Raw genomic sequence first — 57,671 nt, forward strand, 5'->3', positions numbered from 1 at the left:
ACCAATATAGCTGACATCAAGAATTATTCGCGCGGTGTAAATAGAACAGAGCTGGCAGCGCGCATCAAAAGAGGATTTTACAGATGGGAAAAATTATCGGCATCGACCTGGGTACCACTAACAGCTGTGTAGCGGTACTGGATGGTGACAAAGCGCGTGTAATCGAAAACGCCGAAGGCGATCGCACTACACCTTCTATTGTTGCCTTCACTGACGACAACGAAATTCTGGTAGGTCAGTCTGCCAAGCGTCAGGCGGTGACCAATCCCCAAAATACTCTGTTTGCGGTTAAGCGTTTGATCGGCCGTAAATTCAAAGACGACGTTGTCCAGAAAGATATCAAGATGGTTCCTTACACCATCACTGAAGCTGACAACGGCGACGCTTGGGTAGAAGTGAAAGGCGATAAAAAAGCTCCGCCGCAGATCTCTGCCGAAGTCCTGAAGAAAATGAAAAAGACTGCGGAAGACTTCCTCGGTGAGAAAGTTGAAGCGGCAGTAATTACCGTACCGGCTTACTTCAACGACTCCCAGCGTCAGGCCACCAAAGACGCCGGCCGCATTGCTGGCCTGGACGTTAAGCGTATTATCAACGAGCCGACTGCCGCTGCGCTGGCATACGGCCTGGACAAGCAGGGCGGTGACCGCACTGTAGCGGTATACGACCTGGGTGGTGGTACCTTCGATATCTCCATCATCGAAATTGCCGACGTAGACGGCGAGAAGCAGTTCGAAGTACTGTCCACCAACGGTGACACTTTCCTCGGTGGTGAAGACTTCGACCTGCGACTGATCGAATACCTCGCAGACGAGTTCAAGAAAGACCAGGGCATCGACCTGAAAGGTGACCCCCTGGCAATGCAGCGCCTGAAAGAAGCTGCGGAAAAAGCCAAGATCGAGCTGTCCTCCAGCCAGCAGACCGAAGTCAACCTGCCGTACATCACTGCAGACGCCACTGGTCCCAAGCACTTGGTGGTTAAACTGACCCGCGCCAAGCTGGAAAGCCTGGTAGAAGAGCTGGTTACCCGCTCCCTGGAGCCGGTAAAAATCGCTCTGCAAGACGCCGACCTGTCCGCTTCCGGTGTAGACGAAGTGATCCTGGTAGGCGGTCAGACCCGTATGCCAATGGTTCAGCAGAAAGTAACCGAGTTCTTCGGCAAAGAGCCGCGCAAAGACGTTAACCCCGACGAAGCCGTTGCCATGGGTGCTGCTATCCAGGGCGCCGTACTGTCCGGTGACGTTAAAGACGTACTGCTGCTGGACGTAACTCCGCTGACCCTGGGTATCGAAACCATGGGTGGCGTTGCGACTCCGCTGATCGACAAAAACACCACTATCCCCACCAAGAAGTCCCAGGTTTTCTCCACTGCGGATGACAACCAGACTGCGGTAACCATTCACGTGGTTCAGGGTGAGCGCAAGCAGGCTGCACAGAACAAATCCCTGGGTCGTTTCGACCTGGCCGATATCCCACCGGCACCGCGCGGCATGCCGCAGATCGAAGTAACCTTCGACATCGATGCCAACGGTATCCTGCACGTACACGCGAAGGACAAGGCCACTGGTAAAGAGCAGTCCATCGTGATCCAGGCTTCCTCCGGCCTGTCCGAGGACGAGATCGATAAGATGGTTCAGGACGCTGAGGCCAATGCCGAAGCGGACAAGCAGTTCGAAGAGCTGGTGCAGACTCGCAACACGCTCGACGGCCTGATTTCTGCGACCAAGAAAACTCTGGAAGAAGCTGGCGACAAAGCTACCGCTGAAGAAAAGGCAGCTATTGAAGCGGCTGTTACCGAAGCGGAAGAAGCCGTTAAAGGCAATGACAAAGCTGCAATGGAAGCTGCGACTACCAAGCTGACTGAAGCTTCCGGTCCGGTTGCCCAGAAGATGTATGCCGAGCAGGCTCAAGCCGCTGGTGCTGAAGGTGCCGCTGGTGCCCAGGGCGAGCAGCAGTCCTCCGCTGGCGACGACGCGGTAGACGCAGAGTTCGAAGAAGTTAAGGACGACAAAAAAGAAGGTAAGTAAGCGTTCGCTTGCAATTCCGGTGGCAGCTTTTAAAGTGGCCGCCGGAGAACTTCAGGGGCGCGGCGCCTTACTTTCAGAGGCCCGCGCCCTGTGTTGTTTCAGGTATCTGCCAATATTTGCCGAGTTTTCGCAGTTTTGGTGGTGCTCCGTTCGCGGAGCTTAGTTAGAAACCGAGAAGTAGAAAGAGAGTTTGGCCGTTCTTGATGCCGGACCAGAGAACATAGTTTTATGTCGAAACGCGATTATTACGAAGTCCTCGGCGTCGAGCGCGGCGCTTCGGATGCAGAGCTGAAAAAAGCCTACCGCCGGGTGGCAATGAAGTTTCACCCGGACCGTAACCCCGATGACAAGGAATCTGAGAACAAATTCAAGGAGGCCAATGAGGCCTACGAGGTTTTGTCGGATTCCGAGAAGCGCGCAGCTTATGACCAGTTTGGCCACGCCGGTGTGGAAGGCCAGATGGGCGGTGGCGGCGCTGGTGGATTCGGTGGCTTCTCCGATATTTTTGGCGATGTGTTCGGCGATATCTTCGGTGGTGGCGGTGGCCGTCGCGGCGGCCCTGCTCGCGGTTCCGATCTGCGCTATGACCTGGAATTGGACCTGGAAGACGCAGTGCGCGGCACCACGGTCAAGATTCGCGTTCCGACTCTGGCAGCCTGTGGTACCTGTAGCGGTTCCGGGGCCAAGCCCGGTTCCTCTCCGCAAACCTGTGGCACCTGTGGTGGTGCTGGCCAGGTGCGTATGCAGCAGGGTTTCTTCTCTGTTCAGCAAACCTGCCCCAACTGTCGCGGTCGCGGTACCACTATCTCCGATCCCTGTGGCAGCTGTCACGGTCGCGGTCGTGTAGAGGAAACCAAAACCCTGTCCGTTAAGGTACCGCCGGGTGTGGATACCGGCGATCGCATTCGCCTGTCTGGTGAAGGTGAAGCCGGGCCCGATGGCGGCCCCGCTGGTGACCTCTATGTACAGGTAGTGGTAAAAGAGCACGATCTGTTCCAGCGCGATGGCAAGAACCTCTACTGCGAAGTGCCGATTAGTTTCGTTTCCGCTGCCCTCGGTGGTGAGCTGGAAGTGCCGACTCTCGACGGTAAAGTGAAGCTGAAGATTCCTGCGGAAAGCCAGACCGGCAAGCTGTTCCGCCTGCGCGGCAAGGGTGTTTCCCCGGTTCGCGGTGGTGCAACCGGCGACCTGCTGTGTCGCGTTGTGGTAGAAACTCCAGTGAACTTGTCCGGCAAACAAAAAGACTTGCTGCAAGAGTTCTCTAATACCCTTAGCGAAAAGAAAAATTCACCGCGTCAGACCGGTTGGTTTGAAGGGGTGAAAAACTTCTTTGGTGATATGAAGCTTTAATCGCTGTTAGCACCGGCAAAACCTTAAATTGTTTTGTGGGTTGCCTATTCAAAAAGGCTCGAGAGCATTAGCTTTCGAGCCTTTTTTATTTCCAGGCGAGTTTTATCCCCCCAATTGAATGCCTTCTATTGGGAAGTTTTTGTTCTCAAACGGGCCGCGAATTCACTCAGGAATTCCTGTTGGATTTTTTGCGCTTTACGCAGTTGCTCCTTATTTAAAGTACCTTCCAATTCTTTGTGTGTTTCCAGGCTGATAGCTGCGAATTGAGCGCCAATTTCGCCGCGTTGCTTGGGGGTTAGAGCGACCTTTTCGCCACTGAGTAATCCGTATTTTTCCAGTACCGCTTTTTTCTCTGCGAAGCTTTTTTGCATAATGGGTAATACGGTTTTTTCCTGTCCCGGGGTGAGCTGCAAACGCAGCGTCACCCAATCGGTAATATCATCATACTTCTCCCAAAAGTCTGGATTGGCATTTTGCTGCTGGGCAGATGCCGGCGTGCTGCCAAAAGCCAGGCTCAGAGAGATCACTACCGCCATGATGTGTGGTAGATGGTTGGACAGGATCATCAGTCGCATATTGGCGCTCCATTTACCCCTCACAGTAAAGCGTAGCAGTGGCCGCTGATATCGCGTTTTGCGCAAGTATCCTCTTGGCAATTTAAAAATATGTGGATATTTCTTTTTGTTTTACTTTTGCGGAGTGACTAGCGATTTTTAGACACGCTAATACTGGCTTACTGGTATCTATGCGCTCTACCGGGTGCGTTGTAGAATCCAGAACCTTATAGATTTGGACTGGAGTGCTGTGATGGCGGTAAGAGTGGCGGTGACGGGATTTGGTGGTCGAATGGGGCGAGCGTTGGCGGAGGCTTTGTCCCTGTCTGATAAAGCCGAACTGTCAGCGGCTATAGTGCGGCCTGGCTCCAGCTTGGTCGGCGCCGATGCCGGTGAAGTTGCCGGTCTGGGCCGCAGCGGCCTCGCTATTGTGGACAGCCTCGATAAGGCGGACTTTGACGTACTTATTGATTTCACTGCCCCTAAAGCAACTGTGGAAAATACTGCCTATTGTGCGAAGAAAAACCTCCCCATTGTAATCGGCACCACGGGCTTTGATAGCGAGCAAAAAAATAAAGTATTGGCTTGTGCGGATCAGGTGCCGCTATGCCTCGCCAGTAATTTTTCCACCGGGGTAAACCTGTGCTTTAAATTGTTGGAAACTGCTGCGCGGGTAATGGCGGAAGAGGCCGATATCGAGATTGTCGAAGCCCATCATCGCCACAAAGTGGATGCACCTTCCGGCACGGCACTGAGTATGGGAGAAGTGATTGCGGAAACTCTGGGGCGCGACCTGGATAAAGTGGCAGTTTACGGCCGCGAAGGTCAAACCGGTGCCCGCGATAGGGACACTATCGGTTTTGCCACAGTGCGCGGTGGTGATGTGGTAGGTGAACATTCGGTGATGTTCCTGGCGGAAGGTGAGCGGGTTGAAATTAGTCACCGAGCCAGCAGCAGGCTCTCTTTTGCTCGCGGTGCTGTGCGCGCGGCACTGTGGATGATGGGAGAGGAAGGGAGTGCGCGGGCACCGGGGCACTACGATATGCGCGATGTGCTCGGCCTTAACTAATCTTACTTAGAGTAAATAAATTCAGCGCCTGCAGGGGCGCTGTGAAAGAAATTTTCGATTTTCATTTGCCCGCCATTTTTGCGGGTAAAACTAAAAGGCCGGCGACATTCGTTCGACCGGTCACCCTGTAACCTTCCTTTGAGGAACCTCGATTGGAAAGAAAGCTGATTGTCGGCAGCGAGGAGTGGTGCGGGCTTCCCGCACTCGGCGTCCCGGCGATTAAGGTGCGTGTGGACTCCGGGGCTAAAACTTCCTGTTTGCACGCTTACAACATCCATACCTTCAAGCGCGATGGCGAACCCTGGGTGAGTTTTGAGGCGCATCCACTGCAGCACCAGCGCCGCCCTTCAGTGCGCTGTGAGGCGCGGCTTTTGGATAAAAGGCTGGTGCGCAGCTCCTCCGGTGAAAGCGAAAAACGCCCGGTAATTCGTACCTCCATTTCCATTGGTGGCAGTGTCTGGGATATCGAACTGACCCTGACCAATCGGGACAGCATGGGCTATCGCATGTTGCTGGGGCGCGAAGCCATGATTGGGCGAATGCTGGTGGATCCGGCTGAGAGCTTCTGTATTGGCGATATCCCGAAAAGCCAGTTGGATGAATATTATCGGGATGAGCACCATATTGCCGGTACCGGTCTGCGCATCGGGCTGCTGGCATCGAACCCGGATCTCTATAGCAACCGGCGCATTATGGAAGCGGGGGCCGAGCGCGGACATCGCATGAGTTTTCTCGATATCCGCCAGTGCTACATGAAGCTCGACCCTGATGAGCCGGAAGTACACTACCGGGATGGCCGCATACTCAATAGCCTGGATGCGGTGATTCCCCGTATTCGCCCCAGCCAGACTTTTTACGGTTGTGCGCTGACGCGGCACTTTGAGAGCCTGGATATTTTTGCCCTGAATGGCTCTGCCGCTATCAGTCAGTCGCGGGATAAATTATTTTCCCTGCAGTTGCTGCAACAAAGTGGACTAAATATCCCAACCTCTGGGTTTGCCAATTCCCCAGTGGATACCAATGAGCTGATCGAAATGGTGGGCGGTGCGCCACTGGTGGTGAAGTTGCTGGAGGGAACCCAGGGGCGCGGTGTCGTTCTGGCGGAAACCCGCAAGGCTGGGGAATCGGTGATTAATGCGTTTAAGTCCCTCAAGGCCAATCTTCTGGTGCAGGAGTTTATTCGCGAGGCGGAGGGTAAGGATCTTCGCCTATTTGTTATCGACGGTCGTGTGGTGGCCTCGATCCAGCGTGAGGCGGCACCGGGGGAATTTCGTGCCAATATTCACCAGGGCGGTACGGCTTCAGTAGTGAAGGTCACCGCCGAGGAGAAGCGCCTGGCGGTCAAGGCTGCCAAGGTGTTGGGGCTCAAGGTGGCGGGTGTGGATATTATTCGCTCCCGCAAGGGGCCGTTGTTATTGGAGGTAAATTCCTCCCCGGGGCTTGAAGGCATCGAGAGCGCTACGCGCAAGGATGTGGCGGGGGCCATGATCATATCTATCGAAAAGGCGTTGAAGTGGCGCCCAATTTTGCCGGGGGAGGATCTTTAGGCGCTGTAACTCTGGTCCCGGCGGGGGCCTTTGCGTTGGGCTAACCTGAGTAGGTGGCCGGGCTTTTCGCTGGCGCGCAAATAGAGCCGCAGCGAGCTTTGGCCGCTGCGGGTAACAGCCCACCGCAGCTTCCTTTCGGGAGATGCAAACCGCAGGGTTTGAGCTTCTATGACGATATCCAGCCCAGGTTCATTTCGCATTTTCCCCGCCCTTTTACTTTTCCTGTTAGTACTTTTCACCGGTGTGGGTGCCCAGGCTGCGGTGCAGCTGTCCGATACGCCTTTGGGGCGGCGGGTAATGGTGGATTACATAGTGCACTTCGCCTACCACCTACAGTGGCCGGTCAATGCCTTTGCCAACAGCAGCGCCCCGTTCAAGGTGTGCCTGATGGGTGGGGACTCGCTCGGTGAGCCACTGGCGGCCCGGTTCAAGAATCAGCGTATTGATGGGCGGGATGTGGAGCTTGAGAAGATCGAGGTCAAGGAGATGCTGCGGGCGCGCAAGTGCCAGATTGTGGTGCTGAGTACCCTGGATCGCCCCACACTGCTAAAGGCGTTGGTGGCACTGGAGTTTTTCCCGGTACTGACGGTTAGCGATGCCGAGCGCTTTGCCGCCACTGGCGGTATGATCGAGTTTGCCGACAGCGGCCGGGAGGTGGCCCTGCGTATGAATAAGACCATGCTGGAGAAGGCGGAGCTGAAAATGGGCAGCAGTCTTTTCCGGTTGGGACGCAAGCCGGAGTGAGATTTTCAGGGAAAGTAGCCTGGCGTATTTTTGCACTAGCGTCCAGAGGTGAATTCGCGTAGAATCTGCGCCCGATTTGGGCCGGTGCCGCGAAGCTGAATCGCGCAGCGTGAGCCTACTAAAAAGCTGGCGGCAACCGTCGGCCACTTTGTGAGAATCACGCGTGAACAGATTTTTAAAGCGAGATGAAGCTGCGATGTTTCATCTCGCTTTTTTATGCGCGCACCAGTCAGGAGCCCGCGTGCTCCGAAGCCCGCAAACCCCGCCCGGAAGCAGTTCTGAAGATTGGAGTTCAATTTGACTAAAGCTGTCCCTACGTCGGAGGCTTTCATGCCCCACAACTTTATGCAGAGTACAACTCCCGCGCTGCTGGTGCTCGCAGATGGTAGTGTCTTTGAAGGACGCGCAATCGGTGCCCATGGCAGTTCTGTTGGCGAGGTCGTGTTCAACACATCCATGACCGGCTACCAGGAGATTCTCACCGATCCCTCCTACGCCCGCCAGATTGTGACTCTGACCTACCCGCACATCGGCAACACTGGCACCAACCAGGAAGACGAAGAGTGCGCTGATATCTGGGCCGCCGGCCTGGTAATCCGCGACCTGCCGCTGCTGGCCAGCAGCTTCCGCAACGAGCAGTCCCTGGAGGACTACCTGCGCGAGCGCAATATCGTTGGTATCGCCGATATCGACACTCGTCGCCTGACCCGCCTGCTGCGCGACAAGGGTGCACAGAGCGGTTGCATCGTTGCCGGTGACAATATCGACCGCGAAGAAGCCCTGGCCAAGGCCAAGGAATTTGCCGGTCTGAAAGGGATGGACCTGGCCAAGGTGGTGAGCACCAAGGAAGCCTACCCCTTTAGCGAAGGTACCTGGGAACTGGGCGAAGGCCATAAGGCCGCGCCGGAACAGCCCTTCAAAGTGGTAGCTTACGACTTCGGTGTGAAGCGCAATATCCTGCGCATGTTGGTGGATCGCGGCTGTGACATCACCGTAGTACCGGCGGAGACTCCGGCTTCCGAAGTACTGGCGATGAATCCCAACGGTGTATTCCTGTCCAATGGCCCCGGTGACCCCGAGCCCTGTGAATACGCGATCACCGCTATTCGCGAAATCCTGGACGCTGGCATCCCCACCTACGGCATCTGCCTGGGCCACCAGTTGTTGGGCCTGGCGGTGGGCGGTAAAACTGCCAAGATGAAGTTCGGTCACCACGGTGGTAACCACCCGGTACAAGACCTAAACAGCACCAAGGTGATGATCACCGCGCAGAACCACGGTTTCGAAGTGGACGCCGACAGCCTGCCGGACAATGTGGAAGTTACCCACAAGTCCCTGTTCGACGGTACCTTGCAGGGTATTCACCTGAAGGACAAGCCGGCCTTCAGCTTCCAGGGACACCCGGAAGCGAGCCCCGGCCCACACGATGTGGCGCCGTTGTTCGACCACTTTATCGATTTGATGAAAGAGCGCGCCTAAGGGCGTAGCCGCCCAGGGTAGGGCAATTAACCGCCGCTTTTGCGGCGGTTTTAACAAGAAACGAATGAAATTTAGCGCAGCCGGCCTTTGCCGGTAGTAGAACGGAAGAAAGATGCCAAAACGCACAGATATCCAAAGCATTCTGATTATCGGCGCAGGCCCCATCGTGATCGGCCAGGCGTGCGAATTTGACTACTCCGGCGCCCAGGCCTGTAAGGCGCTGCGCGAAGAGGGTTACCGGGTGATCCTGGTGAACTCCAACCCGGCCACCATCATGACCGACCCGGCCATGGCCGATGCCACCTACATCGAGCCGGTGGAGTGGCGCACCGTTGCCAAGATTATCGAGCAGGAGCGCCCCGACGCCATCCTGCCCACCATGGGCGGCCAGACAGCACTGAACTGCGCCCTGGACCTGGACAAGCACGGTGTCCTGAAGGAATTCAATGTCGAGCTGATCGGTGCGGACAAAGACGCTATCGAGAAAGCGGAGGACCGCGACCTGTTCGACAAGGCGATGAAGGCGATCGGCCTGGAAACTCCGCGCGCCAAGATCGTTCACTCCATGGAAGAGGCGAAGAAAGTACCAGAAGAGTTCGGCTTCCCGGTAATTATCCGTCCGTCCTTCACCATGGGTGGCTCCGGTGGCGGTGTGGCCTACAACTGGCCGGAGTTTGAAGAGATCTGTAAGCGCGGTCTCGACCTCTCCCCCACCAACGAATTGCTGATCGACGAATCCCTGCTCGGCTGGAAAGAGTACGAGATGGAAGTGGTTCGCGATAAGAACGACAACTGCATCATCGTATGTTCCATCGAGAACTTCGACCCGATGGGTGTACACACCGGTGACTCCATCACCGTTGCCCCGGCGCAGACGCTGACCGACAAGGAATACCAGCTGATGCGCAACGCCTCTATCGCGGTACTGCGCGAGATCGGCGTTGAGACTGGCGGCTCCAACGTACAGTTCGGCGTTTGTCCGAAGACTGGCCGCGTGGTTGTGATCGAAATGAACCCCCGCGTATCCCGCTCCTCCGCCCTGGCCTCCAAGGCCACCGGTTTCCCGATCGCCAAGGTCGCGGCCAAGCTGGCAGTGGGTTACACCCTGGACGAACTGCAAAACGATATCACCGGCGGTGCTACCCCGGCGTCCTTCGAGCCGTCCATCGATTACGTTGTCACCAAGATTCCGCGCTTCACCTTCGAGAAATTCGGTGAAGCCGATGCGCGCCTGACCACCCAGATGAAGTCTGTGGGTGAAGTGATGGCGATTGGTCGCACATTCCAGGAATCCCTGCAGAAAGCCTTGCGCGGCCTGGAAGTGGGCAGCTTCGGCCTGGAAAGCAAAATTGATCCGAGCAAAGACGGCGCTGAGACTCGTCTGCGCAGCGAACTCTCCATTCCGGGTGCCGAGCGCATCTGGTACGTGGGCGATGCCTTCCGTATGGGCATGAGCGTCGGCGAAGTTTACGACCTGTCCGGTATCGACCCCTGGTTCCTGGTACAGCTCGAAGAGCTGATCAAAATTGAAGAGCCGCTCAAGTCTCTGCCTACCTCGGCGTTGACCACTGAGCATATGCGCTTCCTCAAGCGCAAAGGCTTCTCCGATCGCCGCCTGGCGGACCTGCTGGGGGTGAGCCAGAAGACTGTGCGCGAATTCCGCCACAAGCTGGGTGTATTCCCGTCTTATAAGCGCGTAGATACCTGTGCTGCTGAGTTCAGCACCTCCACTGCTTACATGTACTCCACCTACGATGAGGAGTGCGAAGCGCAGCCGTCTGACAAGAAGAAAATCATGGTACTCGGCGGTGGCCCCAACCGTATCGGCCAGGGCATCGAGTTCGACTACTGCTGCGTACACGCCGCTCTGGCGATGCGCGAAGACGGTTATGAGACCATCATGGTCAACTGTAACCCGGAGACTGTCTCCACCGACTACGACACTTCCGACCGCCTCTACTTTGAGCCGGTAACCCTGGAAGACGTGCTGGAAATTGTTGCCAAAGAGAAGCCGGAAGGCGTGATCGTACAGTTCGGTGGCCAGACTCCGCTGAACCTGGCGCGCTACCTGGCCAACGAAGGTGTGCCTATTATCGGTACCACCCCAGAGCAGATTGACCGCGCGGAAGACCGCGAGCGCTTCCAGCAGATGATCATGCGTCTCGGCCTCAAGCAGCCGAAGAATGCCATCGTGCGCTCTGTCTCCGAAGCCATCCAGGCGGCGAAAGACGTGGGCTACCCGCTGGTTGTGCGCCCGTCATACGTACTGGGCGGCCGCGCCATGGAGATCGTCTACAAAGAAGACGAGCTACTCACCTACATGAAAGAAGCGGTACAGGTTTCTGACGAAGCACCGGTACTGCTGGATCACTTCCTCAACGCCGCCATTGAGGTGGATATCGATGCGGTATCCGATGGCAAGGACGTTGTGATCGGCGCCATCATGCAGCACATTGAACAGTGTGGTGTTCACTCCGGTGACTCCGCCTGCTCCCTGCCGCCTTACAGCCTTCCGGCGGATGTGCAGGACCGTATGCGCGAAGAAGTCAAAGCCATGGCCCGCGAGCTGGGCGTAGTTGGTCTGATGAATACCCAGCTGGCCTACCAGGACGGCGAGATCTACGTGATCGAGGTGAACCCGCGCGCTTCCCGTACTGTACCTTTCGTCTCCAAGTGCATCGGCACTTCACTGGCGAAAGTGGCTGCGCGCTGTCAGGCGGGTATCAGCCTGCAGGAGCAGGGCTTTACCGAAGAGATTGTACCGGACTACTACTCCGTGAAAGAGTCTGTATTCCCGTTCAACAAGTTCCCGAAAGTGGACCCGATTCTCGGTCCCGAGATGAAGTCCACCGGCGAAGTGATGGGAGTAGGTGCTACCTTCGCAGAGGCTTTCGACAAGGGCCTGGTTGCCGCTGGCGATCGCCTGCCGGAGTCCGGACGCGCATTTATCTCTGTGCGTGACTTCGACAAGGCCGACGCAGTGGGCGTAGCTCGCGATCTGGTGGAACTGGGCTTCGAAGTAATTGCCAGCCGCGGCACCGCCAAGGTCTTGCAAGAAAACGATATTCCCGTTACAACCGTCAACAAGATGAGTGAAGGTCGCCCGCATATCGTCGATATGATTAAAAACGACGAGATTGCGCTGGTGGTGAATACCACCGAAGGGCGTCAGGCGATTCGCGACTCTGCGGATATCCGCCGCAGTGCCGAGAATCACCGGGTGTGTTACACCACCACCCTGGCAGCGGCTCAGGCCATGGCGATGGCCATGCGTCAGGAGCAGCCGCTACAGGTTCGCCGCCTGCAAGACCTTCACCAGCGTGTCGTAAAGCTGTCTTAATAGCTTTAAAACCAACTTGTGAAATCCAACCGGGCCCCGTGATCTCACTGGGCCCGGTTTCGTCGTAACAATAATGGAGGTCCCACATTGAACCGGGTACCAATGACCGTTGAAGGCGCAGAAGCGCTGCGCTCAGAGCTGGACAATCTGAAAAAAGTTGAACGCCCTACCGTTGTACAGGCGATTGCTGAAGCGCGTGAACACGGTGATTTGAAGGAAAATGCCGAATACCACGCGGCGCGGGAAAAGCAGGGCTTTATCGAGGGCCGTATCCAGGAAATCGAAAGCAAGCTTTCCCACTCACTGGTCATTGATGTGAAGAGCATCGAGCCCAGTGACAAGGTAATTTTCGGTACTACGGTAACGATTATTCACCTGGATGACGATAAGGAAGTCACATACAAAATTGTGGGTGACGACGAGGCCGATGTTAAAAAGCACAAGATCTCGGTGAACTCTCCGATTGCCCGCGCGCTGATTGGCAAGGAAGTGGGTGATGTGGTGGTGGTCCAAACACCTTCCGGTGCGGTGGAGTACGAAATCGATGCGGTTGAGCACCTGTAAATTACAGGCGATTAAAAAAAGGGCGGCCATGGGCCGCCCTTTTTTTTCTTGTTATTGCCAAACGTAACTTTGGTTAGCATGGCCAGACTGCATTACCGTAGCAGTTTCATAGAGGCCGAACTGTCCCACCAGGCTATTGTTATTGTGCCCTGATTGGCGAGCCGAAGCGGTGTGTCCAGAACCGATCTGTCCCAGGTACACATCATTGTGGTGGCCTCTCTGACGGGCGCGTGCACTGTGGTCATATCCAGCCTGGGAAATATCCGCTTCCTGGTTGTGGCCACGCTGACGCATACGGGCGTAGTGATCACCACCTACCTGACGAATATCACCATCATTGGATTCACCGGACTGGCGCATGCCGGCATCGTGGCCAAAGCCGCTCTGGAAGGTATCTGCGTTGTGCAGTTCTCCTCTCTGGCGAATAACGGTCTCAGAACCAACGCTAACAACCTGGGTGGCGGTTGCCGTGTTGTGGCTGTCCATCTGGCTAATCATCACCATGTTGCCAGCACCTGCAAACTGATAGGTGAGGGCGTAGTGGTTGTCACCAGATTGCTGATGGGCGGAGTAACTGCCGAGCTGTCCAATCTGGTAGGTCTCAGATACGTTGGTGTTGCCGGACTGGAAGCTGAACGACTCGTTGCCGGCACCACCGCTTTGCAGCAACTCCGCTGAATGGTGATCGCCTTCCTGGTACTGATAGCCATAGCTGCCGAGTTCAATACTGTGAGTGATCTCTGCATCATTGCTATGGCCATGCTGTTCCTGCATGGCGTTGTTATCCCAGGTCAGCGGCCCGGTCTGATCGATAGTGGCATTGTTGTGGCCGCCATTCTGGTCCTGAGTGGCAGTGTTACCGCCCGCATAAGCGGTTCCACTGATGGCCAGGGTTAGGGCTACAGCGATAGGGGTCAAAGTCTTCATGAGTGTCTCCATTACTACAAACTTCAATGAGCATCACATGGTGGAAAACCAGCCTAAATGGCTGAAAGGGGGTGGCACGTCATCCTGCGCCGAGGGTTTTACAGCAGGTGCACCTAGCCGGGGGGGTAGGTATCACTGTAAAGAGGGGGAGCAGCGTTGCCGTACAGGCATTGCCGCCAGTCAAACAGGTAAGCGGGAGAGTAGGACTGATACATTTTGATGGCTTCCCTGATACTGCTTAGGAGTCCAAAATTTCGTTCCGTCCCCAATATTCTTGCTGGGAATTGGGGGTGGGGCTATAGGAGAAAAGTTGTAAATCCTTGAGAAGAAAGTGCTATTGCACAGTACCGAGCTTAACTTCTCTCTCTATAGCTTTTGCCTGTTGCTATGAATAGCGCGGGGATTTAAGTCGAATTTTTCGATTGGCAATTTTGCTGCGAGCCTATTTACTGGGAAATATGGCTGCTGTTGGAAATGCCGATCTGTAGGGTGTTGCTGGATGCTCCCGCTCTTATCTGGCTGGTTTGGACTTGGTTAAATAGGCCAATCTGGGTGCTACTGGCCATTTGATTCAGACCTAGTTGAGAAAATGAAACGTTATTTTCCAGCCCAATTTGGTTTGATTGGTTGGCATTGCCAACACCAGCTTGCAAAGAATTTGCTGAATTTAACAACCCTTCCTGTGAAGCTGATGATGAATTTCCCGTGCCCAGCTGCTCCATTTCGGAAAAGTTAAGTGCGCCTGTCTGGGTAATTGAAGATTCATGAGCGATGCCGGTTTGCTCACTGACACCTAAATTAAGCAAACCTGCCTGTGAGATTGAGGCATTACCGGTAAAACTGAATACTTGTGCCACGGCGGCGACATTGGCTCTATCTGTCTGCTCAATATTGACGCTGTTATTGGCCCCGGAAATCTGTACCGTGGTGGCAACCTGTCCCTGGCCATCCTGAGTATGCAGGGAGAAACCGTTTATTTGGTTAACTTGCCGGGTGAGCGATCTGCTATTAGAGCCAATCTGTACGCTCTGTCCTGCATTGTTGCTCCCTGTAGATTGGGAGACTCTGGAAAAATGATTGCGGCCGGTTTGAAATTGGGAAATTGTGCTGTTTATTTCTATGGATTGAATGCCGGTTGCGTCATTAAAAAAGCCAATTTGCTCTTGCAAGATTAAGTTGCCCTCATTAAGCGGAAATCTTTGGTTGGCAACGGCATTGTTGCCAATACCAACTTGTATCTGCTCTACGGTTTGGTCATTCCCAAAGGCGGAATGGACGGAAAGAAATGCGATAAATGTGACTACCGGCGAATAAATAACTTTTTTCACGAATACCTCCACGACTACATAACAAGGAGCATGAAAATTACGGTTTTAAAGTGCGGCGTTGGCAGGAAAACATAGAGAAATTACTATTGGAAATTAAATTCCGGACAGTAATTATTAAGGGCGCTAAAAGCGAATTGACCCAACTACCGCTATTTTCATTGTTGATGGCAATATAGTAAGTTTCTATAGGACTTTAGTCTCAATTTAATGGGAAATAAGTATCAGGAAATGAGTGCTTTTACTTCAGGGTTCCAGTCGGAATAAGTTGATCTTACTCCGACTGGTAATAACTCCGTTACTGTAAAACCACTGCTGTATTACCGGTACCGGTTTGGGTAATATTGGCGGATTGGGAGAAACCGTTTTGAATCACAGTTGCGTCATTCATACTGCCAGACTGATTAACGATCACCATATGGCCACCGCCTAATCCACCATTGCCGGCCTGCATAATATTGGCGGAATTTAAGTAGCCATCTTGAGTGACGTAGGCACTGTTATACCAGGACACTTGCACGATGGTGGCCATGTTGCCCTCGCCATCCTGATAGAGGTCCAATTCGTTGTACATATCGGACTGGGCGACATCTGCGCTGTTGGCGGCGCCGATCTGTTGGATACTGGCGTAGTGCCCGGTGCCTTCCTGGCTGATTATGGCCTCATGGCTTGAGCCTTGCTGGAATATCAACGCATCGGAATTAAAACTCGCGTATTGACCAATCAAGGCGCCATGCAACTCACCCATTTGCTCTATAACAGAGACATTATCGCTACCGAGATGTTGTTGGATTTCTGCTTCATTACCCGATCCCACCTGCCGTATTGTTGATTGCCCATGCTGTGTGGCCAATTGGTAACTATTGGCACGATTATTAGAGCCCGACTGGAATATTTCTACGCTATTTGCGATCCCATCCACTTGCAGGCTATAGGCGTCGTTAAGACTGCCTTCTTGTATTTGGATAATTGAGCTTTCAATTTCGTTTTGCTGTACGGCCTCTGCAATATGAGCAGAGCCGTCCTGACTGATCTCCAGGTGATTATCGATAGCGCTTGGGTCAGTTTGATCCGCTACAGCTGAGTTACTGGAGCCACTTTGGGCGATTAATGTAGTATTTTCTGCAGCATAACCCAAGCTGGTGGCAGATATCGCCAATACCAGTGGAATTACGGTAATCTTCTGCACGGTTAACTCCTGTGTATTACCGTCTAGTGGTAAATCCGGTCGTTAAAACTTTTGCCTGTGTTACCTGTGAAGTGAGTAACGTCAAAATGTGAGAAATCGTTTACATGGAAAACTGTAGACGAAGAATTTTGAAACCACTGCTACGTAAGAAAATATTGATGCAGTATTTTTATCAGGTAAGGAAAGAATGCCATTCTTTGGGTATCTTTGTGATTGACTCATAAATTAAAGTTGGCATTGAAAAATGCATTCTTTCCTCTATCTATATTGGAAATATAAAAACTTTCAACCGGAACGAATATGCCGCTACTGCATAATAAATCCTTGGTTTAACACGCCATTCTGAATGCCAATAGCCGTTTGATTGTCGACGCTTTGGGTAATAGTATGAAGGTTAGTTGTTCCTATTTGGGTGCTACTTGCAGTTTGCATTGCTCCAGCTTGATCCACGATGGACATATTGCCAGTACCATCTTGTAGCGTAGAAACCAACAAAATATCTCCCGTCTGGGTCTGGGTACTAATGTTACCATCTCCTATCTGGGTACTTGTTGCTACTAGGATGTCACCCGTTTGTATAGAAAAGTAAGTATTCAGATTGCCCGTTTGCGAGGTGGTCAACAGATTATCAAACCCTGTTTGTTCGGCATCTGCGCTATTTTGATCACCCGTTTGAGACACATTTAGGCTGTTAAACGTGGTGGTAGTTTGAGTCACTAACATCTGGTTATCAAAGCCAGACTGATAGAGGTTGACTGTATCGAAACTACTGTCTGTTTGAGAGAAAATGACGTCATTTGCAGAGCCGAACTGAGAAATGTCAACAAAGCTGGAAGAAGTACTGTCCTGTAAAGTAGAGGCGAAATTTCCAGTGCCCTCCTGATAGATATTTACCTCTGCATCATCTGAAAAATTAGTTTGAGTCGAGTCAGCTTCATTCCCCAGCGTTACCTGTTCATGCCTGATGATACTCAAGTTGGTTGAAGTGTCTTGCAGGCTATTGCTAACCTGTGCTTCATCTGCCTGAATAACCTCAATAAAGTTGTTAGTTGCCGTTGGATCTACTTGGTTTGCAGTCACCTGGTGATTGTTACCCGTTTGTTCCACGGTAGTTGTATTTCCATCCGCATAAGCAATTGACCCGACAAGGCATAAACTGATGCCCACGGAAATTGGTGTATGGATTCGCATCGATATCTCCGATTGAAGGTAAGGTGGATTTTTCTTATCCCCATGATTTCAGTTGCGGTGAAGCATCAAGCCTAGGAAGGACAAAAGACTCCATAGATAGGGTATGGCATTTATTGCGCAAGGAGTTTGGCACACCTTGTTTTATTGCTATCCCTAATAGGTATTATCACTGGAGTACCTGATAATACCCTGATGCTGGTATGAGTTTTATCGTAAGCCTCAAGTATTGCTATGGGAAGTTAGTGCCTAAAAAATAGGAAAAACTTCTTTGTTGTTGTTTTTTGCGTTACCTGGATGTGCCTGTAAAGGGATACGATAAACGGATTTAAGCGATAGGTTTGTAGAGTTATAGTGAGGTTTAGATTGGGCTACCTGTTAGAGTAGCCCGTTAATAAACAACTAAACAGATGTTATTGAAAAATAAAGCCCATATTATTACTGCCATTTTGAGTGGCATTGGCTGTTTGGCTGATGCCGTTCTGGCCTGTCTGGTGCGAGTTGTTTGTACCTATTTGCAAAGTGGTTGCCAAATTATTACTACCTCCTTGATTCATATTAATCATATTCATAGAGCCTATTTGAGTCGATAATCCAGTTGCGAATGTCCCAAATTGTCCATGAAAAGAGGTGTTGTTATCACCATCCTGCATAATGGTGATTGAGCCCTGCTGACTACTTTGTACAGCACTGATTGTATTGGAGGTACCAATCTGAGTGGCATCAATCAAGTGGGCCAGACCTGTCTGCGTATATCCAGCACCATTTGAATCTCCAGATTGTGAAGATATGGTGGTACTTGAGTCGCTATTTGCTTGGGTAACTGTAGCCAGGTTTTGAGTGCCAAATTGCTCAAAGTCGGCATTGTCAGAAACGCTATTTACCTGGCTGATAGTGGCAGACTGAAGGGTTCCGAATTGCTCAACACTACCGCTGCTGGTTGTTGTATTAGTTTGGCTTGTAGTTACGCTGTGACTAACGCCGTCCTGGTAAACAGTCGCTGTTGTATTAGAAGCTGCCGTTTGAGTTGAAAAAATGGAGTTGCTGTCTCCGAGTTGTTCCTGATCAATTCCATTAGAGGTGCTGTTTGTTATCTGCGCAGCATTAGCAGTATTTAGGTTCCCGGTCTGAATTTGAGTAACTAAATTTCCAATAGCAGTAGGATCGCCCTGATCCACAGTGGCACTATTGGTTAATCCGCTTTGTAAAACTGTAGCGGTATTATTAGATGCGACAGCATTGTAGCTTGGGATACACAGTAAGAGTCCGATGGCTAACGATTGGTGACGTATCATTTTATCTCCGTGGAATTTTAATTTTGAATATAAAAGATCTTGAATAGCTTGAATGAAATGAAGAAGCAGATTATCTGATAGATATAGTGATTTTTACTTCTTCAATACTATATATGCAGGACTATTGTAGAGTGTTCACTTATGGTGGCTATGAGAACTTAGTATGGATAAATTGAGATTAAAGTTTGTGAGATGATTTTTTTTCGTTAAAAAAGGCCGACTTTAACAGTCGGCCTTTATCTTGATTACTGAATAATCACTGCCACATTGCCATCGCCCACTTGGGCGGGAGCGGCTGCGTTGAAGTCACCTACTTGGGTCACAGTTATGGAGTTGAAGTTGCCAACTTGCGATGATGTAGCGCTATTAAAATCACCAGGTTGAGTCACTGTCAGGTTATTGAAGGTACCATCCTGAGCCGCCTGGGAGAAGTTGTCGAAGCCACTTTGGGTGACGACAGCCGTGTTAGTGAGTCCCACTTGTTCTGTATATGCCCAGTGATCACCACCACTTTGGTTGTGTACCAATGTCTGGGAAGTACCATTCTGGAGTCCTTCACTGTAGTTGCCGTCATCAGACTGGCTGAAGAAGATGGTGTTAAAAGAGCCATCCTGGAAAGAGAAAGTTGTACTGTTGCTGGCCAAGACTTGCTGATGGGCGACTATGTTGGTGTCTCCCGCTTGAATCATCGTCATGCTACTTGATGTGGTGCCACTTTGTGTCGCCGAAGCAGTACCATTTGTACCTGTTTGAGTAATCACCGCTGAGTTTAAAGATGTAGCAGTTTGTATTCCCGCAGCAACATTACCATCGCCGGACTGATTGATAACTAGTGTATCATTTGCACTAGAGGTCTGAGCGGTAGTTGCAAGTTGTGCTCCACCACTTTGGGTAATGGTTGCAACACTGGTGTCTACAAAACTCTGGACCGTTGTAGCAATCTGTCCATCATCTATTTGAGTGATAGTAGCGACAGGAACATTAGAATCATTTTGAAAAGACTCCGCAAAGTTCAAGTCTCCTACTTGAGTTTGAGTAATTACTCCTAAGTTATTACTACTGGTTTGCTCTGCGTAAACCTCATTGTTGTCACCAGTTTGAGTCTGGGTGATCAGGTTATTAGTTACCGTCGGATCACTCTGATCAGCGGTTGCCATGTTACCAGTACCATTCTGATTGAGAATGGCGGTATTGTTCGATGCGAAGGCTCCGGTGCTGGCGATCGCCAGAAGAACACTGGCGGCAATAGGTGTGTACTTGGTCATCTGTAACTCCATATAGATGTCAAATATCGCTGTACAGCTTTTACAAACAAAAAGAAAACAGCATCATTTGATATTGGAAGAGTCTCATCCTCAGGCATATTACAACCGTGCCAGAAGTATGTGAGGAAACAGGGATAAACCCGACTGCTTAATAACCTTCACATTCCTTGTAAAACCTAGCAATATCATTTAAACAGCAGCTTGATGCTGATTAGAGTTTTGTCGTCTTCTGGAGTTGCAGCCATAGGACGGAAGTGCCGAAACCTTAGGAATAAAGTTCTTTTTTGAACTAGCTATGGCAAATAGTGTCAGCTGATTTGGGGGGGGGCATTAAATGCATGAAATGGTTGTTTCATGGGAATTTAGGGGCTAGTAATAATAATTGAAGCTTGCACTTAGCCCACCAAGTTGAAAATAGGCTGGCGTTTAAAGCCAGCCTACTCCCTTAACTACTGAATAATAATTGCCATGTTGAAATCACCTACTTGAGTAGGTGTGGCCGTATTGAGATCGGTTGATTGGGTTACGGCAATAACGTTGTTATTACCGGTCTGCGAGGCGACAGTGGTATTGAAATCGCCAGGCTGGGTAACGGTCAAGCTATTGAATGTCCCAACCTGGTAGCCTTCAGAATAGTTATCAAAGCCTGTCTGGGAGATCACGCCAATATTGGTGGTACCCACTTGCTCAGTATAAGCCCAGTGATCATCTCCAACTTGAATGTGGGTCAAGCCCTGAGTAGTACCATTTTGGAAGCCCTCGCTGTAGTTCCCATCACCTGCTGTCTGTGATGTAGTGAATGTGTTGGAAGTGCCATCCTGGAAGGAAACAGAGGTACTGTTGGTGGCCATAGTTTGAATGTGTATTACAGAGTTTGTGGTACCTGCCTGAATAGCGTTAACAGTGCTCGAGGTACTGGAAGTTTGAGTAGAAGTTGCAGTATTGGTGGTTCCTGTTTGGGTTAAGATTGCGGTGTTAAATGAACCGTTAGTTTGGATAACATTACCTACATTACCGTCGCCGGACTGAGTCACTACAGCATTATCATTTGTGCTGGAAACTTGGGTTACTGCTGCTACTTGCGGACTACCACTTTGGGTGACAGTAGCAACGCTGGTATCTACAAAACTTTGTGTAGTTGTTGCAAAGTGACCGTCGTTGATTTGGGTGATAGTAACAATCGCAGTGCTGGAATCATTCTGGAAGGACTCTGCGTCATTCATATCCCCGACTTGAGTTTGGGTAATTACACCGGAATCATTAAAGCTGGTTTGCTCTGCATAAACTACGTTGTTGTCACCGGTTTGGTTTTGTGTGATCAGGTTGTTGGATACAGTGGCATCACTCTGATCAGCCGTGGCCATGTTGCCAGTGCCATTTTGGTTGAGAATGGCGGTATTGTTGGTTGCGAAGGCTCCGGTACTGGCGATCGCCAGAAGAACACTGGCGGCAATAGGTGTGTATTTAGTCATCAGTAACTCCATAGAGATGTCAAATATAGCTGTACAGCTTTTTACAAATAAAAAGAATTCAGCACCATTAGATATTGGGAGTGTTTTGTCTCAGGACACGATACGGCTGTGCCAGGCGTATGTGAGTTATCTGGAGTGAAACCGACTGCTTCTAACCTTCACATTCCTTGTGAAACATCTAGCAATATCATTTTTAACAGCAGCTTGATGCTGAATAGAGTTTTGTCGTCTTTGGGTGTTGTGGCTATAGGGAAGAAGTCTCGAAACTTTAGGAAGAAAGTTCTTTTTTTAAGGTGGGGTGATAAAGCTTGTCAGAAAATTCTTTTATACGGCGCGAGGTGCAAATAATCACATTTCTGATGAACTTACTAAGTTGCAGTAATAATTATTGTCACTTAATAAGCTTACATGAATTAAAATAAAGAAGTCTAATCAGATGAAGGGGAATCAGAGAAATATTATTTGTTATTAGTCATATTGGCTAATATATGTTGTTGTGGCTGTTCCGCTAACAGTGACTGAGGTGTGAAGGCCATTCCCACTTTGGTAAATGTTGACGTTATGAAAACTGCCAATCTCTTCCACATGGGCACTATTTTGTATTCCAAATTGGGATATACCCGCAGTATTGCCAACTCCATACTGGTTGATATCTATAAAATTCTCAAAACCTATTTGTATCAACATTGAATAGTTGTAATTCCCGACCTGACTCGATGTGACAATATTATCTTCACCAGATTGGGTGACCGATAAACTATTTCTATTGCCGTCCTGGTGAGCAGAAGTGTAGTTGTTACTACCTGATTGTCGGGTATGTATGTTGTTGTTTCCACCTTCCTGGTTGATTACGGTTAAATTTGTGACGGAGTAAAGGTTGGCTGCGCTTAATTCGCTCGCAACAGCCAATTCACTACTGGAATCCAAGTCTGAGCAATGGCCTAAACCCGGAAGGTTAACAACAGCCATTGCTAGGGTGGCAGAAAAAATAATTCTGAATTTATGGTACATCTTTCCAGGTATCCCAATTTTAAGCCGGGCTTAAAAATCTAATTTGTCAGTCATTGATTCTACATAATGACAGTGCTGTCATTGAGGTAGTACTGCAATATCGGATTTTCGATCTCATCCGGATTGGCAAGTGCCCAAGAGTTGTGCACTATGCCTTCACTGATCAAATGAATCACAGCAGATTCCATCGCTGAAAGCATAGCAAGCTGTGCGGGTTCGTTATAAGTAGTACCAGCTTCTAATTCCAACAGGCGCCGATATTTTACGTAGCGAAATACATCGGCACTGATTGCCTTGGAGTAGACAGTTTTAGAAGTCAATACAGAGTGGAGCACCCGTCCGGAACGAATGTCTATGGCCCGCAAGTTCACTGTTACCTGATCCACGCGATACTGCTCATCTGCGCCAATACCAAAGTAGCGAGCACCTGCGCCACCGGTTTGAATATTTTGGTCGTAGGCAACGATGCCGCCTTCTAATAAGACATTTGCAGCCACGAGTGTGGGAAGTGGCACACTGTTATTGACGGGAATATCCGGCTTGGTTAATCCTGCACGGATAATCTTCCGCTCAGTCAGCAGATTTTGCAGCCCTTCACGTTCCAACGGGATAAACCAGCCGGACTCATTGAGTACGTCCATGAGCATGGCCGCGCCACCTTGGGTGACTGCGGTAGAGAAACTGCTGTTTGGTGCGGGCTTATACTGGCCGGTCTGATCGCGGAAACCGTATACCGCCACCAATATTTTACCCTTCGGTTGCGGAAGGTTGATCAGGTCCCGATAGGTGTTTTTCCTCGGGGTGAGCATTGCATCTGTGATGCCCGGACCAAAAAGTGCATCGCCCACATCTTTGACGGCGGAACAACTACTTAGCGTCATTAATGTCGCTACGATGGGCAAAGCTATCACTTTTTTTATTGCATTACGCATTGCCAAAGAATCCTTTGAAATTTAAACGTTCGTTAGTTTGTCGGGTTTAGCCCGCTTACAACGATTTCGCTTTTATCTCCGGTGCTGCGGTCGGTGATAAGCACTGTTAGGACACCATCGTTATCAACGATTTGTACGATAAAGTCGTCTGTAATCAGTTCTCCACTATTACCATCACCAACATCGGTTAGAAGTTGGTTTAGCAGGCGGGTTTCCAGCGAGTCGCTGAACCTATCCAGAGCACTGGGTTGTTCATAGAGGCTGTCTGGTTTATCCGGATCTTCGTGAGTATCTTGTGACTGCGCATTTTGCAGAAGGTAAGTACCATTGAGTGGGTTGCCACCAAAATTGGGGTTTACCGGTTCATAGATTAATTCGGTGGCGGAGACGTGATGATATGAGAACGCCGCCAGAGAAAAAATAGCGGTACCCAGTAATGATTTGATCTTCATTAGAATTCATCCTTACCCAAATCAAAGGTGTCTGTGAGTGAGCTGCGAACACGCGCTTGCAGTACTTCCTGGTGAATATATTGCGCGGCCTCATCGGCCAAGCGATGAATATTATTGGTGCTTGGACTGATAAAACGCCTGAAAACAATTTTGTCGTTATAGGTAACCCAGATGAGATTTCCCCAGCGTGCTGAGGGTCTTTCGTAAATAGTTAAGTTGTAAGTGGCATCTGGATAATTAAGGTTTCTGTATTCGCTCATGTAGCGGGCAAAATCGTGCCCGGTACGGGTTATGGTTCGATCAATATTGAATCCACTGATTTCGTCTTCGAGTTTTCCAGAATCGGTATCTGCTGGAGGGACCTCTGTGTCATCCTGGCCAAAGGCCAGGGATGCACACAGTGTCAACATCAACAGGGTTAGTCTCATATCCTCTCTTCCTGGAGATTGAGCTTGGCCCAATTACTGGCCTGCAGCCGGTTTTTAACTCCAATTTTTCGGAAAATGTTATACATGTGATTTTTCACAGTGTGTTCGCTAAGGTGCAATTTTGTTGCGATCACACTGTTGGGTTCACCGGTAGTGAGTTGGCCGAGTATTTCCTGTTCCCTGCGGGTAAGAGGGAGGGAGTTTTGTGGGCTGATATGTTGTCGCCCCTCGGCACTGTGAATCGCGGTATCCAATTTGTGAATAAGGTTTTCCTGACTGGTATTGCTATCACAAAGTAGGTGAAAACCTTTCTGGCGTAACTTTTCCGATATATGAATGGGTAGGTTGGCTGGGAGATTAATCAGTAAAGCTTTTGCATGGCTAATCTTCTTTAGATCTGAAAGAAACTGCTTTGAGTCAGAGCTCACACCAATTTGCCAGCAATCTATCACGATAGCCTGATAATGCTGCAGGCAGTTTTTTTGTTTTCCAATGCTAGATTTTTCCCAGGGTATGGGAATAGCTTGCGAAAACAGTGAAAATAATAGATCGCCTTGAAGGCCGGAGTTGCTAAAAAAAAGAACCGGCATATACCTCGTACCTCTCCTTGATACAGATAGATCTCTCTTAAAATAAGAGTTTGACCTTCCATCGACTCCTGTCGTTTAGGTTCCCAAAATTACCCCACGTTATCTGCCATGACGACGTGGGAGTCAGCGTAAAATTGTTTCTGCCGTGTTAGGGAAAAACACTCACTCAATGAGAATTTAGTTTGGAGTGTAGACGTAGGAGGGGTAAGGCTTAGGAAAAAATGTGCCTTATTTATGGGGTTTGAATATTTTTAGTTTGGTTCGGTTGCGGTTTTGAAGTTTGGAAATGTATTGTTTTACTTAGTCAGAAATTTGAAAGGTATGCGTTCAATTTATTTTTTTGGCATTTTGTATCTCGCATATGGTGCTGTTTTTTTTCTTTGGCAAGTATTGTGCTTTATTGTTGATTTTCTCTACTCGATGTAGACGTTTATTTTTTTAATTTCTAACGGGATAAGCTTAAATTGATGTAAAAGAACAACTGTTTTCAGGTAACTTAATGATGTCACCTGTATAGTTCAGTATTGTTGGGTCGCCTTAACGGCCCTGCGTCTATATCAGCTATCCCTGTGTTTCCAAAATTAGGGCCTGATCCCAATGGCAAAGCTGTCGTCATACTCCTGTACAAATTGTGAACTTTTGGGCGAATGTGCTGCCCGCAGCTGTTAGGATAGAGGCCAATTGGGCTGATAATGAAGGGGGGAGAGATGAGTCAACTAATGCAAAGTTTACCACTTTGGCTTTGGGGTATCCTGGGATTGATTGTTTTGTTCCTGGCCCGTGAGCCTGTGCATCACGCCGTATATGCTATAGCGCGTCTGGGCCATCGGGCGTTGCGCTTTGTGGCGAGCAATATTGATTCCGCAGAACAAAGACTGGTAGAGCGCAATCGAGAAGTACTTTTTGCTGAAGGCAGGGACACGGCAGAGCGCCAGATTGAAAGAGAATTTGAACGTATTGAGCAAACCGTACAGCGGGATTTGGCACTGTATCCAACCTTACATAGAAAGCTCTGTGAACAACTCAGCAGCTTGGATGAAGACTATGTACGCAGTGCTGAAATAGCACCGGAACCGTCAAACTGGGCCAGGGCTATTCGAGCTGTCTCGGAAATACCCGGTAAAGAGGACCCAGTGGTAGCTGATGTTCTCGATACTATTAATCAGTCTATGCGCAAGGCCGAGTCCAAAGCTCTGGAGTCCTATCGTGAGTCCACGCGGGAGAGGCATCAATTACTAAAACGTATGCTGCCCAGTTGGCGTGCAATGCTTTCGACATTGGGACGTATTAACAAAAATGTAGAATCGGTTATTCGGCGGGCCAAAGCGCTGGATGGCCATATGGAGCGCTACGAAGAGATTTTGCAGGAAACGGATAAAAGCCTTCACTTGCTGTCTTCATCCTCTTTCAGCCGCTTTCTGACAGCTTCTCTGGTACTAGTGGTTGCTTTAGCTGGTGCTATGGTGAATTTCCAGTTACTGGCACAGCCGATGGCGGCAGTACTGGGCGCTGAAGCTTCACTTGGCAGTTATAGTCTCGCCAGTATTTCAGCCGCAGTGGTTATCTTTTTGCAGATCACTGTCGGATTGTTGATTATGGAATGCTTGCAGGTTACTCGAATGTTTCCTGCGGTAGGTTCCCTCGGTGAGAGTACGCGCAGGTTATTGCTGGGAGTGGCTTTGGCACTCTTATTGGTTTTGGCTGTAGTCGGTGGAAACCTGGCTTTCTCCCGTGAGTTGATTCTGCAACAGCAGTTATTAGGTTCTGAGCAGCTTTGGCCAATTCCTCTGGCACAGATGGGACTTGGGTTTGTGCTTCCCTTGATTCTGGCTTTTCTGGCAATTCCTTTGGAGCAGTTTATCCGTTCAGCGCGAACGGTAATTGGTATTGGTGTGGGCTTATCCCTGCGAGGAATGACCATAATACTGCGGTTTTTGGCGATGGCTTCACTGCACTTAGGTGTTTTGGCTAATCGTTTTTACGACATCGTTATTTTTGTTCCCCTCTGGTTACAGGCTTTATATGTGCGTCAGAAACAGGGAATTGGAAGTGAGGCTAAAGAACCGGCGGGGAAAGAAGAGTCCAAAAAGAATACCGTGCTTGCTGACACTGACTCTGTTGCCAAATTAGCGGAAGAGGCGTAATCGAAGCTAACACTATCCAGCTTGAAAACTGACAAAATAATAAGTGTGGTGAAGCATGTTTTGGTTGTCGTTCTTTTTAATTGCCCTAGTCGTTCTATTTCTTTATGCCCGGTCTGCACCGGGCAAACCTTGCCCCCTGTGGTTTCCTCAGGGGGAGGGGCCGATGGTGATCGCACATGGTAATGACTGCGGTAATGGCCTCTACCCAGGAAACACGGCGATTTACCTTGAAAAAATGGTGCAACTGGGCGTGGATGCTATTGAAGTGGATCTGTGGCTCTCTGCCGACGGCCATTTAGTGTTGATTCACGACAGGGAGCTGGAAATGTTCTCTGATGGTGCGGGGTTTGTAGAGGATAAAACCTTAGAGCAGCTGCGTCAGTTAAATATTGCCTATCTCTGGACTCGGGATGGAGAGCATTACCCCTATAGAAAAAAGCCCCTGCGAGTGTTGACTCTGGAAGAGGCGCTGGCAATGGTGGGGGATATGCCAATGATACTGGAGATTAAAAGCCGCCAGTATCGCGCTGCAAAAGTGTTGAAGGATGTGCTGGCAACGTGTGGAAAAGGCGAGCAGGTCGTTGTTTCCTCATTTCACCAAGGGGTGATTAATGAGTTTCGTCGACTCTGTCCGCAAGTAGCGACGGGCACGCCTACCGTAGAGGCGGTGGTATTTTATATTGCACAGTTACTCCGAGCAGAGAAACTGCTGCGACCAAGCTATAGCGCGATGCAGCTACCGATGGAGCAAAAAGGTATTCCCGTAGTTACTGAAAGTATGGTGCGAGCCGCTAATAAGAAGAAAGTCCATTTGGCGGTATGGACCGTAAATGGTATGGAGAATTACCGGCGCTATATTGATCTGGGCGTACACGGCATTGTGACGGACCGACCGGACCTGCTGTTGGAGATGTTGGCGCAGCAGCGAGAAACTTTATTGAAGCAGGCAGCCTGAGCTAAATAATCAGTTGCCGATGATATTGGAAAGAAATAATAACAACTGGGAGTTTTTATGAAGAACGTAGTAGGTTCCGTCGCCCTGGCGGTTTCTGTATTGGCTGCATCTTTTACCTCTGCGCAGGATCGGTTTGCCAATGTGGAAATTAGTAGTGAATCCGTGTCTGGCAATGTTTATATGCTCAAAGGGGCTGGGGGCAATATTGCGGTACTGGTGGGGGAGGACGGTACCTTTATGGTGGATGACCAATACGCGCCTTTGACCGCAAAAATTCAACAGGCAGTAGCTGAGTTAGCCAAGCAGCCTTTGCGTTTTGTCATTAATACCCACTGGCATGGAGATCATACCGGCGGTAATGAAAACCTGGGTAAAAGCGGCGCCCTGATTGTGGCTCACGAGAATGTGCGCAAACGGGTAAGTACCGAGCAGTTTATTGAGGCGTTTAAGCGCAAGGTTGAGCCATCTCCTCCAGAAGCATTACCGGTGATAACCTTTACCGATGCCACTACCTTTTACTGGAATGGCGATAGGGTAAAGGTCCAACATGTGGGGCCGGCGCACACGGATGGTGACTCCATCGTGCATTTTGCCGAAGCCGATGTGATTCATATGGGAGATATATATTTTAACGGCAACTATCCCTTTATCGATCTCTCTTCCGGAGGCTCGGTGGATGGCATGATCGAAGCTATGGACACCGCTCTGGCAATGGCGGGGGAAGATACAAAAATTATTCCCGGTCACGGTCCTCTCAGTAATCGGGCAGAACTGCAACAGCAGCGCAATATACTGGCAGGGCTTAGGGACAAAGTGAAAGCGATGGTGGATGAGGGTAAAACCCGGCAGGAAGTGATTTCTGCAAAACCGACTGCGGAATTTGATGCGCAGTATGGCCAGGGTTTTATGACACCGGATATTTGGACCGGGATCGTTTACGACTCCCTGACGCAGTCTTAGAGAATAAAAAAAGGCGGCGCAGTGAAAACCTGCGCCGCCTTTTTTGTTGGATTACCCGGTGATTTTAATCTGTAGTGGCATTCGGGGTCATGGGCCCGCCAAATTCAGGATTACTTTCCACTGCTTCTTCATTGTGTTCTTCCCGCACTCGGAACCAAGCGGCATAGAGTGCTGGCAGGAACAGTAGGGTGAGTCCGGTTGCGACAATCAATCCGCCCATAATGGCGACCGCCATAGGGCCAAAGAAGTCACTGCGGGACAGTGGAATCATCGCCAATACCGCAGTCAGCGCTGTCAAAACAATCGGCCTGAAGCGTCTTACCGTCGACTCGACAATTGCATCCCAGGGACTGAGGCCCTGACTGATATCCTGCTGTATCTGGTCCACCAAAATCACCGAGTTACGCATAATCATTCCCGCCAGGGCGATGGTGCCCAGCATGGCGACAAAACCAAAGGGTTTGCCAAACAGCAGCAGGAACAGGGTAACGCCGATCAGACCCAGGGGAGCTGTGAGGAATACCATGGTGGATAGGGACATACTGCGCAATTGCAGCATCAGCAGGGTAAAGACTACCAGCACAAATAGCGGCATACCGGCATTGACCGATTTTTGCCCCCGCGCAGATTCTTCCACGGTACCACCCACTTCCAGCAAGTAGCCCGGCGGTAATTTATCGCGAATAGATTGAAGTTGAGGCCACACGGCATTGACGACGGTCGCCGGTAATTCTTCCCCATAAATATCAGCGCGCACGGTAACGGTGGGTAGGCGATCCCGGTGCCAGATAATACCTTCCTCAAAACCGTATTCCAGGGTGGCAATCTGGTTCAGCGGTACACTGCGGCCGCTGTCGGTTTGTACTGCGAGGTTGCCCAACTGGCGCAGGGCATAGCGATCGTCTTCATTACCGCGCACACGCACGTCGATCAGCTCGTTATCTTCCCGGTATTGGCTCACAGTGATACCGGTCAAGGAACTTTGCAGAGCCTGGGACAAGGTTGCACTGTTGACGCCCATCGCGCGAGCGCGGTCCTGGTCGATATTGAGGTTGATAGATTTACTGGGTTCTTCCCAGTCCAGGTGCACGTTGGTCACTTGTGGATTGTCCCGCAGGCGCTCGGCCACTTCCCGGGCCAATCCGCGCACTTCGCGAATATGTTCGCCGGACAAGCGGAATTGCACCGGGTAACCTACGGGCGGGCCGTTCTCGAGGCGGGACACACGGCTGCGCAGGGTGGGGAACTCCTCATTCATCGTATTGATCAACCAGCTGCGCACTTGCTCGCGCTCTTCGACACTGCGGGTCATTACAACAAACTGGGCGAAGCTGGCAGCGGGCAGTTGCTGGTCCAAAGGCAGGTAGAAGCGCGGGGAGCCGGTGCCCACATAGGCCACGTAATTTTCTACCTGATCGTTTTGCGCCAGCAGGGTTTCCAGCCTTTTGGCCTGGTGCTCGGTGGATTTCAGCGAGGCACCCTCGGCCAGCTTCAGGTCCACCATCAATTCGAGACGCCCGGAAGAGGGGAAGAACTGTTGCGGAACCAGTTTGAACAGAGCGAGCGAGCCGACAAAAATCGCCAGGGTAGCCGCGATCACTGTTTTGCGATTGCGCAGGCACCAGGTAATAAAGCGGCGGAAGCGCTGGTAAAAGGGTTTTTGGTAGGGGTCTGCCACTTCACCGCCGTGGCCGTGTCGCGCCAGGTTTGGCAGCAGGTAGTGGCCCAGATAGGGTACAAAGACCACGGCGGCAATCCAGGAAACGATTAGCGACAGGGTGACCACCTGGAAAATAGATCGGGTGTATTCACCGGTACCGGACTGGGCGGTGGCAATCGGTAAAAAACCGGCGGCGGTAATCAGTGTACCGGTGAGCATGGGAAAAGCGGTGCTGGTCCAGGCGAAGCCGGCGGCTTTTAGTCGACTGAGCCCCTGCTCCATTTTTATCGCCATCATCTCCACCGCGATAATGGCGTCGTCCACCATTAAGCCCAGGGCGAGCACCAGTGCCCCCAGCGAGATCTTGTGCAGTCCGATATTGAAGTAGTGCATCAGCGCGAAGGTCATCGCCAATACCAATGGGATCGACAGCGCCACAATCAATCCCGGGCGGCTGCCAAGGGAGAAAAAACTCACTAGCAGTACGATACCCAGGGCTTCGGCCAGCACTTGCAGGAATTCGCCAACGCCGCGTTTTACTGCCGCCGGTTGGTCGGAGACCTTGCGCAGTTCCATACCTATGGGCAGATCTTCCTGTAGTCGGGCAAAGGTTTCGTCGAGGGCTTTACCCAACTTTAAAATATCTCCTCCTTCCTTCATGGACACGGCGAGGCCGATGGCGTCCTCTCCCATAAAGCGCATGCGGGGCTGGGCCGGATCGCTAAAGCCGCGGCGGACCTGGGCGATATCTCCCAGGCGCTGGGTGCGGCCATCTGCGGTAATAGGAAACTGGCGTATTTCATTGACTGAGGTGAATTGTCCGCTCACACGGATGCGCACCCGGTCGCTGACGGTATCCACAAAGCCGCCATCGGTGACCTGGTTTTGCGCTTGCAGGGCGTTTTGAACCGCAGACAGGGGAATGCCCATGGAGGCCAATTTGGTGTTGGATATTTCCACCCAAATTTTTTCGTCCTGCAATCCCAGCAACTCGACCTTGCCTACATCCTTAACTCGCTGAAGGGCCAGTTGCAGCCGCTCAGCGTAGTCCTTCATCAGTGCGTAATCGAAGCCACTGCCGGTGAGTGCATAAATATTGCCGAAGGTGGTGCCAAACTCGTCGTTAAAAAATGGGCCCTGGATATCCGGCGGCAGGGTGTGGCGAATATCTCCCACCTTTTTGCGCACTTCATACCAGAGATCGGGAATGTCACGGGAGTGCATATCGTCCCGGGCAACAAACAATACCTGGGATTGCCCCGGACGGGAAAAAGAGGAGATACGCTGGTAATCACCGGTCTCCAGTAATTTCTTTTCTACCCGTTCGGTAATCTGGCGGGACACATCTTCGGCGCTGGCGCCGGGCCAGACGGTGTTGATCACCATCACCTTAAAGGTAAAGGGTGGATCTTCACTTTGCCCCAATTGGGTATAGGAAAAGGTTCCCAGCAGTCCCAGGACGATCATTGCGTAAAGCACCAGCGGGCGGTTTTTTAAGGCCCACTCGGAGAGGTTAAAACCCATGGCAGTTTCTCTGTTTCAAGGGCGGCTCTGCTGTTCGCGGCCGCACTTTGGAAATTGTTATCGAGGCTTTATTGGGAATTAATTTGCGCGGGCAGGCATTATTGTTCCCGCGCCTTTAATTTATTCCTGATGGGCGAGAGACGGCCCCTGTTCGATGGGGCGGTTCATACGGTCCACAGGGCGCACCACCATACCTTCCTGCAATAAATGGGTACCTGCGGCCACAATCCAGTCATTGCGTTCCAACCCGGAAAATACCGAGACAAACTCCTCACCGTAGGGGCCCAGGCTGACCGGAGTTTTGTGCAGCGTTTTTGTCTCTGGATTTAATACCCATACAAATGCGGCGCCATCGTCAGCACTGACTGCTGACATAGGAACTTGCAGCACATCAGTTGTTTCCGCCCTGGGGACAAATGCCCGTGCACTCTGGCCGATTTCTACACCACTCACTTTATTTTCGAAAGCGACCCTGGCTTCAAAGGTGCGGGATATGGGATCGGCTGCCGGCGATAGTTCGCGGATGCGTGCGGGGAAAGATTGGCCCGGTTGGGACCAGAGTTCGACAGTTAGCGGTTGGCCCACTTTAAAGCGGCTGATGGATTGTTCCGGCAGGTCGATACGCACTTCCCGTTCACCATCGGCTGCCAGCTCAAAAATGCCTTGTCCTGCGGCAACGACCTGGCCGGCCTCGGCCATGCGGCGGGCGATCACGCCACTTTCCGGCGCCTTGAGTACGGCGTAGGCAGCCTGGTTGCGGGCAACATCCAGCTGTGCCTTGGCCTGCTGTAGTCGCGCTTCGCTGGCTTCGAATTGGGTTTCTACGGTATCGAACTGGGATAGGCTCACCAGCTGCTTTTCCAATAGCTTGCGGTGGCGCGAGAGTTCACTGCTAGCCAGGCGCTGGTCTGCCTCGGCGGAAGTATGGCTGGCGCGGGCTGAATCCAGTTGTAGCAGCAGGTCTTCAGTATCCAGTTCCGCCAGGGGCTGGCCCTGCTCCACACGGTCGCCGACATTTACCAGGCGCCGCTGGATTTTCCCGCCGATACGGAAGGCCAGTGCCGGCTCGAAGCGGGCTCTTACCTCACCGGGATAGACATCGGTTTGGGCGCTGGCCAGGGTGGGGCGCACCATAACAGCGGGCCGCGGTTTGGTTTCTTGTTCCTGGGATTCAGAGGGGGCACAAGCGCTCAGCAAAAGGCTGAGTGAGAGCGCAGCGAGGATTAGCATTCGGTACATATTGGCTTCCTTCCCCGGCGCTGGCGCGTCGAGGCAGATCCGTGACTGGGTCAAGCATGGCCGGGCGGCCATCAATGTTATACTGGCGAGTATAGTATATTTAATGAACTAACGAGTCTAGTATATGGAGAGCTATGTCTGAGCAGACCCAGACGGCCGCCCAGCGCGGTCGCCCCAAGGATCCGGTGAAACGCCAAGCCATTCTGGATGCCGCCCGGGACCTGTTTTTATCCCACGGTTTTGCCGCTACCAGCGTGGATGCGGTGGCCTCGGCTGCGGGAGTATCCAAACTTACGGTCTACAGCCACTTCTCCGATAAGGAGACGCTCTTTAGCGCCGCTATTGCCTCTCGCTGCGAAATGATGATGCCCCTGCCCATCTTTGCTTTAGAAGAGGGGGAATCGGTAGAGCAGGTCCTGGAGCGTATTGGCGACGCTTTTATGGGGATGGTGGAGAGCGAGGATAGCGTGCGTCTGTTACGCCTTTTGTGTGCCCTGGCATCCCAGGAGTCGGAAATGGCCCAGCTATTTTTTGACGCAGGTCCCCAGCGGATTTTGGGGGAGATAGAGCAGCTACTGCGCAGAGCCAATCAGTTACAGATGTTGAAGGTGGATAATCCCGCCGTAGCGGCGGAAGATTTTATCGGCTTGTTGCTGGGTTGCCATCATATGCAGGTCTTGATCGGCTGCCGACAAATGTCGACACAGGAAGAGCGCCGTGAGCGCGTACAAAAGGCGGTGAGAACCTTTATGTGTGCCCACCACTAGCGCCGGAATTATTGCCTGTATTCTTGGGCTGCTCCGCCATCGCGGGGCACAGGACAATATCACTGGCGACCTGGATCCACTCAGGTTTGTTGCGGCTGTAAACATAGCGCTCGGGATAAATAAATTCCGGTGCATCAAAGGCGCCGCCGCCAAAGCCCCGATATTCGGGTAGGAATTCCAGTGTCCAGGTGAGCGTGCTGCCGCAATCGGGGCAGAACTGGCTCTTTATCCAGCGACCGGCATCGGAGTAAAGAGTGTGGGTTTGCAAATGGCCCTGAAGAAAAGCTATTTGTTTCTTTTTGAAGTAGACCGATAAGCCGATGGGGCTACCGCTGCGCTTTCTACACCACTGACAAGAGCACAGGCTGACCCGGCGAGGGGAGCCGAGGGCGCGAAAGCGCAGTTGCCCGCAAACGCAGCTCCCTTCGTGATATTCCTCCACCATGCTAAGTCCACCGCTGTACCGCCTTTACTAAGGTTGGCACAGCGGCGTGGGGGAGGAATCAGGTTTTGATGCGGTATCCGGTGCGGAAAATCCACCAGACGGTGGTGAGACACAGCACCAGAAAGAGCAAGGTCATGCCGATACTCAGCCCCAGGTTAACATCGGCTACGCCGTAAAAAGCCCAGCGGAAGCCGCTGATCAAATAAACTACCGGGTTGAACAAGGTAATTTTTTGCCACATTTCCGGCAGCATACTGATCGAATAAAATGCACCGCCGAGAAAAGTGAGCGGCGTAATAATCATCAGCGGAATAACTTGCAGCTTCTGAAAGTCATCGGCCCAAACTCCGATAATAAATCCGAACAGGCTAAAAGTGACGGCAGTCAGCGCGAGGAATGTCAGCATCCACCAGGGGTGTACAATTTCGTAATCCACAAAAAAGCGAGCGGTCAGTAATATCAACAGCCCCAATAAAATGGACTTTGTCGCTGCGGCACCCACATATCCTGTGACGATTTCGAAGGAGGATATGGGAGCGGACAGTACTTCATAAATGGTGCCGGAAAACTTAGGGAAAAATATTCCGAAAGAGGCGTTGGATATACTCTCGCTGAGCAGTGCCAGCATAACCAATCCTGGAATAATAAAGGCCCCGTAACTGACCCCGTCGATATCCCCCATACGCGATCCAATCGCCGCACCAAAGACAATAAAATAGAGAGATGTGGAGAGCACCGGTGAGGCGATGCTCTGCATCAGGGTGCGCCAGGTGCGGGCCATCTCAAACTTATAGATGGCGCCAATTCCATACCAATTCATGCCTGTGCCTCCTTACTGAGCTGCTCTTCCCGTTCAAGGCGGGCACCGTGAACCAAGTTGACGAAAATTTCCTCCAGGGAGCTTTCCCGGGTGTGTAAATCGCGGAATTCAATATTGGCGGCATTTAAACGGCGCAGAAATTCCGCAAGACCAGTGTCTTCGCTTTTGATATCAAAGCGATAAACTAGCTGGCTGCCATCGCTGCTGAGACTGAGTGGCAGGTCAGCAAGACTCTCTGGAATTTGTTGCAGTGGTGTGGGCAGTTGCAGGCTGAGTTCTTTCTCCCCCATTTTCTTCATCAGTGCATTTTTCTCCTCAACCAGAACCAGTTGGCCGTGATTGATAACACCGACACGATCGGCCATTTCCTCGGCCTCTTCGATATAGTGGGTGGTGAGGATAACGGTTACTCCCGACTCTTTCAGTTCGCGCACCATTTGCCACATATCCTGGCGTAGCTCCACATCGACCCCGGCGGTGGGTTCGTCGAGGAAGAGTACATTGGGCTCGTGGGATAGCGCTTTGGCGATCATCAGCCGGCGCTTCATTCCTCCTGAAAGCGTAATAATTTTGTTATCTTTTTTCTCCCATAGGGATAGCTGCCGTAGAATTTTCTCCAGATAGGCGGGATTGGGAGCCTTGCCGAATAGACCGCGGCTGAATTTCACTGCCGCCCAAACGGTTTCAAAGGCATCGGTGGATATCTCCTGGGGCACCAGACCAATCTCATTGCGGGCATTGCGATAGTCCCGCTGAATATTGTAACCATTGACGGTGACCTCACCGCAGCTTGGATTTACGATGCCGCAGATAATGCTGATCATGGTTGTCTTGCCCGCACCATTGGGGCCGAGCAAGGCAAAGAGTTCTCCCCGCTGAATTTCCAGGTCGATATTCTTCAGGGCGGTAAACCCCTCGGCATAGGTTTTTCCCAAGCCTTTGATGGAAATAATCGATTCCACTTTTTCTCCTTGCCAAAATTACCGTACGGCTTTGGTTGTGTGTTGTCAGGTGGATTTATCGGGCAGAAAGGAGGAATACCTTTCCCGTCGGATCAGTTTCCCGATCCCAGCCCGGAAGTATATGCCAATGAGAATTCTTTTTTAATTTTAATGATGTATATCAAAGCTGCGCTGGAGGCGGCGAACATCAAAATTAAAGCCATGGATGAGAATGCACTGGAATATCCCATTTTATCAATCCAGGGCTGGCTGATGAAAGGCGAAATAAATTGCCCAAGAAAAATTCCAGTTGTCAGAAATCCCGCAGTTTTCCCTCTTTTTGACTCCGGAGCAGACTCGAGAGCCGTAGAAAAGATATGTGGTATCAGAGTACCCATTCCAAGTCCATAGAGGGCAATAAAAGCAACTATTTCCGTCAGGTTTTGAGCGCCGGCGAGCAGCCCAAAACTGGCGGCCATAATAGTAAAGCTTGCGATAAAAACGCCGAGCACTCCCAGTTGATTCCGGGCTCGCCGGTAAATCAGTAATGAGGCGATGGCTCCCATAACATTGCTGGAGGCGATAGCCATAGCAATAAGGCTGGGTGAGGAGATTTCTATCTCGCGCAAGTAAAACGGGATCTGAGTTGGAATCAGGGTAAAAGCCAGGCTATTTAAAGTTGCCGCCGCCAGTAGTGCATAAAATGCAAGCGGGTTAGCCTGCTTTTCTTTTTTTGGGTCTCTGTGCTTGAAAGGCCTTATTCGCACGGGCTCCCAAAGGAAAATTTTAACTGCTGGAACTAGTAGTAAGGCCAACAAGTAAATTGCGAAGGGGGCGCGCCAATGTAAGCTGGCCAGTAGTCCGCCCAGGGTTAGAAATACGACCCCACCGATACTGATAAAAGTACTCTGCTGGCTCAAATAAGTTAGGCGTTGCTCCCGGCTGAAATAATCCCCCACCAGGGCTGTTACCGAGGTCATTGTTCCGGCCACGGCAACTCCCAATAGTAGGCGGCTAGTCAGGATACCTGCGAGATTATCCTGAAATAGGGCTAGTAGACCGGATAGTCCATAGAGTACCAGGGCTGCTTTCAATAATTGCAGGCGGCCATGGCGATCAGCAATCCAGCCTGCTAATGGAGCGCAGAGGGCGATGCTCAAAGCGGGCAAGGTCACTACCAGTCGGCTCCACAAATCACTATTGGGTGTCCCTGAGAAATACTGCTGCAGTGCAGGTAGTGACGGGGCTACAGTGGCCCCCGACATGATAGTGAGTGCTGCCAGGCACAGTAATGTGATACGGCTCTGAGACGGTATCCCGCTGGTCGTGTGCTTCATGATTATTAGTCGCTGCTTCTAGGTCCCAGGGTTTCTCTTCGCGGTATGTCCAGACTCGCGTATCTCAGTAGCAAATTTGGGGTTCAGGCTTGCAGCTGCCACTAGTAGTAAGAACAGGTTGGGGTTGGCTTGACCGGCTGGTTGCGCAACGCCGTTTGCTTGGTGCTTTTCCATCACTTTTCTCCCTCGCTTGCATTAGGTTGCGCAGCAGTGTAAAACCTCAACTAATGTTTAGGTCAATGGTTGGTGGGCGTTTTTATGGCAGCTGAAGAATCGGCCGAAAAAGGAGCGGTTAAGTCAAAGCAAATCAAGCGGGAGCTGACTGTTGGCGAAGTGGCCGAGCGCAGCGGCGTGGCAGTCAGCGCCCTGCATTTCTATGAAAGCAAAGGCCTGATTGCCAGCTGGCGGACCTCGGGAAATCAAAGGCGTTACTCGCGGGATGTGTTGCGCCGAGTGGCCATTATCAAGGTGGCACAGAGCACCGGTATTCCCCTGTCAGAAATACGCGAGGCCTTCGGGGAACTTCCTAATAAGCGCACTCCCAATGCGGGGGATTGGTCATCACTCTCTTCTCACTGGCGTGAAGAGTTGGATCAGCGTATCCAGCAGTTAACCAAGTTGCGCGATGACCTTGAGGGATGTATTGGCTGTGGTTGTTTGTCTATGCAGAAATGCCCTTTACGGAATCCCGGGGATGAAGCTGCGGAGCAGGGAGGGGGAGCTCGCTATTTGGATTTGACCGAGTAGAAAAGTAGTAGCAATACACGAGTACTGCTACCAACTCCCAAGGCGTACTTTTATCGCGCTAAAAGGTTGCTAGCAGTTTTCCGGCGTTCACTTCAGGAGAAAATCTTCTCGTAAAATGCCAGTGTTCCCCGCCAAGCGTCATCAGCGGCTTCACGGTTATAGGCCAGCGGCAGGCCGAACTTTTCTCCCCGGTCTGTTGCACAGGGGTTGGTAAATCCATGTAGAACCCCCGGGTAACTGACCAGAGTTAATTTGGCTTCGGATTCCTGCATCTCAGTAACAAACTGGCCGACCTGGTCCGGTGGAACCATCACATCGGCGCCGCCGGTGTAGACCTGTATTTCAGCATTAATAGGTTTGTTTTGTGCGGGGGTACTTCTTGCCAGGGCGCCGTGGTAACTGACTACGCCGCGCAAGTCCACGCCGACTCGAGCCATAGCGAGTACGACTCCGCCGCCAAAACAATAGCCCTGAGCTGCGACCTGGTCCGGGTCTGCTTGGGGCTGCTGCTGGAGCAGTGATAATGCTGTGCGGAAGCGCGCTTCAAGGGCCACCGGGTCCTTCAGGGCTTCATCTCTGAACTGTTGTGCCTCTTGTGGATCATCGGTCTGTTTGCCTGCGCCAAACATATCCACTGCAAAAGCGAGGTAGCCGCAGTTGGCCAGTTTCTCCGCCTGCTCGCGCACAAAGGCATTGTGACCCCACCATTCGTGTACCAGTAAAACCCCCGGCCGTTTGTCACTGATATTTTCATCCCATGCGAGATATCCGCAAAAAGTATCCCCGTTTACGGTGTAGTCAATTACTTCCGCTTCCATAGTGAGTCGCCTGGCTGATCGAGAAAGAGTCGTTGGGAAACCGGTAAGGGCCCGGCTACTCCGCAAGCGTGGCACAAACTTCAGTTGTTGCCAGTGGGTGGTCCTTTCAGCTCAATCACATTGTCCTCGGGATCTGAGATGTAAATTGACAGGCCAATTCCATCGGCACCAAAGCGCTCTTCTGCTGGCGAAAACTTTACCTGTTCCTGCGCTAAAAAGGCTTGAATACTCTCCGGATTAAAGGGTTCAACCCGGAAGCAAAAATGATCCAGGTTCCGCCCTTCCTTTCCTGGTGCTGCTCCCCCTCTCTGGCCTATAGGTTTATCAACTGGCACTAAATCTATCATGCAAGTGCCTGCGCGGAGTTGGTAGAGGCCAATATCATCCCGTTGGCGCACAATGCTGCATCCAAGAATATTTTGGTAAAAGTCGAGCATGGGTTTTAGAGATTGGACACGCAAGACAATATGGTCAATATGGTGGAGCTTAATCATAGGCAGCCCAAGCTTAGTTTTTACTAAGACTAGGTGGACCCTAAGGTAGTTGTCGAGTGAATTAAATGTTAGAGATTTTTTAGTTAATCTGTAAAAGCCTGGCTGTAGAGAAGGTAGGTAGCGCAAATAATCAGAAGGCTCCCCATGGATCTGTTAAATATTTTGCGCCGGTATTGACTCTCTAATAGTAAGCGAGCCCGATCCCCGGCAATAGCCCAAAAACTTAATGATATGTAGCAAACCAGAAAGTAAACCAGGGTGAATGTGAGTAAATTGCTGTGGTTATCGCTGCTGGAGAAAATAGCCACTCCAGAAAGGCAGGCGATCCAGGCCTTTGGGTTAAGCCATTGCAATAAAAATCCTTGGTAGAAACGTGGCTCTTGTAACCGCTCAATGTCCGCATGTTTAGTAGGTGCAGCCGCTGTTTGGTAGCCGATAAAGGCCACATAAATTGATCCTGGTATCGCAACATATCGTAGTAACTGGGGATAAATTTCTATTACCTGATAGAGCCCAAGGCCTATAGCTGCAAGTAACAGTGTAAAGCCTATTGTGGCTCCTGATACAAAGGGCAAGGTGCGGATAAATCCATAATTCACCCCAGAGGAAATGATAAGCATATTCACCGGCCCCGGTGTAATGGACATAGCCAGGGAAAACCCAAACATAGCAAGAAGTAGTGACATTCGCTGCTCCTGGCAGTTATCAATTGTTTGGAGACTTTAATGGCCTGGTAGGAAAATGATTAGATACTTAAAACTGAAATATATTGTTTATAAAAATTTACTTACTAAAAAGGGAGAAGGAAAGAATACACTGCGCTCGGGACCCTATGAGGCATGGATGCCGATTAGGAACTTACAGGGATGTATTTACTGCGTGTCTCGAGTGCGGTGTATTCTTTCCTTCCACCCCAGTAGTAAGTATGGACGAGTGTGCTGCATGAGACTGGATGCCGATTACGTGCTAACAGCAATATATTTACAGATCTTCGCGAGAGCGGTGTATCCTTTCCTGTTGACCCAGAAGTACCTTTAGAGAATTCATAGGGAGTTGCTATTGTGCTAAAGGATATTCGCTATTTACTGGTGTTTGCCAAGGTTGTGGAAAGCGGCTCTTTTAGAGGCGCTTCTTCGGAACTGGATATTTCTATCGCCAGCGTCAGTTCGTATGTGGCGAGGTTGGAGGAAAGTCTTGGCGTTGCGCTCTTGTATCGCAATACCCGCAAGTTGTCCCTGACCGAAGATGGGGAAAAGATTTATAAAACGGCACAGAATATATTGGATTTGTATGCCGATGGTCTCGGAGAATACAAAGCGCGAGAGGAACACAGTATCAGTCGGCTTAAAATTGCAATCCCCGCCGTTTTGATCCACAGCCGCTTGCTGAGCAAAATAGTGGGCTTTGTCCGGCGGGATCTGGGTATTCATTTACAGCTTCAATGCAGCGACCAGCACGAGGATGTAATTGGCGGTGGTTTTGACTTGGCAATTCGCCTGGGTAATATGCCTGACAGCAATTTGAAAGCGCGTAAGATATTTGAATTGGAACGGGTGTTAATTGCCAGTGGGGATATGCTGGATCGCTATGGTTTTCCGGGTCATCCTCGCGACCTTGCAGTCTGGCCGTGGATTGGGCTGACAATGCGGCCCAATCACCGGCAATTTCTACATCGGCAGCAGGGCGAATATGAAGTTAGCTACACCCCGGTAGCGACTGTCGACAGTGTTGAAGCGGCTTATCGACTGACGAGCTGCGGCCTGGGACTATCGGCGCCACCTCGATTTTTAATAAGCGCACAGGATGATGTACAAGAGTTATTGCCAGACTGGCAGCTTCCGAATTTACCCGCCTATGCAGTTAGACCTTCAAACGGAGTCTCTGAAGGCCCTATACAAAAATTGATTGATTATTTGGCCGATAGTGATACCCAGCTGGCCGCCTGCCATCCTCGCGATTTAGCGCAAAAGCTAGCTGAAGAAGCGGTTGATTAATTGTCCAGGAAGGTTCTCAATAGTTCGGTAGAGGCCTCTGCCGTCAAGGTTGGTCACTTGCGGGCAGAGGTCCTTTTATTCATGGGGGAATTTAAAACCTTACTGCGGAATAAATTCCTGAACCATATTTATTTGGGCATTACTGCTTATTTCTACCGGATCTTGCTTTACCGGAGTTGACTCCATGGATGTGTCTTCAGAAGCGTTAACTGTGCGAATAATGCTGGAAATTTCTGGTTTGCAGGAACCGCAGTTGGTACCGCAGCCAAGGGTTTCTCCCAATGCTTCGACGGTGTTAATGCCTTGGGCGATGGCCTCCTCTATCTGTGGCCGGGAAACCTGGAGGCAGGTACAAATCATCTTCACACCGGGCTTTATGGGATGAAGCAGTTGCCCCGGTGATTCAGGCAGGGGAGTGGCCAGGTAGCTTTCCAGGTGCTGTCGGCTGGGTAATTGGTGCCAGTCTCTACCAGAGAAAATCAGAAGTTTTAAGCTATTATCGTAGGCGATCCAGCGCTGACTTTTAGGGGTAACCAATTCCTGCCAGAACAATTGGCGCTGCTCGTCCATTATCTTGGATGCCAGTTCCCGCCCGTGGATAAGTTGGTTTGCGGCAATTTCATAGCGAAAGCCATTTTCCAAGGGGACTCGATACCAGTGTAGGATACTGCTGTCGTTGGACTGCTGTAACCAATCCCATACTCTAACGGCAGTCTCTTCGGCACAGATCATTGTGGCAAAGTATTCAGCTGCCAGGGGACTGACACTAACGGGAACCTGTTTGAATTCAGGTTGACCGGAATAGGGATCAATACTGGAGTCCGCCAGGGCACTGGGCTTGGAATCCTGTGAGAAGGTTTCACTCCAGTGAATGGGGGCAAAGATCTCCCCTCTTTTTTGCCCTCCGTTGAGTGCGGCGCGGCCGACCATTTTAGATGAGGCACTGTTTAACCGAACTAATTCCCCATCTTTAACCTGGAAGCGAGCGGCATCCTTGGGGTTTATTTGTATTTCCGGCAGTTCGCTGTGATCGAGTAATTTTCTTACCCGCCCCGTTCGAGTCATGGTATGCCACTGGTCGCGCATACGGCCGGTATTGAGCCATATAGGATACTCGCCACTGATCTGCTGTTCCGGAGGCTGCGGCGCTATGGGGATAAAGCGTGCACGCTTGTCCGGGGTAAAAAACTGTCCACTGGTGAATAAGCGTTTGCACCCAGCCGGGTGCTCCTGATTGACCGGCCACTGTACCGGGGCCAGTGCATCGTATTCACTGCGATTGATATTGGCGAGTGCGGAGATATCGAAAGCCCTGGAGCCGTGGTTTTCGAAGCCGGAAAGCTGGGCGTGCTCACGAAAAATATCGGCGGGGTGTGAATAATTAAACTGATCTCCATAGCCTAAATGTTGAGCCAGTCCGCACAGGGCTTGCCAGTCGTGGCGAGCTTCTCCCGCTGGGGATAAAAATCCACGTTGCCGAGAGATACGTCGTTCTGCATTGGTGACAGTGCCGTTTTTTTCTCCCCAGCCTGTTGCGGGAAGTAGCAAATCGGCGCAGCGAGCGGTATCGGTATTGGCAATGCAGTCGGAGACAATAACCAGCGGGCATTTCTGTAGCGCAGCTTTGACTCTATCGGCTTCGGGCATACTGACGGCGGGGTTAGTAGCCATAATCCAAATGGCTTTAATTTTTCCGCTTTCTACCGCGCGGAACATATCCACAGCCTTCATTCCCGGCTTGGTAGCAATTTGATCGGAATTCCAGAATCGTGATACCCGGTCAATATCCTGCTCGTTAAACTCCATATGCGCGGCGAGGGTATTGGCAAGTCCGCCCACCTCGCGTCCACCCATCGCGTTGGGTTGGCCGGTAATAGAAAATGGCCCTGCACCAATTTTGCCCACGTGTCCGGTGGCTAAATGGCAGTTTATGATTGCGTTGTTTTTATCAGTGCCGCTGCTGGACTGATTGATTCCCATGGAATAAAAACTAATGGTCTTTTCTGTTGCTGCAAATGCCTGAAAAAATTCCAATAGTTTTTCGATAGATATGCCACAGGTGGCCGCAGTTAATTCTGGTGACCAGTCTTGAGCCGCAGCTAAGGTATCGGCAAATCCCTGTGTATGATTTTTTATGTAGTCGGTATCTAGATAATAGTGCCGGCTGAGAAAACGCAGAAGTCCATTGAATAGTGCCGCATCAGTGCCGGGTTTAATTGCCAGGTGCAGATCTGCCATTTCACTGGTAGCGCTGCCACGGGGGTCGATAACGACAAGCTTTGCAGCACCTGCCTGCATTCGCTGGAATAAGATCGGATGTGTCCAGGCTGCATTGGAACCGATAAGCACGATAAGTTCAGCCTGTTCCAGATCCTCATAGGAACAGGGTACCGCATCGGCACCAAATGCGCGTTTATATCCCACCACCGCAGAGGCCATACAAAGTCGGGAATTGGTATCAATATTGGCAGAGCCAATAAATCCCTTCATTAACTTGTTGGCCACATAGTAGTCTTCGGTGAGAAGCTGACCGGACAGATAAAAAGCTACAGAGTCAGGGCCATGGTCGCGAATTGTCTGTTTAAAGGCATCGGCCATATAAGAGAGCGCAGTATCCCAGTCACAATCTTTTCCGTGCAGGCGAGGGTGTAGGAGACGGCCGTGTTCGCCCAGCGTTTCGCCGAGCGCAGAACCTTTAACGCACAATTTGCCGAAATTTGAAGGGTGCTGGGAATCGCCACTAACAGTAATCGCTGTAGTATTTGCGCGCTCTTCCCTGTTAACCGAAACCCCACAACCGACACCACAATAGGGGCAGGTAGTGCAGGAGCGGTGCGCGCTCAGAAATTCCTGTACTGCCATTACTGTAGCTTATTGTTGCCGATGTAAACCGTGTTCCCACTAAATGCCAGCGGGTAGGTGGCAAGCTTGATATCGCTGTCTTCCATGCAGACTCCATCGCTAAGGCGGAAATGGTTTTTATACATTGGGGAAGCAATGGTTAATTCCCCTTCCAATTCCGCAATAATTCCTCTTGCAATCACACCAGCTTGTGCGATTGGGTCCCAGTTGTCAACGGCATAAAGCTGTTGTTCCTGGTCGGGTAAAAAAAACAGGGCGATGCTTCTTTGATAGACAGTTTTAGTCACTGTATTCAAAGCCTTCGTTGGGTATACGGAGGTATCGCCCCAAAGCGCACATACCCCAGAGTTGGTGACCAAATCTGATCGCTGACAGATTGGAGACCATTGGGGGTGGGTTATGGCAACTGAATTTGAGGGAGTTTCTTGCAGGGCAGCCAGGCTCATAATAATTTCCTCACAATGGATGGAAAGGATTCAAAAGCAATTTATTAATAAAGGTATAACTGGCGGCTTGCGCCGCCGGGTGAAGCTTTAGGCGGATTCGGCTGTTTCCACTAGCTCGTCAGTGGTCGCCGGACGCGGTTGTCCGCGCTCTTTAACGAAAACAATCTTTTCGTCGGTTTCGTTGCTATTAACGAATTGACGGAAGCGCTTGAGTTTTTCCGGATCGTTAATGGCTGTTTTCCATTCGCATTGGTAGGTGTCTACTACTCGGGCCATCTGGGCTTCCAGCTCGGCACAAATCCCCAGCTTGTCATCGATAATGACTTCGCGCAGGTAATCCAGGCCGCCGTCAAGATTTTCCAGCCACACAGATGTGCGCTGTAATTTATCGGCGGTGCGCACATAGAACATCAGGAAACGGTCGATATAGCGGATAAGAGTTTCGTCATCCAGGTCAGTGGCGAACAAATCTGCATGGCGGGGGCGCATGCCGCCGTTGCCACAAACAAATAGATTCCAACCTTTTTCAGTGGCGATAACCCCGACATCTTTGCTTTGAGCCTCAGCGCATTCACGGGTACAGCCGGAGACAGCCATTTTTATTTTGTGTGGAGAGCGCAATCCCTTGTAGCGGTTCTCTACTTGAAGGGCCATTGAAACGCTGTCCTGAACCCCAAAGCGACACCAGGTGCTACCAACACAGGACTTAACCGTGCGCAGGGATTTGCCGTAGGCATGGCCGGTTTCAAATCCGGCATCAATCAGCTCTCGCCAAATTTCCGGTAGCTGCTCCAGGCGCGCGCCAAACAAGTCGATACGCTGGCCACCGGTAATTTTGGTATAGAGGTTGTAGCGTTTGGCCACTTCGCCGATCACTATTAATTTTTCCGGTGTGATCTCGCCGCCGGGAATACGCGGAACTACAGAATAGCTGCCGTTTTTCTGCATATTCGCCATAAAAGTATCGTTGGTGTCCTGTAAGCCGACATGAGTCTGCTCCAGAATATGTTCATTCCACAGGGAGGCAAATATGGATGCGACCGCAGGTTTACAAATTTCACAGCCGCGCCCTGAACCGTGTTTACTTAATAATTCACTAAAGGTTTTTATTTCTTCCACCTGGATAATGTGGAATAACTCCTGGCGGGAGAAGGGGAAGTGCACGCATAAGTGATTGTTCACTTCCATGCCGAGCGCCGCTAGCTCTTCATCGACAATATTTTTCAGTAGCCCAGCACAACCACCGCAACCTGTAGATGCTTTTGTTGCATCCTTGACATCAGCCAGTGAGTGGCAGCCACCGGCAACGGCGTCGATAATCTGGCCTTTACTTACATTGTGGCAGGAACACACGGTAGCCGACGCGGGAAGTGTAGCGGCACCCAGCCCGGGAGCTGCGCCATCGGTTGCCGGTAAAATTAATTGTTCCGGGTGTTCGGGCAGATCAATATCGTTGAGGTGATATTGCAGCAGGGTATCGTAGTCATCCGTATCCCCCACCATCACCGCACCCAGCAGCTTTTTGCCCTCGCTATCGGTGATCATGCGTTTGTAAACACCGCTCTGCTCGTCTACAAAAGTAATAGCGGCAGCGCCGCTGGTGCGACCATGGGCATCGCCAATAGAACCGACCTGTACACCCAGGAGTTTCAGCTTGGTGCTCATGTCAGCACCGTTAAAGCTCTCCTCTCCACCGGTCAGTTGAGCGACAGCAGTACGCGCCATGCTGTAACCGGGAGCGACCAGGCCAAAAATTTTCTGATCGTAAAGCGCGCATTCGCCGATAGCGAAAATATTCGGGTCTGAAGTACGGCAGTTGCTGTCAATTACGATCCCGCCGCGTTCGCCAACTTCCAGCCCGCTAGATTTTGCCAGTTCATCCTGGGGGCGAATGCCTGCGGAGAAAACAATCATATCGGTAAGCAGTTCTTTATCTCCCTTGAACTGCATACGCAGGCGGCCGCCTACTTCTTCAATCAATTCCGTGGCAGTACTGGTGTGTACCTGAACCCCGAGTGCTTCAATTTTTGTTCTTAATAGGGCTGAACCACCTTCATCCAACTGAGTGGCCATAAGGCCTGGGGCGAACTCGACAACGTGGGCTTCAAGTCCCAGGGCTTTCAGGGCATTGGCAGCTTCCAGGCCCAGTAGGCCACCGCCGACAACTACACCACTTTTTGCACTGGCGGCAATCGAGCGAATGGAATCGAGATCTTCCAGGGTTCGATATACAAAGCAGCGCTGGTGTTGATGACCGGGTATTGGCGGAACAAAAGGGTAGGAGCCGGTGGCAAGTATTAATTGGTCGTAAGAGTGGCTGGCTCCACTTGCCGCAGTAATTGTTTTATTGTCCCGATCAATTTGCACCACCTTGTCATTGAGCAGGATATTAAAACCCCACTGCTGATACTGCTCCAGGTCTCCCATGGACAGGTCTTCAGCTGTGCGTCCGGCAAAGTATTCGGAAAGGTGGACCCGGTCATAAGCGGGACGGGGCTCTGCACAGAATATGGTGATATCAAACTGGTTGGCGTATTGATGGTTGGCGAGCTGTTCCAGGAAATGGTGCCCGACCATACCGTTGCCAATCACAATCAGCTTTTGAGGTTTAACATTTGCCTTCATTTACAATCCTGCCGTCTCAATTCGTTTTATTCGGCAGGAAGAGGGCCCGTCTGAAATGGCAAGGGCGTCTCCTCTTCTGCCGAAGAGTACAGGCGCCGTTGCCTCGTAATGGGGGAATAATTTGTTGGTAATTAAATACATTCAATCTCTATGCCAATTTTATTTTTAGTAATAAAGGGGGTTTGGCCTGATTGTCCACAATTTTTGCGACAAAGTGGTGCATTTAATTAATTTTCTGCGCTGTAAATGTGCTTATTCAAATCTTATGTATTAGCGCCAAAAGAAGTAGAGCAGATGAGAGAGCAGTAGAATTAAAGTTAGTAGCTGCCAGACAAGAACCGGATTTCTTTCTAGCAGGGGGCGGCTTTGGGGGGCTTTAAAATCTGGGCTGGGAGATTGCAGATCCTGGATAAATTCTGACAATGCGTTGTAGCGCTTTTTAGGATCAGGAGCACAAGCCTTTTGTAGAGCGCTATCAATCCAGTAGGGAATATCTTTGCGGTGTGCGGATGCGCGAGTAAAGCGCATTTGGTTATAGCTCTTTAAACGGTAGTGGTAGCTACCAAAGCGCTCGGGATAGGGATATTTGCCCGTGAGCAATTCATAAGCAATGATTCCCAGGGAAAAGATGTCTGATCGATGGCTGGCGCTATCCCCAAAAAAGAATTCCGGAGCTGCATAATTCTTACTGCCGGGTGCTGTTTCACCAGATAGATGTAATTGCTCTCTGAGCCCTGGGCCATCGGCACCACCGAGATCAATGATTACCAGGCGCCCGTCGTTGCGCATCATAATATTCTCTGGCTTGAGATCGCCGTGAACGATCTCCAACCGCTGTAAACTTCGCAACGCACTAACCAGTTGTGCCATTAGCTCCCGCACTTGGGGAATTTGAGGTTGTGGATTTAATTGCATCCACTGACGCAAAGTCTGTCCTTCGATATATTCGAGAATATGATAGAGACAGTGCCTTTCAGAAAAGGGAGCAAAAACTCTAATAATTCCTGGGTGGGAGATTCGTCGCCCGGTCCACTCCTCAGCAATAAATCGCTCGATGTAGTGGGGGTCATCACAGAAATTAACTGAGGGAGTTTTTATCACCCGCAATACTTCGGTATTGAGGTCTCGGGCCAGATAGAGATGGCTGCGGCTGCTGGCATGTAATTCCTGTAAAACAAGGAAGTTGTCGAGCTTTTGGCCTGGGCGCAGGTCAGGTGCGAACGGGAGTTCGCGATTGCGCATAGCCAATTCATCGCACTGGGGCAGCCCTACATAATTTATCCGGCAAGTGACAGCAGTCAGGTTATCGGTGGAGCCCGCTTTCAGAGCAGCATCAATAAGCCCTTGGGGGGTTGAGCTGGAAAAATTAAGCAATAGCTCAATTAACTCTGTTTCAGGCAGAAAATCGTGAATACCATCGCTACTCACCAGGAAAATATCCCCGGGTTGCAGTTCCTCACAGCGGTAGTCCACCTCAATATGGGCATCCATTCCCAGGGCGCGGCTCAAAAAGGTGCGTCCAGGTCCGAGGCTGTGGCTGTGATCGCTACTCAAGCACTCTAATTTTCTGTTGCGTAGTCGGTAGATCCGGGAGTCGCCGATGTGAATCAGGTGTGCGCTGGTGCCTTTGAAAATAACGGCAGAAAAAGTGGTCAACCAACCTCGTTTAATTTCGGCACTGCCGCCACTCTGTCGAAACAGCCAGCTATTGAGTGAGTGCAAAACCCGCGCAACAGAGTGCTTTGTCGACCAGGTTTGCGGGGTGCTGTAATAATCGGAAAAGAATCCATTGATGGCAGCGCGGGCTGCTTCACCGCCGGCTTCTGCATTGGCAACACCGTCGGCTACTGCGGCAAGGCTGCCGTGGCGCTGTAATTCAGCGCCTTCGGGAAGCCTCACTGCGCAGGCGTCGTCATTGTGTTGGCGAAGTCCAGCGCAGGAGGCAGTGAACAGTTGCACGGCATCTTCTTTATCGCCCTGCGAACTGTCACTGGCAGCGAGCCCGGATTCTTCTGTGCTCGCTGCAGTGGGTAGATCGTTATTAGGCAACATCGATCATGGATACGCTGCCATCGGGGTGTACTTCTGCCATTTGTCCCTCCGGTTCTTCCAGTAGAAGCAGGGCGGCAAAGCCGAGCAATGCGGTAGCGCAGATTACCAGGAAAAAGGTCTGGTAAGACACCATGCTGAGAACGGTGAGATAGAAAACGGCTCCGACATTGCCGTAGGCGCCAGTCATGCCGGCAATCTGCCCGGTAAGGCGGCGTTTGATCAAGGGCACCACTGCGAATACAGCGCCCTCACCAGCTTGCACAAAAAAGGAGCAGGCCATGGCAGCGGCGACCGCTAGGTACAGGGGCCACTCGGCATCGATCATGCTCATAGTGAAGTAACCCAGAGCCAGGCCAGCGGTGAGGATCAGCAGGGTAGACTTGCGGCCCCAGCGGTCACTAATCAATCCGCCGGCAGGGCGTGACATGAGGTTCATAAAGGCATAGGCGGAGGCCAGCAAGCCAGCTTTTACCGGGTCTAGTGTAAAGGTCTCGGAGAAGAATAGGGGCAGCATGGAAACCACAGCCAATTCGGAACCGAAAGTCGCGAAGTAGAGCAGATTCAAAACTGCCACCTGCTTAAACTTGTATCGGTGTACCGGTGCTGGTGGGTTGCTGAGTACTTCACGGTTAATACTGTAGGTTTTATACGCGTCGAGAAGATACAGTAATACCAAGCCTGCATAGATCAGGTTGGCGGTAAGGTTGGATATTAATGCAACGCCGCTGGATAATTTCCAGGTTAGCAGAGCCAGTGCCGCATACATGGGCACTTTCATCACCAGAAGCAGGATAAAATCCCCGGGACTGGTGACTTCCATAGCTCCAATTTTTTTTGGCTTGAAATAGGTTGACCCCTTGGGCGTATCAGTCACAGAGAAGTAATAAACTACGCTGTAAACCAGTGCGATTGCGCCGGTGAGGCCAATGGCATAGCGCCAGCCGTCGTCACCGCCAAAAAACAGGGCGATGGTGGGTAGGGACATGGCCGCTGCGGCTGAGCCAAAATTTCCCCATCCCCCGTAAATACCCTCTGCGGTACCCAGCTGTCGAGCCGGGAACCACTCGGACACCATTCGGATACCTACGACAAAACCTGCACCAATAAAGCCCAAAAGGAATCGGCCAATGGCTGCCTGCACAAAATTGTCTGCCAGGGCAAAAATAAAGCAAGGCACACTGCCGATTGCCAGTAATAGCGAATAGGTGAGTCTGGGGCCATATTTATCAGTGAGCATCCCGATTACAATGCGTGCGGGAATTGTCAGGGCCACGTTTAAAATAAGTAGGGTTTTGACCTGGTCCGGAGTTAATGAAAGGCTTTTCGCAATTGCCATTAGCAATGGTGCGTGGTTAAACCAGGCAAAGAAAGTGATAAAGAAGGCCACCCAGGTTAGGTGGAGCACTTTTATCTTCCCGCGGAACGAGAATAGATTGAGTGAGTCACTGGACATGCGCATTTCCTTTGTTTGCTAATTCCGCAGGCACAAAAAAAGCCCACAGCTGCAGCCGCTTGACTGCAGACGATGGACTTCGTTGCCCGTTATATTCGGCGAACAACCGCTTCACCGCGCTGATGCGCCTGAGGGAAGGCAATTGCATCATCGAATTATTTCCATTCAATTAATGTGCCACTATTTTTTTGCGAGCAGAAAATCCACTGTCTGCCGGTAGAGGTCTGGACGATAGGCTTCTGCTGCACGGAGCGTCGAACTCCCCAGGTCTGAATACATCTCCAGCAGTTGCCGTGCTTTTTCCTGAGTTGGGCGCCCGCAGTCGTTATCAATATGGGCAAAGAGGTGCCAGCCGGGATTGGCGAGAATTTCTCGGTCCCGGTGGTAGAGAATCTGGTCATTGAGGGAGCGCTGAATCAGCGCCTCAGGCAAGTTGAGGTATTGCCCCAGGGACAAGAGCTTGGCAGCTTCGGCTCTGTTTGTGCGTGCGGCAAGCCAGGTACAGGCTTTGAGAAGAGCGGCCCTTAGGGCTAGGTGGGTCGCAGGGTTGGCTTGGTGCCAGCTCTCAGTGACGGTCAGCACTTTTTCCGGCATAGCAGGCAGCAGTGTATTACAGGCTGCAATAACCACGCCGGACCCTTTGTGGGCGGCTAGGGAGTTCCAGGGTTCGCCTACACAATAGCCATCGATAATGCCACTGTGGAGGTTTTCCAGCATTTGTTCAGGCGGTAATACCACCAGTTTTATATCTCGGTCCGGGTCGATATCGGCAGAGCGCAACCAATATCTTAATTGCAAGCTATGACTGGAGAATGGATAAACCGTGGCGAGCCTGACAGTAGGTGGGTATTTATTGTCGTGCAGGTAGCGCTTTAGCGCCAAGGCGATATCACTTTGTGAGTCACCTTCACAGTAATTTTGCAGACGTTCGAATAATTCTGCGGAAAGGGTAATAGCATTACCGTTGCAGCTAAGAATTAATCCACTTAACAAGCGTTCGTGGCAATTGGGTAACGCTTGTTCAAGTGTCAGGGGCATAGGAGCGAGCATTGCTGCAGCATCTGCTTTGCGCGCAATTAACTTGTCTCGCAGGGTGGCCCAGCTTGTTTCTTTTTGCAGCTGTACCTTTAATCCATATTCTTGGAAGTAGCCTAGCTCCTTGGCGACAATCAGCGGTGCGCTGTCGGTCAGGCGCAGGTAAAGCAGTTTGATGGTCTTTTTTTCCGGGCACAGAAGGGCTGACATCGGTACTCTAATGCTCTTTCTGAAAATATTGGATTACTTGCTCGGCAACTGTATGGATGGTCGAGTTGCTGTTCATCGCGAGATTGCGCAAGGTCTTATGGGCATCCTCTTCACTGAGGTTCTTCTTGGCCATTAATAGGCCTTTGGCCCGCTCGATCGCTTTTCGCTCTGTGAGTTGCTGCTGGGTGCGCTCAAGAGACTGACGCAATTGCTGGAAATGTTTAAATTGTGCCATAGCGATTTCTATCGCCGGTGCCACGCGCTCAGGAGTCATTCCCTCGGCCATATAAGCGCTTACTCCGGAGTCGACCGCGCGACTAATAAAGTCTGCGTTCCCGCTACCTGAAAACATAGCCACTGGGGTTGGCGCCTCACGATTGACTATGGCCAGGCTTTCCAGGATATCCCTGTCCGGGGATTCGATGTCTATCAGCACAATATCTGGACGGTATTTTTCCACTTGGAAGAGGAGTCCCTCGGCACTATTGATCTGGGCGAGAATACTGTAGCCAGCAGCACGTAATCGCTCACAAACCAAGCGGGCGCGCTCGGGATTGTCATCGACCAGCATGATTCCAGGGCTTGGATTAGTCACAATTTACTGCGGCACTCATCTAATAATTTTTATTGGGCTTTACCAACTTTTAATCAATAGTTGTGCCAAATACGCAGAGGTGGGGGAGTGGATGTATGCCTCTAATTCCATGAGATAAATCTGATGTTACTGCTTTTTCCTGGTGCGACATTCTGCGGATATTGTTTTTTTTGCACAAGTAGGGGGCTAGTACATATTTTTCAGGCAGAAAAGTGTGACTTGGTACTATGGAAGCAAAATCATCTGCACATTTGTGGTTTGCGTGAATAGACTGTCACATGGCGCGTTATTTTTTATTATAGGTGTAATGTGATAGTCGCCTTTATCGACAATATTTAACTAATACGGTGTGTTTGGTGATCTATTTGCGGTTATTAAAAATAGTCAGTTACCCCTAAATTTTTGTAGTTTTTTGTTTGTTTGTAGGTGGTCACTCCACTGTGGGGATTTTCTTGGGTTGAAAATTCATGGTGAATTGAGCGGTAAGGCCATTTAAAAAGGAAAACTCCTTATATTTTGGATAAACAAATAGCAATTTAACTTCAGGGAAAAGGTTTCGAGCGAGACTAATTTTTGCTTATTTCTTTCAGGTCTATATAGCCAATTTAGGATATATAGTCTTATTAATTTCACCAATTACGGCTATCAGGTTATCCCTCTTTTCATCCCCTTTGACGACGTTTACACTCGATCTGTTTATAAATTGGGCAATCCAATACTTTTTGAGGTAGATGTAGCTGTAAGTTCATAAAATCAACTAAGAGGGGCACGGCGGTGATTATAGCCATACCTAGAGAGACCGCAGAGGGAGAAGCACGTGTTGCAGCGACTCCCGATAGCGTAAGACGATTACGCGATTTGGGTTTTTCCGTAGCGGTGGAGAAGGGGGCTGGTAACAGGGCCAGTTTTACTGATGAAGCTTATGCTGAAGCCGGTGCAGAAATCCGTGAGGATATGCAACAGTGCCTGGCTGATGCGGGCATAGTATTAAAAGTACAAGCACCAAATGATCAAGAGTTGGCCCTGATTCCCAAAGGGGCTACGCTGATCGCCTTTCTGAAGCCGGCACAAAATGCCGAGTTCCTACAGAAGCTTGCCGAGCGCGATATCAATGCGCTAGCGGTCGAGTCGATTCCAAGAATTTCCCGCGCGCAAAAAATGGATGCGCTCAGCTCCATGGCAAATATTGCCGGCTACCGTGCGGTTGTGGAGGCTGCTCATAATTTCGGTCGCTTCTTTACCGGGCAGATCACAGCTGCAGGAAAAATTCCCCCGGCAAAAGTGCTCGTTATTGGCGCTGGTGTAGCGGGGCTCTCAGCGATAGGTACGGCAAAAAGTATGGGCGCCATAGTGCGGGCCTTTGATACCCGTGCCGAAGTGCGAGAGCAAGTGGAATCCATGGGGGCTGAATTCCTTACCGTAGAAATCGAAGAAGAAGGCTCGGGCTCCGGTGGTTATGCCAAGGAGATGTCCAAGGAATTTATCGAAGCTGAAATGGCGCTGTTCCGCGAGCAGGCCAAAGAAGTGGATATTGTGATCACTACTGCCTTAATTCCGGGAAAACCCGCTCCGAAATTATGGCTTGCTGATATGGTTGACAGTATGCCTAAGGGTTCTGTCGTTGTGGATTTAGCGGCAGAAATGGGCGGTAACTGTGACTATACAGTGCCCCATGAAAAAGTGGAGCAGAACGGCGTCACTATTCTTGGTTATACCAACCTGCCCAGTCGAGCCGCGGCACAATCCTCGCGCCTGTATTCAACCAATCTCGCTCACCTGCTTGGGGAGCTAACTCCAGAGAAAGATGGTGAGATTAATCTCAATTTTGATGATGAAGTGATTCGTGGAGCCACAGTGGTTAAATCTGGTGAGATTACCTGGCCTCCACCCGCACCAAAAATTTCTGCTCAGCCCAAGCCATCGGCGAAAGCTACTGAAGAAGTGAAAATTGTTGAGGAGAAAGCTGAGAAACGAAAATCTCCCGTATCTATTTTTGCATTTTGGGCGATCGCGGCAATCTTATTATTGTGGTTGGGGCGCGTGGCACCTCCTGATTTCGTCTCGCACTTTACCGTATTTGTCCTGGCAATATTTGTTGGTTGGCAAGTGATTTGGAATGTTACCCATGCGCTACACACTCCTCTAATGAGTGTTACTAATGCAATTTCCGGCATAGTGGTTGTTGGTGCGTTAGTGCAGCTTGGGATTGCCAATTCGGGTTTGGTGAGCCTGCTTGCTTTCATCGGCGTGTTGGTGGCCAGTATTAATATATTCGGTGGTTTCTTTGTGACCTACCGTATGTTGAAAATGTTTCGCCGGTAAGGGGAGGAGAGAGTGATGAACGGTATGATTGCAATGGCTTATCTCTTCTCGGCAGTGATGTTTATCTTGAGCCTGGGAGGTTTATCCAGTCACGAAACTGCGCGCAGGGGAAATATTTACGGCATGGTGGGAATGGCAGTTGCCATTATCGCCACTATTGCTGGAGTGGCCGCCGGGGCTTACTGGATGGTCGCCATCGCCATGATCGTCGGCGCGGTGATTGGTTTGGCACTGGCCAAGCGTGTGGCTATGACTCAAATGCCACAAATGGTGGCTTTGCTACACAGCTTCGTCGGCTTGGCTGCGGTATTAATTGGTTGGGGCGGTTTCCTCGATCCGGTTGTGGAGTTACACGGAGCTGCTCATGTTGTCCACAGCACTGAGATATACCTGGGTGTATTTATTGGGGCAATTACCCTGACCGGTTCTTTGGTTGCTTTTTGTAAGTTGCAGGGATTGGTTTCCGGGAAACCATTAATGCTACCGGCCCGGCACTGGCTTAACTTGATTGCCATTTTGGCCTGTATTGTTCTGGGTGTGTTGTTTGTACCGGCAGATGTGCATGCGGGTACGGTTATTAACTTGCTGTTAATGACCTCAATTGCATTGCTGTTAGGTATTCACCTTGTGGCGGCTATTGGCGGCGCTGATATGCCGGTGGTTATATCCATGCTGAACAGCTACTCCGGTTGGGCCGCTGCCGCTACCGGATTTATGCTGGGCAATGATCTGTTAATTGTAGTGGGCGCCCTGGTGGGTTCTTCCGGTGCCATCCTGAGTTACATCATGTGCCGGGGAATGAACCGCTCTTTTATCAGCGTTATTCTCGGTGGATTTGGCTCTGATGGTGGTGAAGTGTCCGATGAGGAAGTCGATGGTGAAGTAATTGCCATTGATCAACAGGAGCTTGCGGATGAACTGGATGCGGCGGACAGTATCATTATTGTTCCCGGATTCGGAATGGCGGTTGCCCATGCCCAGCAGGCGGTTAGTGACTTGACTGATCGTTTGAGAAAAGCAGGCAAAACAGTGCGCTTTGGTATTCACCCGGTAGCTGGACGTCTTCCCGGACATATGAATGTGCTCTTGGCTGAGGCTAATGTGCCCTACGATATCGTTTTGGAAATGGATGAGATTAATCCAGACTTTCCCGCTACAGATTTGGTTTTGGTGATCGGTGCTAACGACACGGTAAACCCGGATGCAGTGGAAAAACCGGGCTCGCCAATCGCAGGTATGCCGGTATTGGAAGTTTGGAAGGCCGGTAAGGTTGTTATCCTTAAGCGCTCTATGGCTTCCGGGTATGCGGGAGTTGCTAACCCACTGTTTTACAAAGAAAACTCACGTATGCTGTTCGGTGATGCAAAAGATAGTTTGCAGGGGGTTTTGGGTAAAGTCGGCAATTAGTTGCTGACTCGGGTTAATAATAGTAATTAACCTATTTTGTACTGAAGGGCCTGGTGGGGTACAAATTGTGATGTGCCGCTTCAGGCCTTTCTGTATTTTGGTTTAGCAATTTCTTTTGATGAAAAACTTGGTTATCGAACCCTTTTTCAAATAGTGGTAGGCTCCACCGCTTTACATATCTTTACTAATAAAAAGGTTAATAGGAGTTTGGGGATGGAAATCCGTCTACGTAAGCTAGCTTTAGCAGGGGTTGTTACTCTGGGAGCTTTAGGCTTGGCAGCCTGCGGGGGAGGCGGAGGTGGCTCTGACTCTGTTAGTGGTGGTGGCTCTGAGGTGCCGACAGCCGTTGGTGGTACTTGGGAAGAAGGTAATTTCCTGCCCGCCTCAACTTATGCTAGCCGATGTGTTGCTCCTCGCAGTGGTACTAACCCTGCTACGGGCTCTAAATATACAGAAGTAGCGGGTACTCGCGAAGATGAGAATAATTGGCTGCGCTCAATGAGCAATGATCTCTACTTGTGGTACGACGAGATTGATGACCAAAATCCAGCCGACTTTGATGATTCTTTAGCTTATTTCGAAGAGCTAAGAACTTTCGCTCTAACTCCCTCCGGTCGAGAGAAGGACCGCTTCCATTATACGGTTCCGTCAGATGAGTGGTATTCACAAACTGAATCTGGTGTGTACGTAGGTTATGGTGTCCAGTGGGCCCTACTTTCCGATCAGCCGCCACGTAAAGCGGTAGTCGCTTATCTGGATGAGGAAAACGGTGGTAATCTGCCGGATATTATCACCCGCGGTGCAGAAGTTATCAGCGTGGACGGCGTTGATCTGGCTTACGGCGATGATGTTGATACCTTAAATTACGGTATGTGGCCGGAGAGTGCTGGAGAGTCCCACGTATTTGAAATAAGACCTTTGGGTTCCTCGGCGATTGAGACTGTCACTTTGGTAGCATCGCCGGTGCAATCTGATCCTGTTCAATATGTCAAAACTGAAGTGACGGATTCGGGGCGCAAAGTTGGTTATATGTTGTTTAATGATCATATTGCAACAGCGGAAGCGGAGTTGATT

The 57,671-nt window shown here is 50.7% G+C and carries 48 protein-coding genes and 1 pseudogene (1 of these 49 only partly in view); 19 read left to right on the forward strand and 30 right to left on the reverse strand.

What is annotated here, in order from left to right; all coding sequences use genetic code 11:
* The first annotated feature begins 83 nt into the window (after positions 1 to 83).
* A complete protein-coding gene (dnaK, locus tag ACJJI6_RS20485) occupies positions 84 to 2,024 on the forward strand; it encodes a molecular chaperone DnaK (protein WP_475711910.1) in 1,941 nt (646 codons plus the stop codon).
* Positions 2,025 to 2,252: 228 nt separating this feature from the next.
* On the forward strand, positions 2,253 to 3,374 hold the full coding sequence (dnaJ, locus tag ACJJI6_RS20490) for a molecular chaperone DnaJ (protein ID WP_475711911.1): 1,122 nt from the start codon (positions 2,253 to 2,255) through the stop codon (positions 3,372 to 3,374).
* A gap of 125 nt (positions 3,375 to 3,499) precedes the next feature.
* On the opposite strand, the gene ACJJI6_RS20495 is transcribed toward dnaJ, so the two are convergent.
* Positions 3,500 to 3,949 carry a hypothetical protein gene (locus tag ACJJI6_RS20495; RefSeq protein ID WP_475711912.1) on the reverse strand — a complete coding sequence of 150 codons (450 nt, stop codon included), beginning with the start codon at positions 3,947 to 3,949 and terminating at the stop codon, positions 3,500 to 3,502.
* A 232-nt stretch (positions 3,950 to 4,181) separates the two neighbouring features.
* Between ACJJI6_RS20495 and dapB the strand changes: the two genes are divergently transcribed.
* From dapB to greA, 7 genes and pseudogenes are all read left to right on the forward strand, one after another.
* Positions 4,182 to 4,997, forward strand: a complete 816-nt coding sequence (gene dapB / locus ACJJI6_RS20500; RefSeq protein ID WP_475711913.1) for a 4-hydroxy-tetrahydrodipicolinate reductase — start codon at positions 4,182 to 4,184, stop codon at positions 4,995 to 4,997.
* Between the two features lie 224 nt (positions 4,998 to 5,221).
* Positions 5,222 to 5,506 (forward strand): annotated as a pseudogene (locus ACJJI6_RS20505) (ATP-dependent zinc protease family protein); the annotation flags it as partial.
* A 129-nt stretch (positions 5,507 to 5,635) separates the two neighbouring features.
* Positions 5,636 to 6,544, forward strand: a complete 909-nt coding sequence (gene rimK / locus ACJJI6_RS20510; RefSeq protein WP_413665891.1) for a 30S ribosomal protein S6--L-glutamate ligase — start codon at positions 5,636 to 5,638, stop codon at positions 6,542 to 6,544.
* A 168-nt stretch (positions 6,545 to 6,712) separates the two neighbouring features.
* Positions 6,713 to 7,288: a YfiR family protein gene (locus ACJJI6_RS20515; protein ID WP_444925863.1), complete on the forward strand. Its 576-nt coding sequence runs from the start codon at positions 6,713 to 6,715 to the stop codon at positions 7,286 to 7,288.
* A gap of 330 nt (positions 7,289 to 7,618) precedes the next feature.
* Complete coding sequence (gene carA, locus ACJJI6_RS20520) at positions 7,619 to 8,767, forward strand: glutamine-hydrolyzing carbamoyl-phosphate synthase small subunit (protein WP_282931318.1); 1,149 nt, start codon at positions 7,619 to 7,621, stop codon at positions 8,765 to 8,767.
* A gap of 112 nt (positions 8,768 to 8,879) precedes the next feature.
* Positions 8,880 to 12,107 carry a carbamoyl-phosphate synthase large subunit gene (carB, locus tag ACJJI6_RS20525; RefSeq protein ID WP_282931319.1) on the forward strand — a complete coding sequence of 1,076 codons (3,228 nt, stop codon included), beginning with the start codon at positions 8,880 to 8,882 and terminating at the stop codon, positions 12,105 to 12,107.
* An 87-nt stretch (positions 12,108 to 12,194) separates the two neighbouring features.
* The gene (gene greA / locus ACJJI6_RS20530; protein ID WP_413663270.1) at positions 12,195 to 12,671 is read left to right on the forward strand and encodes a transcription elongation factor GreA; all 477 of its coding nucleotides are present in this window, start codon (positions 12,195 to 12,197) and stop codon (positions 12,669 to 12,671) included.
* Between the two features lie 51 nt (positions 12,672 to 12,722).
* Here greA and ACJJI6_RS20535 read toward each other — a convergent pair whose 3' ends face one another.
* Entirely contained in the window at positions 12,723 to 13,598 is an 876-nt protein-coding gene (locus tag ACJJI6_RS20535; RefSeq protein ID WP_475711914.1) for a hypothetical protein, read from the reverse strand.
* Between ACJJI6_RS20535 and ACJJI6_RS20540 the strand changes: the two genes are divergently transcribed.
* On the forward strand, positions 13,597 to 13,818 hold the full coding sequence (locus ACJJI6_RS20540; RefSeq protein ID WP_475711915.1) for a hypothetical protein: 222 nt from the start codon (positions 13,597 to 13,599) through the stop codon (positions 13,816 to 13,818). The two genes, ACJJI6_RS20535 and ACJJI6_RS20540, sit on opposite strands and share 2 nt — an antisense overlap.
* Positions 13,819 to 14,044: 226 nt before the next feature.
* Here the strand turns inward: ACJJI6_RS20540 and ACJJI6_RS20545 are convergent, their stop codons facing one another.
* The 11 genes from ACJJI6_RS20545 to ACJJI6_RS20595 form a co-directional block, all read right to left on the reverse strand.
* Entirely contained in the window at positions 14,045 to 14,926 is an 882-nt protein-coding gene (locus ACJJI6_RS20545) for a hypothetical protein (RefSeq protein ID WP_475711916.1), read from the reverse strand.
* A gap of 295 nt (positions 14,927 to 15,221) precedes the next feature.
* On the reverse strand, positions 15,222 to 16,112 hold the full coding sequence (locus ACJJI6_RS20550) for a hypothetical protein (RefSeq protein WP_475711917.1): 891 nt from the start codon (positions 16,110 to 16,112) through the stop codon (positions 15,222 to 15,224).
* A 306-nt stretch (positions 16,113 to 16,418) separates the two neighbouring features.
* Entirely contained in the window at positions 16,419 to 17,303 is an 885-nt protein-coding gene (locus ACJJI6_RS20555) for a hypothetical protein (RefSeq protein WP_475711918.1), read from the reverse strand.
* A 410-nt stretch (positions 17,304 to 17,713) separates the two neighbouring features.
* Positions 17,714 to 18,595 (reverse strand): hypothetical protein, encoded by an 882-nt coding sequence (locus ACJJI6_RS20560; protein WP_475711919.1) that lies wholly within the window; start codon positions 18,593 to 18,595, stop codon positions 17,714 to 17,716.
* A 245-nt stretch (positions 18,596 to 18,840) separates the two neighbouring features.
* A complete protein-coding gene (locus ACJJI6_RS20565) occupies positions 18,841 to 19,860 on the reverse strand; it encodes a hypothetical protein (RefSeq protein WP_475711920.1) in 1,020 nt (339 codons plus the stop codon).
* A gap of 449 nt (positions 19,861 to 20,309) precedes the next feature.
* Complete coding sequence (locus tag ACJJI6_RS20570) at positions 20,310 to 21,332, reverse strand: hypothetical protein (protein ID WP_475711921.1); 1,023 nt, start codon at positions 21,330 to 21,332, stop codon at positions 20,310 to 20,312.
* 468 nt (positions 21,333 to 21,800) lie between these two features.
* Positions 21,801 to 22,343: a hypothetical protein gene (locus ACJJI6_RS20575; RefSeq protein WP_475711922.1), complete on the reverse strand. Its 543-nt coding sequence runs from the start codon at positions 22,341 to 22,343 to the stop codon at positions 21,801 to 21,803.
* Positions 22,344 to 22,402: 59 nt separating this feature from the next.
* Positions 22,403 to 23,275, reverse strand: a complete 873-nt coding sequence (locus ACJJI6_RS20580) for a CsgG/HfaB family protein (RefSeq protein ID WP_413663259.1) — start codon at positions 23,273 to 23,275, stop codon at positions 22,403 to 22,405.
* A gap of 32 nt (positions 23,276 to 23,307) precedes the next feature.
* Positions 23,308 to 23,727 carry a curli assembly protein CsgF gene (locus tag ACJJI6_RS20585; protein WP_475711923.1) on the reverse strand — a complete coding sequence of 140 codons (420 nt, stop codon included), beginning with the start codon at positions 23,725 to 23,727 and terminating at the stop codon, positions 23,308 to 23,310.
* Complete coding sequence (locus tag ACJJI6_RS20590; RefSeq protein WP_413663257.1) at positions 23,727 to 24,155, reverse strand: CsgE family curli-type amyloid fiber assembly protein; 429 nt, start codon at positions 24,153 to 24,155, stop codon at positions 23,727 to 23,729. Before ACJJI6_RS20590 ends, ACJJI6_RS20585 begins: the two co-directional genes overlap by 1 nt.
* The gene (locus ACJJI6_RS20595) at positions 24,152 to 24,583 is read right to left on the reverse strand and encodes a response regulator transcription factor (RefSeq protein ID WP_282931332.1); all 432 of its coding nucleotides are present in this window, start codon (positions 24,581 to 24,583) and stop codon (positions 24,152 to 24,154) included. Before ACJJI6_RS20595 ends, ACJJI6_RS20590 begins: the two co-directional genes overlap by 4 nt.
* Before the next feature lie 869 nt (positions 24,584 to 25,452).
* Between ACJJI6_RS20595 and ACJJI6_RS20600 the strand changes: the two genes are divergently transcribed.
* From ACJJI6_RS20600 to ACJJI6_RS20610, 3 genes are all read left to right on the forward strand, one after another.
* A complete protein-coding gene (locus ACJJI6_RS20600; RefSeq protein WP_475711924.1) occupies positions 25,453 to 26,889 on the forward strand; it encodes a hypothetical protein in 1,437 nt (478 codons plus the stop codon).
* Positions 26,890 to 27,052: 163 nt separating this feature from the next.
* On the forward strand, positions 27,053 to 27,844 hold the full coding sequence (locus tag ACJJI6_RS20605) for a glycerophosphodiester phosphodiesterase family protein (RefSeq protein ID WP_475711925.1): 792 nt from the start codon (positions 27,053 to 27,055) through the stop codon (positions 27,842 to 27,844).
* A 57-nt stretch (positions 27,845 to 27,901) separates the two neighbouring features.
* Positions 27,902 to 28,804 (forward strand): MBL fold metallo-hydrolase, encoded by a 903-nt coding sequence (locus ACJJI6_RS20610; RefSeq protein WP_475711926.1) that lies wholly within the window; start codon positions 27,902 to 27,904, stop codon positions 28,802 to 28,804.
* 64 nt (positions 28,805 to 28,868) lie between these two features.
* Here the strand turns inward: ACJJI6_RS20610 and ACJJI6_RS20615 are convergent, their stop codons facing one another.
* Entirely contained in the window at positions 28,869 to 31,988 is a 3,120-nt protein-coding gene (locus tag ACJJI6_RS20615) for an efflux RND transporter permease subunit (RefSeq protein WP_475711927.1), read from the reverse strand.
* Positions 31,989 to 32,108: 120 nt separating this feature from the next.
* On the reverse strand, positions 32,109 to 33,227 hold the full coding sequence (locus ACJJI6_RS20620; RefSeq protein WP_444891968.1) for an efflux RND transporter periplasmic adaptor subunit: 1,119 nt from the start codon (positions 33,225 to 33,227) through the stop codon (positions 32,109 to 32,111).
* A gap of 134 nt (positions 33,228 to 33,361) precedes the next feature.
* On the opposite strand from ACJJI6_RS20620, the gene ACJJI6_RS20625 reads away from it, so the two are divergent.
* Positions 33,362 to 33,994, forward strand: coding sequence for a TetR/AcrR family transcriptional regulator (locus tag ACJJI6_RS20625; protein WP_413663250.1), 633 nt, complete (start codon positions 33,362 to 33,364; stop codon positions 33,992 to 33,994).
* Here the strand turns inward: ACJJI6_RS20625 and ACJJI6_RS20630 are convergent.
* From ACJJI6_RS20630 to ACJJI6_RS20650, 5 genes are all read right to left on the reverse strand, one after another.
* Entirely contained in the window at positions 33,975 to 34,439 is a 465-nt protein-coding gene (locus ACJJI6_RS20630) for a GFA family protein (RefSeq protein WP_475711928.1), read from the reverse strand. The two genes, ACJJI6_RS20625 and ACJJI6_RS20630, sit on opposite strands and share 20 nt — an antisense overlap.
* A 58-nt stretch (positions 34,440 to 34,497) precedes the next feature.
* Positions 34,498 to 35,259, reverse strand: a complete 762-nt coding sequence (locus ACJJI6_RS20635) for an ABC transporter permease (RefSeq protein WP_413663248.1) — start codon at positions 35,257 to 35,259, stop codon at positions 34,498 to 34,500.
* Positions 35,256 to 36,221: an ABC transporter ATP-binding protein gene (locus ACJJI6_RS20640; RefSeq protein WP_413663247.1), complete on the reverse strand. Its 966-nt coding sequence runs from the start codon at positions 36,219 to 36,221 to the stop codon at positions 35,256 to 35,258. Before ACJJI6_RS20640 ends, ACJJI6_RS20635 begins: the two co-directional genes overlap by 4 nt.
* A 92-nt stretch (positions 36,222 to 36,313) precedes the next feature.
* Entirely contained in the window at positions 36,314 to 37,537 is a 1,224-nt protein-coding gene (locus tag ACJJI6_RS20645) for an MFS transporter (RefSeq protein ID WP_475711929.1), read from the reverse strand.
* 18 nt (positions 37,538 to 37,555) lie between these two features.
* Positions 37,556 to 37,711, reverse strand: coding sequence for a hypothetical protein (locus ACJJI6_RS20650; protein WP_444915586.1), 156 nt, complete (start codon positions 37,709 to 37,711; stop codon positions 37,556 to 37,558).
* Between the two features lie 84 nt (positions 37,712 to 37,795).
* Here ACJJI6_RS20650 and soxR point away from each other — a divergent pair, with 84 nt between their 5' ends.
* Complete coding sequence (gene soxR / locus ACJJI6_RS20655; RefSeq protein ID WP_282931344.1) at positions 37,796 to 38,284, forward strand: redox-sensitive transcriptional activator SoxR; 489 nt, start codon at positions 37,796 to 37,798, stop codon at positions 38,282 to 38,284.
* Between the two features lie 92 nt (positions 38,285 to 38,376).
* On the opposite strand, the gene ACJJI6_RS20660 is transcribed toward soxR, so the two are convergent.
* The 3 genes from ACJJI6_RS20660 to ACJJI6_RS20670 form a co-directional block, all read right to left on the reverse strand.
* A complete protein-coding gene (locus tag ACJJI6_RS20660) occupies positions 38,377 to 39,102 on the reverse strand; it encodes a dienelactone hydrolase family protein (RefSeq protein WP_475711930.1) in 726 nt (241 codons plus the stop codon).
* 80 nt (positions 39,103 to 39,182) lie between these two features.
* Complete coding sequence (locus tag ACJJI6_RS20665) at positions 39,183 to 39,596, reverse strand: VOC family protein (RefSeq protein ID WP_282931346.1); 414 nt, start codon at positions 39,594 to 39,596, stop codon at positions 39,183 to 39,185.
* An 83-nt stretch (positions 39,597 to 39,679) separates the two neighbouring features.
* On the reverse strand, positions 39,680 to 40,282 hold the full coding sequence (locus ACJJI6_RS20670) for a LysE family translocator (protein ID WP_475711931.1): 603 nt from the start codon (positions 40,280 to 40,282) through the stop codon (positions 39,680 to 39,682).
* A 375-nt stretch (positions 40,283 to 40,657) separates the two neighbouring features.
* Between ACJJI6_RS20670 and ACJJI6_RS20675 the strand changes: the two genes are divergently transcribed.
* On the forward strand, positions 40,658 to 41,590 hold the full coding sequence (locus tag ACJJI6_RS20675) for a LysR family transcriptional regulator (RefSeq protein WP_475711932.1): 933 nt from the start codon (positions 40,658 to 40,660) through the stop codon (positions 41,588 to 41,590).
* A gap of 99 nt (positions 41,591 to 41,689) precedes the next feature.
* Here ACJJI6_RS20675 and ACJJI6_RS20680 read toward each other — a convergent pair whose 3' ends face one another.
* From ACJJI6_RS20680 to ACJJI6_RS20710, 7 genes are all read right to left on the reverse strand, one after another.
* Positions 41,690 to 44,452 (reverse strand): nitrate reductase, encoded by a 2,763-nt coding sequence (locus ACJJI6_RS20680; RefSeq protein WP_475711933.1) that lies wholly within the window; start codon positions 44,450 to 44,452, stop codon positions 41,690 to 41,692.
* Positions 44,452 to 44,898: a nitrite reductase small subunit NirD gene (nirD, locus tag ACJJI6_RS20685; RefSeq protein ID WP_282931350.1), complete on the reverse strand. Its 447-nt coding sequence runs from the start codon at positions 44,896 to 44,898 to the stop codon at positions 44,452 to 44,454. The genes ACJJI6_RS20680 and nirD overlap by 1 nt, the downstream gene beginning before the upstream one ends.
* Before the next feature lie 87 nt (positions 44,899 to 44,985).
* Positions 44,986 to 47,523, reverse strand: a complete 2,538-nt coding sequence (nirB, locus tag ACJJI6_RS20690) for a nitrite reductase large subunit NirB (RefSeq protein WP_475711934.1) — start codon at positions 47,521 to 47,523, stop codon at positions 44,986 to 44,988.
* A gap of 270 nt (positions 47,524 to 47,793) precedes the next feature.
* The gene (locus tag ACJJI6_RS20695) at positions 47,794 to 49,575 is read right to left on the reverse strand and encodes a bifunctional protein-serine/threonine kinase/phosphatase (RefSeq protein WP_475711935.1); all 1,782 of its coding nucleotides are present in this window, start codon (positions 49,573 to 49,575) and stop codon (positions 47,794 to 47,796) included.
* Positions 49,565 to 51,028, reverse strand: coding sequence for a NarK family nitrate/nitrite MFS transporter (locus ACJJI6_RS20700; protein ID WP_444940816.1), 1,464 nt, complete (start codon positions 51,026 to 51,028; stop codon positions 49,565 to 49,567). Before ACJJI6_RS20700 ends, ACJJI6_RS20695 begins: the two co-directional genes overlap by 11 nt.
* Positions 51,029 to 51,208: 180 nt before the next feature.
* Positions 51,209 to 52,273 (reverse strand): CmpA/NrtA family ABC transporter substrate-binding protein, encoded by a 1,065-nt coding sequence (locus tag ACJJI6_RS20705; RefSeq protein WP_475711936.1) that lies wholly within the window; start codon positions 52,271 to 52,273, stop codon positions 51,209 to 51,211.
* A 7-nt stretch (positions 52,274 to 52,280) separates the two neighbouring features.
* Positions 52,281 to 52,868, reverse strand: a complete 588-nt coding sequence (locus ACJJI6_RS20710; RefSeq protein ID WP_475711937.1) for an ANTAR domain-containing response regulator — start codon at positions 52,866 to 52,868, stop codon at positions 52,281 to 52,283.
* A gap of 774 nt (positions 52,869 to 53,642) precedes the next feature.
* Here ACJJI6_RS20710 and ACJJI6_RS20715 point away from each other — a divergent pair.
* The 3 genes from ACJJI6_RS20715 to ACJJI6_RS20725 all read left to right on the forward strand — a co-directional run.
* On the forward strand, positions 53,643 to 55,190 hold the full coding sequence (locus ACJJI6_RS20715) for a Re/Si-specific NAD(P)(+) transhydrogenase subunit alpha (RefSeq protein WP_475711938.1): 1,548 nt from the start codon (positions 53,643 to 53,645) through the stop codon (positions 55,188 to 55,190).
* Positions 55,191 to 55,205: 15 nt separating this feature from the next.
* Positions 55,206 to 56,597: a Re/Si-specific NAD(P)(+) transhydrogenase subunit beta gene (gene pntB / locus ACJJI6_RS20720; protein WP_413663233.1), complete on the forward strand. Its 1,392-nt coding sequence runs from the start codon at positions 55,206 to 55,208 to the stop codon at positions 56,595 to 56,597.
* 213 nt (positions 56,598 to 56,810) lie between these two features.
* Positions 56,811 to 57,671, forward strand: the 5' portion of a protein-coding gene (locus ACJJI6_RS20725) for a S41 family peptidase (protein WP_475711939.1). 747 nt of this gene lie beyond the right edge of the window; the window shows 861 of its 1,608 coding nt (coding positions 1–861); the start codon lies at positions 56,811 to 56,813; the stop codon falls past the right edge of the window.

Source organism: Microbulbifer maximicatervae (SeqCode), assembly GCF_056232625.1.

Excerpts from the sequence above, each read along its gene's own strand:
- dnaK (WP_475711910.1), top strand. The coding sequence starts at position 84 with ATGGGAAAAATTATCGGCATCGACCTGGGTACCACTAACAGCTGTGTA.
- dnaJ (WP_475711911.1), top strand. The coding sequence starts at position 2,253 with ATGTCGAAACGCGATTATTACGAAGTCCTCGGCGTCGAGCGCGGCGCT.
- ACJJI6_RS20495 (WP_475711912.1), bottom strand. The coding sequence starts at position 3,949 with ATGCGACTGATGATCCTGTCCAACCATCTACCACACATCATGGCGGTA.
- dapB (WP_475711913.1), top strand. The coding sequence starts at position 4,182 with ATGGCGGTAAGAGTGGCGGTGACGGGATTTGGTGGTCGAATGGGGCGA.
- ACJJI6_RS20515 (WP_444925863.1), top strand. The coding sequence starts at position 6,713 with ATGACGATATCCAGCCCAGGTTCATTTCGCATTTTCCCCGCCCTTTTA.
- carA (WP_282931318.1), top strand. The coding sequence starts at position 7,619 with ATGCCCCACAACTTTATGCAGAGTACAACTCCCGCGCTGCTGGTGCTC.
- carB (WP_282931319.1), top strand. The coding sequence starts at position 8,880 with ATGCCAAAACGCACAGATATCCAAAGCATTCTGATTATCGGCGCAGGC.
- ACJJI6_RS20540 (WP_475711915.1), top strand. The coding sequence starts at position 13,597 with ATGAGTGTCTCCATTACTACAAACTTCAATGAGCATCACATGGTGGAA.
- ACJJI6_RS20535 (WP_475711914.1), bottom strand. The coding sequence starts at position 13,598 with ATGAAGACTTTGACCCCTATCGCTGTAGCCCTAACCCTGGCCATCAGT.
- ACJJI6_RS20555 (WP_475711918.1), bottom strand. The coding sequence starts at position 17,303 with ATGCGAATCCATACACCAATTTCCGTGGGCATCAGTTTATGCCTTGTC.
- ACJJI6_RS20560 (WP_475711919.1), bottom strand. The coding sequence starts at position 18,595 with ATGATACGTCACCAATCGTTAGCCATCGGACTCTTACTGTGTATCCCA.
- ACJJI6_RS20565 (WP_475711920.1), bottom strand. The coding sequence starts at position 19,860 with ATGACCAAGTACACACCTATTGCCGCCAGTGTTCTTCTGGCGATCGCC.
- ACJJI6_RS20570 (WP_475711921.1), bottom strand. The coding sequence starts at position 21,332 with ATGACTAAATACACACCTATTGCCGCCAGTGTTCTTCTGGCGATCGCC.
- ACJJI6_RS20575 (WP_475711922.1), bottom strand. The coding sequence starts at position 22,343 with ATGTACCATAAATTCAGAATTATTTTTTCTGCCACCCTAGCAATGGCT.
- ACJJI6_RS20580 (WP_413663259.1), bottom strand. The coding sequence starts at position 23,275 with ATGCGTAATGCAATAAAAAAAGTGATAGCTTTGCCCATCGTAGCGACA.
- ACJJI6_RS20585 (WP_475711923.1), bottom strand. The coding sequence starts at position 23,727 with ATGAAGATCAAATCATTACTGGGTACCGCTATTTTTTCTCTGGCGGCG.
- ACJJI6_RS20590 (WP_413663257.1), bottom strand. The coding sequence starts at position 24,155 with ATGAGACTAACCCTGTTGATGTTGACACTGTGTGCATCCCTGGCCTTT.
- ACJJI6_RS20600 (WP_475711924.1), top strand. The coding sequence starts at position 25,453 with ATGAGTCAACTAATGCAAAGTTTACCACTTTGGCTTTGGGGTATCCTG.
- ACJJI6_RS20605 (WP_475711925.1), top strand. The coding sequence starts at position 27,053 with ATGGTGATCGCACATGGTAATGACTGCGGTAATGGCCTCTACCCAGGA.
- ACJJI6_RS20610 (WP_475711926.1), top strand. The coding sequence starts at position 27,902 with ATGAAGAACGTAGTAGGTTCCGTCGCCCTGGCGGTTTCTGTATTGGCT.
- ACJJI6_RS20615 (WP_475711927.1), bottom strand. The coding sequence starts at position 31,988 with ATGGGTTTTAACCTCTCCGAGTGGGCCTTAAAAAACCGCCCGCTGGTG.
- ACJJI6_RS20620 (WP_444891968.1), bottom strand. The coding sequence starts at position 33,227 with ATGTACCGAATGCTAATCCTCGCTGCGCTCTCACTCAGCCTTTTGCTG.
- ACJJI6_RS20625 (WP_413663250.1), top strand. The coding sequence starts at position 33,362 with ATGTCTGAGCAGACCCAGACGGCCGCCCAGCGCGGTCGCCCCAAGGAT.
- ACJJI6_RS20630 (WP_475711928.1), bottom strand. The coding sequence starts at position 34,439 with ATGGTGGAGGAATATCACGAAGGGAGCTGCGTTTGCGGGCAACTGCGC.
- ACJJI6_RS20635 (WP_413663248.1), bottom strand. The coding sequence starts at position 35,259 with ATGAATTGGTATGGAATTGGCGCCATCTATAAGTTTGAGATGGCCCGC.
- ACJJI6_RS20645 (WP_475711929.1), bottom strand. The coding sequence starts at position 37,537 with ATGAAGCACACGACCAGCGGGATACCGTCTCAGAGCCGTATCACATTA.
- ACJJI6_RS20650 (WP_444915586.1), bottom strand. The coding sequence starts at position 37,711 with ATGGAAAAGCACCAAGCAAACGGCGTTGCGCAACCAGCCGGTCAAGCC.
- soxR (WP_282931344.1), top strand. The coding sequence starts at position 37,796 with ATGGCAGCTGAAGAATCGGCCGAAAAAGGAGCGGTTAAGTCAAAGCAA.
- ACJJI6_RS20660 (WP_475711930.1), bottom strand. The coding sequence starts at position 39,102 with ATGGAAGCGGAAGTAATTGACTACACCGTAAACGGGGATACTTTTTGC.
- ACJJI6_RS20665 (WP_282931346.1), bottom strand. The coding sequence starts at position 39,596 with ATGATTAAGCTCCACCATATTGACCATATTGTCTTGCGTGTCCAATCT.
- ACJJI6_RS20670 (WP_475711931.1), bottom strand. The coding sequence starts at position 40,282 with ATGTCACTACTTCTTGCTATGTTTGGGTTTTCCCTGGCTATGTCCATT.
- ACJJI6_RS20680 (WP_475711933.1), bottom strand. The coding sequence starts at position 44,452 with ATGGCAGTACAGGAATTTCTGAGCGCGCACCGCTCCTGCACTACCTGC.
- nirD (WP_282931350.1), bottom strand. The coding sequence starts at position 44,898 with ATGAGCCTGGCTGCCCTGCAAGAAACTCCCTCAAATTCAGTTGCCATA.
- nirB (WP_475711934.1), bottom strand. The coding sequence starts at position 47,523 with ATGAAGGCAAATGTTAAACCTCAAAAGCTGATTGTGATTGGCAACGGT.
- ACJJI6_RS20695 (WP_475711935.1), bottom strand. The coding sequence starts at position 49,575 with ATGTTGCCTAATAACGATCTACCCACTGCAGCGAGCACAGAAGAATCC.
- ACJJI6_RS20700 (WP_444940816.1), bottom strand. The coding sequence starts at position 51,028 with ATGTCCAGTGACTCACTCAATCTATTCTCGTTCCGCGGGAAGATAAAA.
- ACJJI6_RS20705 (WP_475711936.1), bottom strand. The coding sequence starts at position 52,273 with ATGTCAGCCCTTCTGTGCCCGGAAAAAAAGACCATCAAACTGCTTTAC.
- pntB (WP_413663233.1), top strand. The coding sequence starts at position 55,206 with ATGAACGGTATGATTGCAATGGCTTATCTCTTCTCGGCAGTGATGTTT.